General features: G+C 69.8%; 33 protein-coding genes. 15 read left to right on the top strand and 18 right to left on the bottom strand.

The window, feature by feature from the left end:
• The 7 genes from ACM14_RS23680 to ACM14_RS23650 all read left to right on the top strand — a co-directional run.
• Positions 1-1,021, top strand: a 1,021-nt coding sequence (locus ACM14_RS23680; RefSeq protein ID WP_065347483.1) for a DUF3108 domain-containing protein, incomplete at its 5' end; no start/stop codon positions are given.
• A 205-nt stretch (positions 1,022-1,226) separates the two neighbouring features.
• On the top strand, positions 1,227-1,520 hold the full coding sequence (locus ACM14_RS23675) for a DUF3567 domain-containing protein (protein WP_012203054.1): 294 nt from the start codon (positions 1,227-1,229) through the stop codon (positions 1,518-1,520).
• Between the two features lie 241 nt (positions 1,521-1,761).
• A complete protein-coding gene (locus ACM14_RS23670; RefSeq protein ID WP_034390051.1) occupies positions 1,762-3,210 on the top strand; it encodes a nitrate/nitrite transporter in 1,449 nt (482 codons plus the stop codon).
• Positions 3,211-3,223: 13 nt separating this feature from the next.
• The gene (locus ACM14_RS23665; protein WP_065347482.1) at positions 3,224-4,765 is read left to right on the top strand and encodes an FGGY family carbohydrate kinase; all 1,542 of its coding nucleotides are present in this window, start codon (positions 3,224-3,226) and stop codon (positions 4,763-4,765) included.
• Positions 4,762-6,444 carry a glycerol-3-phosphate dehydrogenase/oxidase gene (locus ACM14_RS23660; RefSeq protein ID WP_065347481.1) on the top strand — a complete coding sequence of 561 codons (1,683 nt, stop codon included), beginning with the start codon at positions 4,762-4,764 and terminating at the stop codon, positions 6,442-6,444. Before ACM14_RS23665 ends, ACM14_RS23660 begins: the two co-directional genes overlap by 4 nt.
• Positions 6,438-7,988, top strand: coding sequence for an FAD-binding oxidoreductase (locus ACM14_RS23655; protein ID WP_043820319.1), 1,551 nt, complete (start codon positions 6,438-6,440; stop codon positions 7,986-7,988). The genes ACM14_RS23660 and ACM14_RS23655 overlap by 7 nt, the downstream gene beginning before the upstream one ends.
• Before the next feature lies 1 nt (position 7,989).
• Entirely contained in the window at positions 7,990-8,556 is a 567-nt protein-coding gene (locus ACM14_RS23650) for a glycerol-3-phosphate responsive antiterminator (protein WP_012203049.1), read from the top strand.
• An 8-nt stretch (positions 8,557-8,564) separates the two neighbouring features.
• On the opposite strand, the gene ACM14_RS23645 is transcribed toward ACM14_RS23650, so the two are convergent.
• The 12 genes from ACM14_RS23645 to ACM14_RS23590 all read right to left on the bottom strand — a co-directional run bounded on the left by ACM14_RS23645 (position 8,565) and on the right by ACM14_RS23590 (position 26,333).
• On the bottom strand, positions 8,565-9,659 hold the full coding sequence (locus ACM14_RS23645; protein WP_034390043.1) for an AbrB family transcriptional regulator: 1,095 nt from the start codon (positions 9,657-9,659) through the stop codon (positions 8,565-8,567).
• Between the two features lie 71 nt (positions 9,660-9,730).
• Positions 9,731-10,309 (bottom strand): hemerythrin domain-containing protein, encoded by a 579-nt coding sequence (locus ACM14_RS23640; RefSeq protein WP_065347480.1) that lies wholly within the window; start codon positions 10,307-10,309, stop codon positions 9,731-9,733.
• Positions 10,306-13,899: an LAGLIDADG family homing endonuclease gene (locus ACM14_RS23635; protein WP_065347479.1), complete on the bottom strand. Its 3,594-nt coding sequence runs from the start codon at positions 13,897-13,899 to the stop codon at positions 10,306-10,308. Before ACM14_RS23635 ends, ACM14_RS23640 begins: the two co-directional genes overlap by 4 nt.
• A 55-nt stretch (positions 13,900-13,954) precedes the next feature.
• Positions 13,955-14,632, bottom strand: a complete 678-nt coding sequence (locus ACM14_RS23630) for a carbonic anhydrase (protein ID WP_065347478.1) — start codon at positions 14,630-14,632, stop codon at positions 13,955-13,957.
• A gap of 14 nt (positions 14,633-14,646) precedes the next feature.
• Entirely contained in the window at positions 14,647-15,468 is an 822-nt protein-coding gene (locus ACM14_RS23625) for a peptidylprolyl isomerase (protein ID WP_065347477.1), read from the bottom strand.
• A gap of 94 nt (positions 15,469-15,562) precedes the next feature.
• Positions 15,563-16,300 (bottom strand): respiratory nitrate reductase subunit gamma, encoded by a 738-nt coding sequence (gene narI / locus ACM14_RS23620; protein ID WP_065347476.1) that lies wholly within the window; start codon positions 16,298-16,300, stop codon positions 15,563-15,565.
• Positions 16,297-17,010: a nitrate reductase molybdenum cofactor assembly chaperone gene (narJ, locus tag ACM14_RS23615; RefSeq protein ID WP_065347475.1), complete on the bottom strand. Its 714-nt coding sequence runs from the start codon at positions 17,008-17,010 to the stop codon at positions 16,297-16,299. The genes narI and narJ overlap by 4 nt, the downstream gene beginning before the upstream one ends.
• A gap of 11 nt (positions 17,011-17,021) precedes the next feature.
• Positions 17,022-18,563, bottom strand: coding sequence for a nitrate reductase subunit beta (gene narH, locus ACM14_RS23610; protein WP_065347474.1), 1,542 nt, complete (start codon positions 18,561-18,563; stop codon positions 17,022-17,024).
• 18 nt (positions 18,564-18,581) lie between these two features.
• The gene (locus tag ACM14_RS23605) at positions 18,582-22,367 is read right to left on the bottom strand and encodes a nitrate reductase subunit alpha (protein WP_065347473.1); all 3,786 of its coding nucleotides are present in this window, start codon (positions 22,365-22,367) and stop codon (positions 18,582-18,584) included.
• 47 nt (positions 22,368-22,414) lie between these two features.
• The gene (locus ACM14_RS32295; RefSeq protein ID WP_012203039.1) at positions 22,415-23,875 is read right to left on the bottom strand and encodes an MFS transporter; all 1,461 of its coding nucleotides are present in this window, start codon (positions 23,873-23,875) and stop codon (positions 22,415-22,417) included.
• A gap of 16 nt (positions 23,876-23,891) precedes the next feature.
• Positions 23,892-25,214 (bottom strand): nitrate/nitrite transporter, encoded by a 1,323-nt coding sequence (locus ACM14_RS32290; RefSeq protein WP_012203038.1) that lies wholly within the window; start codon positions 25,212-25,214, stop codon positions 23,892-23,894.
• 156 nt (positions 25,215-25,370) lie between these two features.
• Positions 25,371-26,333, bottom strand: a complete 963-nt coding sequence (locus ACM14_RS23590) for an AraC family transcriptional regulator (RefSeq protein WP_065347472.1) — start codon at positions 26,331-26,333, stop codon at positions 25,371-25,373.
• 130 nt (positions 26,334-26,463) lie between these two features.
• On the opposite strand from ACM14_RS23590, the gene ACM14_RS23585 reads away from it, so the two are divergent.
• From ACM14_RS23585 to ACM14_RS23575, 3 genes are read left to right on the top strand one after another with little or no spacing between them, the layout of a single operon-like run.
• Positions 26,464-28,458 carry a TonB-dependent receptor gene (locus ACM14_RS23585; protein ID WP_065347471.1) on the top strand — a complete coding sequence of 665 codons (1,995 nt, stop codon included), beginning with the start codon at positions 26,464-26,466 and terminating at the stop codon, positions 28,456-28,458.
• Between the two features lie 26 nt (positions 28,459-28,484).
• A complete protein-coding gene (locus tag ACM14_RS23580) occupies positions 28,485-29,564 on the top strand; it encodes a trans-aconitate 2-methyltransferase (RefSeq protein ID WP_065347470.1) in 1,080 nt (359 codons plus the stop codon).
• Entirely contained in the window at positions 29,561-30,802 is a 1,242-nt protein-coding gene (locus ACM14_RS23575; RefSeq protein ID WP_065347469.1) for an MFS transporter, read from the top strand. The genes ACM14_RS23580 and ACM14_RS23575 overlap by 4 nt, the downstream gene beginning before the upstream one ends.
• 4 nt (positions 30,803-30,806) lie before the next feature.
• On the opposite strand, the gene ACM14_RS23570 is transcribed toward ACM14_RS23575, so the two are convergent.
• The gene (locus tag ACM14_RS23570; protein WP_065347468.1) at positions 30,807-31,478 is read right to left on the bottom strand and encodes a response regulator; all 672 of its coding nucleotides are present in this window, start codon (positions 31,476-31,478) and stop codon (positions 30,807-30,809) included.
• A gap of 28 nt (positions 31,479-31,506) precedes the next feature.
• Positions 31,507-33,405 (bottom strand): type IV pili methyl-accepting chemotaxis transducer N-terminal domain-containing protein, encoded by a 1,899-nt coding sequence (locus ACM14_RS23565; protein ID WP_065347467.1) that lies wholly within the window; start codon positions 33,403-33,405, stop codon positions 31,507-31,509.
• Between the two features lie 159 nt (positions 33,406-33,564).
• Here ACM14_RS23565 and ACM14_RS23560 point away from each other — a divergent pair, with 159 nt between their 5' ends.
• A complete protein-coding gene (locus ACM14_RS23560; protein WP_065347466.1) occupies positions 33,565-34,440 on the top strand; it encodes a ChaN family lipoprotein in 876 nt (291 codons plus the stop codon).
• Between the two features lie 51 nt (positions 34,441-34,491).
• Here ACM14_RS23560 and ACM14_RS23555 read toward each other — a convergent pair whose 3' ends face one another.
• Positions 34,492-34,749: a DUF3297 family protein gene (locus ACM14_RS23555; RefSeq protein WP_013804396.1), complete on the bottom strand. Its 258-nt coding sequence runs from the start codon at positions 34,747-34,749 to the stop codon at positions 34,492-34,494.
• Between the two features lie 121 nt (positions 34,750-34,870).
• Here ACM14_RS23555 and ACM14_RS23550 point away from each other — a divergent pair, with 121 nt between their 5' ends.
• A complete protein-coding gene (locus tag ACM14_RS23550) occupies positions 34,871-36,175 on the top strand; it encodes a DUF445 domain-containing protein (RefSeq protein ID WP_080736788.1) in 1,305 nt (434 codons plus the stop codon).
• Between the two features lie 166 nt (positions 36,176-36,341).
• On the opposite strand, the gene ACM14_RS32140 is transcribed toward ACM14_RS23550, so the two are convergent.
• On the bottom strand, positions 36,342-36,509 hold the full coding sequence (locus tag ACM14_RS32140; RefSeq protein WP_156517036.1) for a hypothetical protein: 168 nt from the start codon (positions 36,507-36,509) through the stop codon (positions 36,342-36,344).
• Between ACM14_RS32140 and ACM14_RS23545 the strand changes: the two genes are divergently transcribed.
• A complete protein-coding gene (locus ACM14_RS23545; protein ID WP_065347465.1) occupies positions 36,508-38,535 on the top strand; it encodes a ligand-gated channel protein in 2,028 nt (675 codons plus the stop codon). The genes ACM14_RS32140 and ACM14_RS23545 overlap by 2 nt on opposite strands.
• A gap of 121 nt (positions 38,536-38,656) precedes the next feature.
• On the top strand, positions 38,657-39,601 hold the full coding sequence (locus ACM14_RS23540; RefSeq protein WP_065347464.1) for a siderophore ABC transporter substrate-binding protein: 945 nt from the start codon (positions 38,657-38,659) through the stop codon (positions 39,599-39,601).
• Here the strand turns inward: ACM14_RS23540 and ACM14_RS23535 are convergent.
• Together ACM14_RS23535 and ACM14_RS23530 are read right to left on the bottom strand one after the other, a co-directional pair.
• Entirely contained in the window at positions 39,577-40,578 is a 1,002-nt protein-coding gene (locus ACM14_RS23535; RefSeq protein WP_065347463.1) for an arsenic resistance protein, read from the bottom strand. The genes ACM14_RS23540 and ACM14_RS23535 overlap by 25 nt on opposite strands.
• A 114-nt stretch (positions 40,579-40,692) precedes the next feature.
• On the bottom strand, positions 40,693-42,375 hold the full coding sequence (locus ACM14_RS23530) for a sigma-54-dependent Fis family transcriptional regulator (protein ID WP_065347484.1): 1,683 nt from the start codon (positions 42,373-42,375) through the stop codon (positions 40,693-40,695).
• Positions 42,376-42,597: 222 nt separating this feature from the next.
• Here ACM14_RS23530 and ACM14_RS23525 point away from each other — a divergent pair.
• Positions 42,598-43,835, top strand: a 1,238-nt coding sequence (locus ACM14_RS23525) for an acyl-CoA carboxylase subunit beta (protein ID WP_065347462.1), incomplete at its 3' end; no start/stop codon positions are given.

Below are 43,835 nucleotides of genomic sequence, written 5' to 3'. Positions count from 1 at the left end.
GCTGTCCCTGCCCGAGCCACCCGCCCCCCCGCCTGCAGCGCCCGTCCCCGCCTCGAAGGCGCCTGCGCCCAAGCCGCAACAGCCTCGCCCCAAGGTCCAGCGCCCGGCACCCGCCGCACCCGCGCCCACGCCCGAACCGCTGGACACGCCCATCCGCGAAACCGTGGAGCCCTTGCCGATGGCCGCAGCGCCGGAGCCTGCCGCATCGGAAGCCTCTGAAACCGCCGATGCCGGCAGCGGGCCAACCCCGGCCACGCCGTCGGCGCCGCCCGCTCCCAAGCCCGAACCCGAAACACCGTCCACTCCCTCGGCCGGCCCGGCCCAGGGCATGGCCATCACCTCGCCCGACGGCACGCCGCTGGCCTCCGACGCCCCCGTTCCCGTGCAACTGCCCGATCCCGCGCGGCTGTCGTTCGCCGTCACCGGCCAGGCCAAGCGCTTCAACTACTCGGCCAGTGCCGAGCTGGTCTGGCGCCATGCCAACGGCCAGTACCAGGCCAGCCAGGAAGTCAGCCTGTTCCTGCTGGGCTCGCGCTCGCAGACCAGCGCGGGCCGCATCACCGACAGGGGCCTGGAGCCCAGCCGCTTCAACGACAAGGCACGCAAGGAGCAATCGGCGCAGCTGGCGTTCGACCAGAACCTGGCGCACTTCAGCACGGGCGCGCCCGATGCCGCCATCGCGCCCGGCGCGCAGGACCGGCTCAGCGTGTTCCTGCAACTGTCGGCCCTGCTGGCGGCGGCGCCGCAGCGCTACCCGGCGGGCACGCAGATCAGCTTCATCACCGTCAGCGCACGGCGCGCCGACCGCTGGACCTTCCGCGTGGGCGAGACCGAGACGCTGGACCTGCCCTCGGGCAGCACGCAGGCGCTGCGGCTGGACAAGATCGCGGCGGCCGGCGATGACCAGCAGGCCTCGCTGTGGCTGGCGCCATCCATGCAATACCTGCCCGTGCGCATCCGGCTGGCGCAGGACAACGGCGACTTCGCCGACCTGCAGCTCAAGGGCCGCCAGGCGCCCTGATCGCGGGTAGGCCGGCACTTGCAGGCACCGCTGCCGCCCGCCTACCACAGCGCGGCCTGCGGCGCACGCCGCCGCGCATGCCAATCCGTGGAATACTGCATGCAAGTGCCTGTGATAGATCGGGACCCCCACGGTTCTTGAAATCCGGCGCTTCGCAGCCATGTAGGCTGTGCGACGCCCGGCAACGGGCCAGAAAGGGAACACCATGCAAATGCTTTACGACTCCGAATCTTTTGTGGTGCTCCATCTGCGTCCCGACATGGATCCGGATGCAACGGCTGGCAATGAGGCAGTCGACACCGCCCGCCAACTGCCACGCCACGGCTTCGAGATCGTGGACAAGCGCTCGGGCAAGGAGGTCTACCTGGACGGTTCCTGGGCCGAGATGTTCCAAAAGCAGATCATTGCCTGGCAGCTCGATGCCCCCACCGAGGAAGAGGTGGAAGACGCGCTGGATCGCTACGCCGGCCTGGCCCAGCAGCCCGTCGTGGTCCACTGACAGCACACAGCGCACGGCCCCCTGAAGGGGCCGCGTGCCAAGCCCGCCGCAGGTTCTCTGCGGCGGGCTTTTTCTTTGGGCGCGGCCATTGCGCGGACCCTGGTGCTTTCACCGATCCGCAGCGAGCGCCTCCTGCCTAGAATCCTGAGCGCAGGTTCAAGATTTGAAGACCATCTGTGAGATGGTCTTGTCGCGCCTGTGTGGTGTGCGCCGGCCTCTTGCAGACAACCAGGAGGCAGCGATGCAAACCACAGGCCACAGCATTCGTGGCGTTCAGGATGTCATCTCGTACATCGACGCACGCCAGGGCATTTCAGGCCGCGCCGGCACCATCTGGTGGCTGGCACTCGGCGGCCTTTTCCTCGACGCCTTTTCCAACTCCGCGCTCAGCGTGGGCCTGGGGCCCATGACGCGCGACCAGCAGCTCACGCCGGCCGAGGTGGCCTGGATGACGTCGCTGGCCTCCTGGGTGTCCATCGCCTTCAACCCCATCGGCGGCTGGATGGCCGACCGCTGGGGCCGCATGCGCCCGCTGGTCATCGCCAAGGTGCTGGCCGTGGCCGGCGCGCTGCTGGTCAGCATGGCGCCCGACTACGCCACCATCCTCTTCGGCCGCTTCTTCGTGGGCGCGGCCTATGGCATCGACTTCGCCATCGCCATGGCGGTGCTGGCCGAATTCACGCCCGCCCGCCTCAAGAGCCGGCTCAATGTCTGGCAGGGCATGTGGTACATGGCCGTGTGCAGCAACCTGGTGCTGGCGCTGTGGTTCCACTCCTGGGACGTGGGCGATTCGCTGTGGCGCTACTCGGTCGCGGCCACGGCCGTGTTCGGCGTGTTCATCCTGGGCATGCAGGCCGCGCTGCTGGTGGAAAGCCCGACCTGGCTGGCACGCAAGGAGCGGCTTGATGACGCGGCCCGCGCCATGACGCGCATCTATGGCCAGACCTTCAGGGCCGCGCCCCTTGCCGAGCGCCTGCCCGTGCTCAACCCGGCCCGGCGCGGCCTGGCCAATGTGCTGCTGATCTTTCGCGGCATCTACCTGCCGCGCACGCTGCTGGCGGCCACGGTGCAGATAGGCCAGTCCATCCAGTACTTCGCGGTGGGCTGGTACCTGCCGCTGATCAGCGCCTCGCTGTTCGGCAAGGACTTCCGCGAGGCCACGCTGGGCGCGCTGGTGTTCAACGTGTTCGGCATCGTCGGCGGCTTCCTGTCGCCCGTCATCGGGCGCCGGCTGGGCCTGCGGCGGGCCTCGGCCTTCGGCTTTGCGCTGGTGTTCCTGATGCTGCTGGTGCTGGGCCTGTTCAACGGCCGCATGCCCATCTGGCTGGCCGTGGCCGTGCCCTCGCTGTTCATCCTCTTTCACTCGGGCGGGCCCGGCGCCAACGGCAAGAGCCTGTCCACGCTGTCGTTCCGCAGCGAGCTGCGCGCGGGCGCCAACGGCGTGATCGGCGCGCTGGGCGCCATGGGCGCGGCGCTGGGGCTGCTGGTGTTCCCGCTGTTCCGCCAGCAGTACGGGCTGGAGAACACCTTCCTCATCCTGTCCGTGGTGCCGCTGCTGGCCAGCATCGTCTGCTTTTCCATCCGCTGGGACCCCACGCGCACCACCGTGAACCCCGACGACGAGCCCGGCGCGCCCCAGTTCGCGGACGATGCCGCCCCGCCCGCCAAGGTCGCTCAAACCACCGCCTGAAAGAGACCACCCCATGCACCATGAAGCCGTGATCCTTTGCATAGACGAAGGCACCTCGGGCACGCGCGCCGCCGTCGTGGGACGCGACGGGCAGGTGTCCGCCCAGGACTATCTGCCGCTGGAAATCCACTGCCCGCGCCCCGGCGTGGTCGAGCAGGACGCCGACCTGCTGCTGGAGCGCACGCTGGACGTGTGCCGCCGCGCCATCGCCCGCGCCCAGGGCTGCGGCCAGCAGATCGTGGCCCTGGCCATTGCCAACCAGCGCTGCTCGGCCGTGCTCTGGGATACGGTCACGGGCCGGTCGCTGGCGCCCATCATGGTCTGGCAGGACTCGCGCCACCGCGACGAACTGGCCCTGCTGGCCGGCGACTGGGATGCCCGGCTGATCCGCCACGCGGGCCGGCCCGTGGGCGTGCGTTCGCCCTACCTGTGGGCCGCGCGCAAGCTGCGTGAGGATGCGGCCGTGGCCCGTGCCTGGCAGCAGCGCCGCCTGGCCTTCGGCACCATCGACTCCTGGCTGCTGTGGCATCTGTCGGATGCGCGCGCCGTGGTCACCACGCCCACCAATGTGACCTCGGGCAACGCCTATGCATTGGGCGATCACCGTTATCTGCAGGACTGGCTGGACGCGCTGGAGTTTCCCGCCGAACTGCTGCCCCGCCTGTGCGAGGACGTGCAGGACTTCGGCCGCACGCGCACCGAGCTGCTGGGCCTGGCCGTGCCCATCCTGGCCTGCGCGGGCGACCAGCATGCGGCCGCCGTGGGCCTGGGCTGCCTGGAGCGGGGCCAGGCGCTGTGCGTGCATGGCACGGGCAGCTTCGTCGATGTGCTCACGGGAACAAAGCTGCCCACGCATGACGCGGCCCATGAAAGCTCGCTGACCATGACGGCGCGCCGCATGGGCGGTGTCTCGCGCTATGCCATCGAGACCTATGTGCCCACCACCGGCTCGGCGCTCAACTGGATCTGCGAGAAGCTGCAGTGGTTCGACAACCCGCAGCAGATCAGCACCCTGGCGGGCGAGGCCGAGACGCCGGCCGACCTGGTCTTCATCCCCGCGCTCACGGGCCTGCGCCTGCCGGCCATGGAGCCGGGCGCGCGGGCCTCGATCTCGGGCGTGTCCATGGCCACCTCGCGGCCGCAGCTGGCGCGCTCCATCCTCGAAGGCATTGCGCATTCCGTGGCCTCCTGCGTGCAGGCGGACGAGGCGGCCTCGGGCACCGAGGTGGGCGAGCTGCTGGTGGGCGGAGGCCTGTCGGGCAGCGATGCGCTGCTGCAGATCCAGGCCGACCTGGGCGGCCTGCCCGTGCGCCGTCTGGCCGATACCGACAAGGCCAGCCTGCGCGGCATCGCCTTCATGGCCGGCAGCGCGGGCCTGCTGTGGGACGGGCTGGAGCAGGCCTGCGCCACGCTGCGCACCGAAGCGGTCTTCACCCCGCGCATGGCGGCCGACGAGCGCGGCGAGCGCCGCCGCATCTGGCGCGCCCGCGTGGGCGACGAACTGGCCCGCGCCCGGGCCCCCGGCCGCAGCGCCGCCCTGGAGGGCTGCGCATGATGCAATGGCCCTTTGGCAAGGAGCGCAGGGACAGCGCCGCACTGACCCAGACCGCGCCGCTGCAGCTGCAGCGCGCGGACCAGCTCGCGCGGCTGGGTGACGAGGCCTTCGACCTGCTGGTCATCGGCGGCGGCATCACCGGCGCCTATGCGGCGCTGGACGCCAGCCTGCGCGGCCTGCGCGTGGCGCTGGTGGAGAAGGACGACTTCGCCTCGGGCACCTCGTCCAAGTCCTCCAAGATGGTGCACGGCGGCCTGCGCTACATCGAGCAGGGCAACCTGGGACTGGTGCGGCACTCGCTGCTGGAGCGCCAGCGCCTGCGTCGCAATGCGCGGCACCTGGTGCAGCGCCTGCCCTTCCTGTTTCCGGTGATGGAGCGCGACGGCGTCTTCGACGCCCGCCTGGCCAAGGCCTTCGGCAGCCTGCTGTGGACCTATGACCTGGCCGGCGGCTGGCGCGAAGGCATCCTGCACCGCAAGCTCGGCAAGGCCGAGGTGCTGTCGCACTGCCCGAGCTTTCGCGAAGAGCAGCTCCTGGGCGGCTACATGTACTTCGACGCGCGCGTGGACGATGCGCGGCTCACGCTGGCCGTGGCGCGCACCGCGGCCTTCCATGGCGCGACCGTGCTCAACCACTGCCAGGCCACCGCCGTCACGCGCAACGCCCACGGCCGCGTGGATGGCGCCATCGTCCAGGCCGATGGCCGCGAGATCACGGTGCGCGCGCGCAGCGTGGTCATGGCCACGGGCGTGTGGCTGCGCGACTGGGATGGCCGCAAGCCCGGCCAGGAGCCCCGGCTGCACGTGCGCCCCGCCAAGGGCGTGCACGTGGCCATTCCCTGGCTGCGCATACGCAACGACTGCACCGTCACCATTCCCGTGCCGGGCCGCAGCCGGCGCGCCACCATCACGCGCTGGGGCGATGTCTCCTACCTGGGCACCACCGACGAGGACTACGCAGGTGGCCTGGACGACGTGCACTGCACGCGCACCGAGCTGGACTTCCTGCTGGAAGGCGCGCGCTCCGCACTCAAGGTGGACCTCTCGCCCGAGGACGTGGTCGGCTCCATCGCCGGCTGCCGCCCCCTGGTCGGCCCGCCCGGCGGCAAGACCGTGGAGATGAAGCGCAACCACGAAATCCATGTGGCAGCCGACGGCCTGGTCACCATCGTCGGCGGCAAGCTCACCACCTCGCGCCACATGGCCGAGCAGACCGTGGACGCCGTCGAGAAACTGCTGGGCCGGCGCACGCGCTGCACCACCACCTCGGCCTTTGTGCTGGGCGCGGCCGGCTACGACGCCCAGGCCATCACGGCCACGGGCGGCCTCTCGGCCCACCTGGGCGAGCGCTACGGCACGGAGGCGCGCTTCGTCAGCGACCTGCTGGCCGCACGCCCCGAACTGGCCCGGCCCATCGTGCAGGGCCTGCCCCATACCGAGGCCGAGGTCCTCTACGCCGTGCGCCACGAAATGGCGGCCAGCGTGGACGATGTGCTCTCGCGCCGCCTGCGCGCCCGCCTCATGGCGCGCGATGCCTCGGCCCACGCCGCGCAGCGCGTGGGCGACATCCTGGCCGATGAACTGGGACTGACACCCGCGCAGGTGGCGCAACAGGTCCACGACTACCGCCGCGCCGTGGAGCGCGAAAAACAGATTTTGATGGGAGACATCCAATGCTGAGCAAAGACGCAATCGCCCGCGGCTACAACCGCCGCAACTACGTGGTGGGCGCCCCCACGACCCCGGGCTGGGCGGCGCAGGCCGCACCTGCAGCCGACCGCCCTGCCTCCGAAGGTCCTGCCTGCGGCCTGCAGCACGAACCCGTGGCCGTGCCCGAGGCCGCGCTCGCCGCACTGCGCACCGCCTGCGACCGCGTGCAGACCGAGCGCGCCGAGATCGTCGCCGGCACGCGCGACTGGTGGGCCCGCACCATGGTGGCCGAGACCTCGGGCCACCCGGCCACGCCGCAGGCCGTCATCGCCCATGCATCCACCGTGGAGCAGGTGCAGGCCGTGATGCGCATTGCCGACGCGCACGCCATTCCCGTCACCGTCTCGGCCGGGCGCAGCAACGTCACGGGCGCGGCCCTGCCCCTGCGCGGCGGCATCGTGCTGGACCTGTGCGAACTCAATCGCTTCATCGCCATGGACGAGCAAAGCCAGATCGTCGAGGTCGAGGCCGGCATGTTCGGCGACGTGTTCGAGGAAACCATCCAGCGCCGCCACGGCATGACCATGGGCCACTGGCCCTCGTCCTTCGGCATCAGCACCGTGGGCGGCTGGGTGGCCTGCCGGGGCGCAGGCCAGCTGTCCACGCGCTACGGAAAGATCGAGGACATGGTCCACGGCATGGATGTGGTGCTGGCCGATGGCCGCCTCGTCACCGTGGGCGGCTACGCGCGCGCGGCCATCGGGCCGGACCTGCAGCAGCTGTTCATCGGCTCGGAAGGCACGCTGGGCGTGATCGTGCGCATCCGCTTCAAGCTGCACCGCCTGCCCGACCACGGCCGCGCCATCGCCTATGGCTTCGCCAGCTTTGCCCAGGGCCTGGAGGCCTGCCGCCAGATCCTGCAGCAAGGCGCCAACCCCGCCGCGCTGCGGCTGTATGACGCGCTGGAAAGCGGCGTGCAATTCGGCCGCAGCGACCTCAACGTGCTGCTGATCGCCGACGAAGGCGCGCCCGAGATCGTCGATGCCGTCATGGCCATCTGCGAACGTGTGTGTGCACCTTTGGGTGAACGGCTGGACGGCGCCGCCACCCTGGAGCGCTGGCTGGACACGCGCTACCTGACCGGCAAGAGCGCCGAGGGCTTCAAGAAAGGCCCGGGCTTCGTCGCCGACACGCTGGAGATGTGCGGCCCCTGGAAAGACCTGCCGGCCATCTACGAGGAAGTGGTCGCCGCCCTGCAGGCCATCCCCGGCACCCTGGCCGGCTCGGCCCACCAGTCGCATGCCTATGTGGATGGCGCCTGCCTGTACTTTTCGCTGCGCGGCGAGGTGGCCGTGGACCAGCGCGCCCAGTGGTACCGCGCGGCCTGGGACGCGGCCAACGCCGTGCTGCTGCGCCACGGCGCCACGCTCAGCCACCACCACGGCGTGGGCCTGCTGCGCGCGCCCTACATGCGGCAGTCGCTGGGCCCGGCCTTTGCCCTGCTGGAGGCCACCAAGCGTATGCTGGACCCCAAGAACCTGCTCAACCCCGGCAAGCTGGGGCTGGACCTCTGACATGGGCCGCCCGGACAACTCCCTGGGCGCGCGGCTGGCGCGCCGCCCCGTCATCGCCACCCTGTACGGAGCCGAGCAGATGGACGCGCTGCTGGCCAGCCAGGCCGAAGTCGCCATCGTCGCCAACATCGAACTGCGCCGCCTGCGCTCGGTGATCTCCACCATCACCGGGGCGGGCAAGATCGCCATCGTCAACATCGACAGCTGCGACGGCATCTCGCCCGACAAGGGCGGCGTGGACTACCTTGTGGACCTGGGCGCCAGCAGCCTGCTGTCCACGCGCGTGGCCACCATCCAGCGCGCCAACAAGGCCGGGCTGCTGACCATGCAAAAGGTCTTCGTCACCGACCGCTCCACCTGGCCGCGCAGCATCAAGGCCGTGGAGCAGAGCGACCCCAACCTCGTGCAGATCATGCCCGCCCCCATGCTGGCCCACATCACCGAGGCCGAGCGCCGCATCCTGCCGCCCCTGGTGGCCTCGGGCTTCGTCTGCAGCCAGGAGCAGGTCCAGCAGGCGCTGGCCGGTGGGGCGATTGCGGTGTCTACCAGCGACAGTGGGCTGTGGTGAGGTGGACCCTAGGCCGTGCGCGACGCGGCCGGCCCGCGCGCCTCCACCCAGCGGAACAGCGGCGCCACCAGCAGCAGCACGGCGATCAGCCGGCAGACCTGGAAGGCCGTGACCACGGGCACGCCCAGCTGCAGCACCTTGGCGGTGATAGCCATCTCGGTGATGCCGCCCGGCGAGGTGCCCAGCAGCAGCGTGACCCAGGGCAGGTCCACGGCCAGGTGCAGCAGCCAGGCAAAGCCCGCGCAGATCGCCATGAGCCCCACGGTGCCCACGGCCACGGAGCCCAGCCAGCGCGGCGCGGTGTGCAGGAATTCGCGCTTGAAGCGCACGCCCAGGCTGATGCCGATCACCAGCTGTGCCGCATTGACCAGGGCCTGGGGCACGGCCGACAGTTCCTGGCCGCACATGGTCAGCAGCATGGACACCAGCAGCGCGCCCAGGAACCAGGGGTTGGCGCGCTTGAGCCGGTCCATGGCCCAGGCGCCCAGGCCCGTGAGCACGGCCAGCAGCGCCAGCCCCGGCCATTCGACGATGCGGATGCTGGGAGGCGTCAGCCCCTCCAGCCCATGCAGGCCGCTCCACTGCAGCGCAAACGGAATGCTCACGGTGACGATGACCAGGCGCAGGCTGTGGCTGGCCGCCACCAGGTCGGTGCGCGCGTTCTCGCGCTCGGCCAGCAGCGTCATTTCAGAGGCCGCGCCAATGGCGCCCGCGAAGTAGGTGGTGGCGCGCATCTCGCCAGCCGGTATCTGCGGCATGCGCGGCGCATGCACGCGGTACAGCCAGGCGCCGAAGCCCCAGCCCAGCAGCAGCGCCCAGACGATGGCCACGGCAATCGCCCACCACAGCCCCGCGATCAACTGCACCACGGCCGGAGTGAAATACAGGCCCAGCGAGGCGCCGATGATCCACTGCCCGCCGTTGCGCAGCCGGCCCGCACTGGCCGTGGGCGCGCCCAGGATGGAGGCCAGCGAAGTGGCGATCAGCGGCCCCAGCATCCAGGGCAGCGGCGTGCGCAGCCACAGGCACAGCTGGGCGGCGGCAAAGGCGCCCAGCAGGGTCAGTGCGATGCGAAGCAGGAAAATGTGGCGGCGCTCGGGCATGGCAGGCGAGGCGGGACAGGTTCAAAGCCTGCGAGTATCGCCGCGCCGGCTCCCGCGCGCTGCCGGCGGCGCTATCTCCGTGACAGGTCAGCGCCGCGCCGCACGGCCATCTCACGGCCCATGGCCGCCTGCGTTGCCTCTGGCAGCAGGCCGCGCGCCTGCGGGTAGGCCAGCCGCTCTTCATTCTCGACATGGCTGGCATAGCAGGCCGCGAAGCGTTCGAACACCGCCTCGTCAGCCGCGCCAAAGCCCTGGCAACGCCCCTCGGCCATGTCCAGCAGCGGCTGGCGCGCCAGCGCCCAGTCGGCGCTCATCAGGCCATGCTCGCGCTGCAGGCGCTGCACCAGGGCCACGGTCTGCGCATCGCCCTGCTCCAGCAGCGGCGGGAAGACATGCAGCTCCTCGTCCTCATGGTGCAGCGGCGCCGCCTGGTCGAAGTAGCGCAGGATGTCGCGCGCCGCCTGGCGTGCGCTGTCGTCGCAACCTTTGGTCTGGAGATGCACGCGCAGCCGGTCCAGCAGCGCCAGCATGCGCAGCACGCGCTCGTGGCAGGCTTCGAGCATTTCGAAGGGCTGGTCGAAGCCCGTGCCGGGCGCGCGCCAGCCGGGCACGGCATCGCCCTGCGGGCGCGGGGCCACGGTAACTTTCACCCGCAACTCCCCAGATGGCCGCAGGCCGTGCAGTACTCGCAGCCGTCCTTGCGGATCACGGCATGGGCGCCGCATTCCTCGCATTTGCGGCCGGCCATGACCATGGGGTCGGTGACAAGAGCTTCGGGCTCGGGCAGCGGCGATGGGGCGGGCGGTACGCCGCTGCCGCGCCGGGCCAGGATGTTCTGCACCGCATAGGCGATGGCGGCCACCTCGGAGTCGTGCCACATGGGCACGTGCGTGCCGTCGTCGCGCTGGTGGGTGCCCAGGCGCACGGGGCCCCGGTCCCAGGCCACCTTGCGCATGTCGCTGAGGGCGCGCTCCAGGAAGCCGCCGCGCGCGGCCAGTGACAGCAGGCGCATGCTGGAGGTCACCCATTGCTGGGATTCGCCGCTCTGGCCCACGGGCATGAAGAATTCGATGGCGCGGTCCACCGTGCGGCCATCGGGCAGGACCACGGGCAGGAAGGAGACGACCAGGTACAGGCGCTTGGGACCCTGCTGGGTCCAGTATTCGATCTTCTCGGCCACGGCGTCCAGCGCGCCCTGCGGGCGGCTTTCTATCACGGTGCGCAGCGGGTCGGGTGCGGAAGCCGCCGCTCCCGCCGGCGCGGGGGAGGCCGGCTTTTCAGCAGATTCGGGCGCATGGGTCTCGAGCACGGCGCCCAGGATGGTGTTGGGCCGGTAGGTGGCCAGGCCCTTGAGGCCGGCCTTCCAGGCCTGGCGGTACAGGTCCTTGAAGTCCTCGTAGGGATAGTCGGCGGCCACGTTGACGGTCTTGGAGATCGCCGTGTCCACGAAGGGCTGCACGGCCTGCATCATGGCGATGTGGCCGGCCGCAGGCATCTGCAGCGCGCTGACGAAGTAGTCGGGCAGCTGCTGCACGTCGCCGCCCAGCGAGCGGTACAGGCGCCAGGCGTGGTCTTCGACCGCGTACTCGGCGCTGCCGCCATCGGCCGTGCGTTTCTTGCGCTTGTAGGTCCAGGAGAACGGCGGCTCTATGCCGTTGGAGGCGTTGTCGGCAAAGGCCAGGCTGACCGTGCCCGTGGGCGCGATGGACAGCAGGTGGCTGTTGCGTATGCCGTGCTGGCGTATGCGCTGGCGCAGCGCATCGGGCAGGCGGCTGGCGAAGGTGCCTTCGGCCAGGTAGCCATCGGCGTCGAACTTGGGGAAGGCCCCCTTCTCGCGCGCCAGTTCCACCGAGGCGCCATAGGCCGCATCGCGCATGCGCTCGGCAATGCGCGCGGCCATGACGCGGCCCTCGGGCGCGTCGTAGCGCAGGCGCAGCATGGCCAGCGCATTGCCCATGCCCGTGAAGCCCACGCCGATGCGCCGCTTGGCCTCGCTTTCCTCGCGCTGCTGCGGCAGCGGCCACCAGGTCAGCTCCAGCACGTTGTCCAGCGCACGCACCTGCACGGCCACGGCACGCTCGAAGGCCTCGAAGTCGAACGCAGGCTCGCCCGCGAAGCCGAACGGATGGCGCACGAAGCGCGTGAGGATGACGGGGCCGAGGTCGCAGCAGCCGTAGGAGGGAAGCGGCTGTTCGCCGCAGTTGTGCACATACAGGCCATTGGCGTCGAAGGCGTGGCAGTCTGCCACCGTGACGTCATAGACCATTTCCTCGCCGTCGCTCTCCAACGTCTGGACGGTGGCAGTGAAGCGCTCACGGTTCGGGGTGCGCCGGTACTGGGCCAGGGCCTGCTCCAGCCTTTCGGCCTTGTCGGTGTCCGCAAGGCCTATGCGGTCGGCGAAGATGCCAAGGTTGTCGCCGCTGATGACCAGTTCATGCTGTGCCTGGGTTGCATAGTCGCGCTGGCCGCCTTTGCCGTCGGGCATGGCGCGCAGTTGGGCTGGCCGACGGTTCTCATAAATCGTCGAAGCCATGCCCTGGCGCAGCAGCATGCGCTGCACGGTACGCAGCAACTCAGAATCGCTCTGGGACAGGCGCAGGCTTACGCCCTTGTCCTGTGTGCCCTGGACCGATCCATCGGCATCAAACAGGCCGCGCAGCAGCCCTGCGGAAAATGCAGAAGAGGCCGCTTCCATGGACTTGGTGATGCACTTGCGCCCTGGCTCCATCCCCATGCCAAGCGCCAGATCGCGCAATGCGGCACTGGCCATGCGCGCCTCGCCACGTCCCGCCACTGGCCGCTGGAATCCACGGAAATCCGCGCGGTGGCGCAAGCTGGCGGCTGCAGCCTCGGCGGCCTGCATGATGCCTGCCGCGCCCGTGGCGGCATAGGCCACCGCACTGCTGGCGTTGCCTGCGACCTGGCGCAGCTCGGGCGCCCATACGCTGATCACCGCCTTGTCGGCCTTGAGGGTTCCATCGCCTATCAGCAGGCCCAGCAGGTAGCCTTCGGCCTCGGTGCCCTGCCCATTCCAGCCTTGAAGCGCACGGTGGTTGTGCAGCAGTACCTCATCGCCTGCCTGCAGTTGGGCGGCCGGAGTCCATTCAGCCTGCAACGCGTAGCGCGTGCGGCGAGCGACACGCCGCACCAGATGGTCTGCGGTCAGGCGCAGCACCTGGCCCTCGCGTGTGGTCAGCCGCAGCACCGGCTTGCGGCCGGTGGCAAAGAAGCCCGCACTTTCGGTGGCGTAAACCTGGCCGTCGACCACGGCGCCAAATGTCTTTCCGACGAGGTCTGCAACCTGGGCTGGTCCCGACTCGGTGAGCACCCAGGTATCTGCCGTGACGCAAGGATTCGTCGCCGCGATCTCCTCGCAGTAGCGCAGGTTGTTGTCGTCGTTGATGTGGTCCAGGAAGAGGATACCGGGCTCGGCGAAGTCGTAGGCCGAGCGCATGATGGTGTCCCACAGCGTGCGGGCGGGCAGGGTCTGGTAGACCCACTGGCCGTCGGCGCGCTGGTGGGCACCCTGCTCCAGCAGGGCGGTGCCGGGGCGGGCGCGATGCACCAGGTGCCAGGGCTGGTCTTCGGCCACGGCCTGCATGAAGGCGTCGCTGACGCCGACCGAGACGTTGAAGTTGTTCCAGCGACCCGGCGTGCGCTTGGCGGTGATGAATTCGAGCACGTCGGGGTGGTCGATGCGCAGCACGCCCATCTGGGCGCCGCGCCGCGCGCCCGCGCTTTCCACGGTGGCGCAGGACTGGTCGAAGACGTTGATGTAGCTGCACGGGCCCGAGGCCAGCGAGGCGGTGGCGCGCACCTCGGCGCCGCGGGGGCGGATGCGCGAGAAGTCGTAGCCCACGCCGCCGCCGCGGCGCATGGTTTCGGCGGCTTCGCGCAGGGCTTCGTAGATGCCGGGGTAGCCGCCGTCGTCCACGCCCTGGATGCAGTCGCCCACGGGCTGCACGAAGCAGTTGATCAGCGTGGCCTGCAGGTCGGTGCCGGCCGCGCTCATGATGCGCCCTGCGCCTATGGCGCCGGCCTGCAGGTTGGCCAGGAACAGGGCCTCGCATTCGGCGCGGCGCGCCTCGGGCTCGACCGAGGCCAGGGCGCGGGCCACGCGGGCGTAGAGCTCGCCCACGCCGGTCTCGCCGTTCTTGAGGTATTTCTCGCGCAGCACATCGAGGCTGATGGGCTGCAGATCCGCCGCGTCCTGCGCGCGGCCCAGGTTTTCGCGATGCATTGGCATGGCTCCCGTGTTGACTTGCCTGCCGCCGTCCCTGGCACTTGCTCGGGCCTCAGTCGACAAGCACTTGTCCATCATGCTCCACGTAGGGCGGGTACGGCCCGGTGCCGCTGTGCGGAGCTTGAGATGCCGCAACAAAGCGGCCGGTCTGGACATCGAAGACATGGACTTCGCCATCTTCGATGACATAGTGCCATCCGTGCAGGCTGAGCTGCCCGGCCTCTACCCGCGATCGCACCATGGGATAGTCCATCAACCGTTCGAGCTGCAGCACGACGGCGCGCTGCTCGGTGCGGCGCAGCGCCTCGGGGCCGGCCTGCACGGGCAGCACGGCCTCGCGGCCCAGGTCCAGCCAGCGCTGCAGGTTGCGTGCCTCGGGCGAGACTTCTCCATACAGGGCCTTGATGGCTCCGCAGTGGCTGTGGCCGCAGACCACGATGCGGCTGACCTGCAGGTTGAGCACGGCGAATTCGATGGCCGCCGCCGTGCCGTGGTGGCCGTGCGATCCGTCGTACGGCGGCACGAAGGCGCCCACGTTGCGCACCAGGAACAGCTCGCCCGGCGGCGCCCCCGTGAGCAGGTAGGGCACGAGGCGCGAGTCCGAGCAGCCGATGAATAGCGTAGTGGGATGCTGGCCCTCTTCGACCAGGGTGCGGAACTGCGCGCGGTACTGCGAGAAGGCGTGCTCGTGGAAGCGCCGCAGGCGCAGCAGCAGTTCGTCGTCGGGCATGGGCACTTCCCCGGCTATTGCACCAGCGGCGAGTCGGCCGCAGCGATGCGCACGCCCACCACTTCGGACTGGCCGGCCAGCAGTTGCAGGTACTGGTGGAGCGCGCTCACCCAGGTCTGCTGGTGCAGGGCCTGGGCGACGGCCGGGCGCGCCTGCTGCCAGTCGGGCAGCACGCCCGCCTCGCGCGCGCAGACCTCGACCACGTGCAGGCCGAAGCGGCTGTGCACCAGGCGCGGCAGCACGCCGATTTCCTGGGAGGCAAAGACATCGCGCGCAAATTCGGGCGCGCAGTCGCTGCGGCCCAGCCAGCCCAGTTCGCCGCCATGCTGGCCGCTGGGGCAGTTGGACCATTGGCGCGCGGCCTCGGCAAAGCGCAGGCCGCAGTCGTCGGCGCAGCGCAGCTCGATCAGCAGGGCCTCGGCCCGCTGGGTGAGGGCGCGCACGTCCACGCCGGGCGTGACGGCAAACAGCACGTGGCGCAGGCGCACGCGCTCGCCCTGGGCGAAGCGCGCGGGGTTGGCATCGAAGTGGCGGCGGCAGGCGTCCTCGCCGGGCTCGGGCAGGTGCAGTGATTGCTCCAGCAGCTGCTCTATGGCCTGGGAGGCGCGCTCGCTGATGACGCCGTCGTCGCCGGCCGCATCATCGGCGCCCAGCAGGCCTTCGCGCTGGGCCGCCTGGCGCAGCAGCTCGGTGCAGGCGCGCTGGCGCAGTTCGCGCTCGGGCGGGCGCTGTCCGGGTGCGTGCAGCGGCGTGTTGTTGATGCGGGCCACCTCGGCCCCGGCCTCGCCCACGGGCTGGAAGGCGGGCACTTCGGGAATCGCCGGGAGATCCCCCATCGGGGCAGAAGAAGTAGAAGAAGAAGGGGTTGAAGACGCGCAGCCGCAGTGGCCGCCGCCCGATCCGTTGCATCCATGTTCCATGTCGATCTCCTCAATGGCCGGGCTTGGCATCACGGCGTGCCGCTGATGCGGGCAGGCCCAGGCGGCGCGAGCGCACCAGCTGGTAGGGGCGCAGCAGGTAGACCAGGGTGCCGAAGCCGCTCCAGACGTGGACCAGGCGCGTGAAGGGGAAGACCAGGAAGATGCTCATGCCCAGGAACATGTGGGCCTTGAACACCCAGCCGGCCTCGGCCAGCAGTTCGGCCGCGCCGCCACGGAAGGTGACGATGCGCTGCGCCCATTCGGCCAGGGCCATCATCATGGAGCCGTCCATGTGCTTTGCCGACAGCGGAATGGTGGCCAGGCCCAGCAGCAGCTGCAGCCACAGCAGCCAGAGGATGGCGATGTCGCTGAACCTGGAGTTGGCGCGGATGCGCACGTCCGACAGCCGGCGGTGCAGCAAGATGGTGAGGCCGATGAAGCCCAGCGTGCCCGCGATGCCGCCGCTGACCATGGCCAGCAGCTGCTTGGCGCCTGCGGCCATGAAGGGCTCGTAGACGAAGTGCGGCGTGAGCATGCCCACGGTGTGGCCGAAGAACAGGAACAGCACGCCGATGTGGAACAGGTTGCTGCCCCAGCGCAGGCTGCCGCTGCGCAGCAGCTGCGAGGAGTCGCTCTTCCACGTGTACTGGTCGCGGTCGAAGCGCAGCCAGCTGCCGATGAAGAACACGGCCAGGCAGATGTAGGGGTAGAGGCCGAAGAGCAGGTGGTCTATCCAGGAGGGGGTCATGTCAGGCTCCTTTGGCGGGGTCCTTGGGCTTGGGGCGCCGCCGTGCGGCGCACGAAATGCACGGGCTGCTCGGCGCCGGGGCGCGATTGGCCCTGGCTGCTGCAGCCGTCGAAGGCGGCGGGTTCGGCCCAGGCCTCGTCCATGGCGGTCTCGGGGCGGATTTCCACGCGTTCGGCCCTGTGGCCGGTGATCTCCAGCACGGCCGCGATCACGCTGGCATAGGGGCTGTCGCGCCGCGCCAGCGCCGTGAACAGGGCGTTGAGGATGTGGGCCATCTCGCCCAGGAATTCACGGGCGATGGCCGGCGGCTGGGTGGAGGCGAACTCCAGCACCACGGCCAGGTGGTCGGGCAGTTCGTCGGCCTCGAAGGCCAGGCCCGCGCGCTCGTAGGTCTGCTGCAGGTCGATCAGCGCCGGGCCCCGGTCGGCCGAGTCGCCGTGCACATGCTCGAACAGGTGCAGCGAGGTCTGGTGGCCCCGGTCGAAGGTGTCCACGTAGCGGGCCTCGGCCTCGAAGGGGTCCATGGCCTGCAGCTGCTCGGCCAGCTGCTGCAACTCGCGCAGCCGCGCGGGCGCCACGGATTGCTCCAGGCGCAGGGCGTCTATCAGGCCCGGCAGCAGGGCGCGCAGCTCGGCGCCGGGGTAGCCGATGAGGCAGGCCAGCGCGCGCAGCGTCAGGCGCACGGGGGTGGAGGTGTTGTGATTGAACATGGCGGCAGTCCTCACATTTGCGCGCGGATGGGGATGGTGCGCGGCTTCTTGCCGCCGAACAGGCTGGCGTCGGTGCTGCCGTCGGAGCAGCCGTTGCCGAACGAGAAGCCGCAGCCGCCGCGCAAATCGAACGCGCTTTCGGCGTATTCGCGGTGGGCCGAGGGGATGACGAAGCGGTCCTCGTAGTTGGCGATCGCCATGGTCTGGTACATGTCCTCGACCTCGTCCACCGTCAGTCCCGCGTACTGGAGCACGGCCAGGTTCTGTTCCTGGTCCACGTGCTTGCTGCGCTGGTACGCGCGCATGGCCAGCATGCGCTCCAGCGCGCGCACCACGGGCGTGGTGTCGCCGGCGGTGAGCAGGTTGGCCAGGTACTGCACGGGGATGCGAAGCTGCGAGACATCGGGCAGGTCGCCATTGATGGGGCTGCGGCCGACACTGTCGAGATGCCCGGCGTTCGCCGCCGAGGTGATGGGCGACAGCGGCGGCACATACCAGACCATGGGCAGGGTGCGGTACTCGGGGTGCAGCGGCAGGGCCACCTTCCAGTCCACGGCCATCTTGTAGACAGGGCTGGACTGGGCAGCCTCGATCCAGGCGTCGGGGATGCCGTCGATGCGGGCCTGGCGGATGACCTCGGGGTCATTGGGGTCCAGGAAGATATCCAGCTGCGCCTGGTAGAGGTCGCGGTCGCGCTCCACGCTGGCCGCTTCCTCGATGCGGTCGGCGTCGTACAGCAGCACGCCCAGGTAGCGGATGCGGCCCACGCAGGTTTCGGAGCAGACGGTGGGCTGGCCGGCCTCGATGCGCGGGTAGCAGAAGATGCATTTTTCGGCCTTGCCGCTTTGCCAGTTGTAGTAGATCTTCTTGTAGGGGCAGCCCGAGACGCACATGCGCCAGCCGCGGCACTTGTCCTGGTCGATGAGGACGATGCCGTCCTCCTCGCGCTTGTAGATCGAGCCCGAGGGGCAGGACGCCACGCAGGCCGGGTTCAGGCAGTGCTCGCACAGGCGCGGCAGGTACATCATGAAGGTGTTCTCGAACTGGCCGTAGATGTCCTTCTGGATCTGCTCGAAGTTCACGTCATGGCTGCGCTTGCTGAATTCGCCGCCCAGGATTTCCTCCCAGTTCGGACCCCATTCGATCTTCTCCATGCGCTGGCCCGAGATCAGGCTGCGCGCGCGCGCCGTGGGCGCGGCCTTGCTTTCCCTGGCCGACTGCAGGTGCTCGTAGTCGTAGGTGAAGGGTTCGTAGTAGTCGTCGATCTGGGGCAGGTTGGGGTTGGCGAAGATGCGCATCAACAGGCCCCACTTGCCGCCCTGGCGGGGCGCGATGGAGCCGTCCGTGCGGCGCATCCAGCCGCCGTTCCACTTGGCCTGGTTTTCCCACTCGCGCGGGTAGCCGATGCCGGGCTTGGTCTCGACGTTGTTGAACCAGGCGTATTCGACGCCGGGGCGGCTGGTCCAGACGTTCTTGCAGGTGACGGAGCAGGTGTGGCAGCCGATGCACTTGTCCAGGTTCAGCACCATGCCGATCTGTGCGCGGATTTTCATCGTGTTTCTCCTTGTTGTTCAGGCATGGGCGGCCGCGCCGGCCGGAGCTTCGTCATCCAGCCAGTCGATGCGGCGCATCTTTCGGACCAGGACGAACTCGTCGCGGTTGGTGCCGATGGTTCCGTAGTAGTTGAAGCCGTAGCTGTACTGCGCGTAGCCGCCGATCATGTGGGTGGGCTTGAGCACGATGCGCGTGACCGAGTTGTGGATGCCGCCGCGCGTGCCGGTGATCTCCGAGCCCGGCGTGTTGATGGTCTTCTCCTGCGCGTGGTACATCATCACCATGCCCGGCTTGACGCGCTGGCTGACCACGGCCCGCGCCGCGATGGCGCCGTTGGCGTTGTACAGCTCCACCCAGTCGTTGTCGGCGATGCCGGCGCTCTTGGCGTCGTCCTCGCTGAGCCAGACGATGGGGCCGCCACGCGCCAGCGTGAGCATCATCAGGTTGTCGCCATAGGTGGAGTGGATGCCCCACTTCTGGTGCGGCGTGATGAAGTTCAGCGCGATCTCGGGGTGGCCGTTGGGCTTTTGGCCCTGCACTTCCTGCAGCGCCTTCATGTGCACGGGCGGGCGGTAGCTGACGAAGCCTTCGCCGAAGTCGCGCATCCACGGATGGTCCTGGTAGAACTGCTGGCGGCCGGTGAGGGTGCGCCATGGGATCAGCTCATGCACGTTGGTGTAGCAGGCGTTGTAGCTGACCTTCTCGCTTTCCAGGCCCGACCAGGTGGGCGAGCTGATGATCTTGCGCGGCTGGGCCTGGATGTCGCGAAAGCGGATCTTCTCGTCCTCGCGGTGCAGGGCCAGGTGGGCGTGCTCGCGCCCCGTCTGTTTCGACAGCGCCTCCCAGGCCTTGACGGCCACGTGGCCGTTGGTCTCGGGCGCCAGCATCATCACCACCTCGGTGGCGTCGATGTCGGTGACGATGCGCGGGCGGCCCTGGCTCACGCCTTCCTCGCGCACCAGGCCGTTGAGCTCGCCCAGCTGCTCCACCTCGGTCTCGGTGTTCCAGCCGATGCCCTTGCCGCCGTTGCCCAGCCTGTCCATCAGCGGGCCCAGGGCCGTGAAGCGCTTGTAGAGGTTGGGATAGTCGCGCTCGACCACCGCAATCTGCGGCGCGGTCTTGCCGGGGATCAGGGCGCACTCGCCCTTCTTCCAGTCGCGCACGCCATCGGGCTGGGCCAGCTCGGCGGGGGTGTCGTGCATCAGCGGCGTGAGCACCACGTCCTTTTCCACGCCCAGGTGGCCCACGCAGACCTCGCTGAAGGACTTGGCGAAGCCCTTGTAGATCTCCCAGTCGCTCCTGGCCTGCCAGGCCGGGTCCACGGCCGCCGACAGCGGATGGATGAAGGGGTGCATGTCGCTGGTGTTGAGGTCGTTCTTCTCATACCAGGTGGCCGTGGGCAGGACGATGTCCGAGTACAGGCAGGTGGTGCTCATGCGGAAGTCCAGCGTGACCAGCAGGTCCAGCTTGCCTTCGGGCGCCTTGTCGTGCCAGCGCACTTCCTGCGGCTTGGCTTCATCGTGGCCCAGGTCTTTTCCCTGCACGCCATGGGTGGTGCCCAGCAGGTGCTTGAGGAAGTACTCATGGCCCTTGCCCGAGCTGCCCAGGATGTTGGAGCGCCACACGAACATGTTGCGCGGCCAGTTGGCCGGGTGGTCGGGGTCCTCGCAGCTCATGGACAGCGAGCCGTCCTGCAGGGACTGCACCACGTGGTCCTTCACGTCCAGGCCCTGGGCCTGGGCGTCGCGCACCAGCTGCAGCGGGTTGGCCTGCAGCTGCGGCGCGCTGGGCAGCCAGCCCATGCGCTCGGCGCGCACGTTGTAGTCGATCATGGCGCCGCCGTACTGGCTGCGGTCGGCCAGCGGGGACAGCACCTCTTCCACGCCCAGCTTCTCGTAGCGCCACTGGTCGGTGTGGGCGTAGAAGAAGCTGGTGGAGTTCATCTGGCGCGGCGGGCGCAGCCAGTCCAGCGCAAAGGCCAGCGCGGTCCAGCCGGTCTGCGGGCGCAGCTTTTCCTGGCCCACGTAGTGCGCCCAGCCGCCGCCGCTCTGGCCGATGCAGCCGCACAGCATCAGCATGTTGATGATGCCGCGGTAGTTCATGTCGCAGTGGTACCAGTGGTTCATGGCCGCGCCGATGATGACCATGGACTTGCCGCGCGTCTTCTCGGCGTTGTCGGCGAACTGGCGCGCAATGGCGATCACCTGGTCACGCGGCACGCCGGTGATCTTTTCCTGCCAGGCCGGGGTGTAGGGCGCATCGGCGTCATAGCCGCCATCAGCGCCCTCGCCGTCCAGACCGCGGTGGATGCCGTAGTTGCCCGCCAGCAGGTCGAACACGGTGGCCACGATGGCCTCCTCGCCGTCCAGCACCATGCGCGAGACGGGCACGCGGCGCAGCAGCACATCCGTGCCCTGCTCGTTGGCGTCGAACCCCGGCGACTGCAGGCCGCCGAAGTAGGGGAAGGCCACGTCGGCCACTTCACTGTCCACGCCCTGGCCGTCCAGCACCGAGAGCTTGAGCTGCACGTCGTTGCCCGTGCGCGCCTCCTTGGATTCGAGGTTCCACAGGCCCTCGTCGGCGCGGCCGGCCTCGCCCCAGCGAAAGCCGATGGAGCCGTTGGGCAGGGCCACGCCGCCGTCCTCGCCGTAGGCCACGGTCTTCCACTCGGGGTTGCTGTCCTGGCCCAGGTGGCCGTCGAAGTCGCTGGCGCGCACATAGCGCTCGGGCACCAGGGCCGTGCGGCCGTCGGGCAATTGCTGGCGCTTGAGGCGGATCAGCAGCGGAAGGTCGGTGTAGCGGCGCGCATAGTCCTCGAAATAGGCCGGGCGGCCGCGCTCGCCGAAGTAGAACTCCTTGAGGATGACGTGGCCCATGGCCATGGCCACGGCGGCATCCGTGCCCTGCTTGGGGTGCATCCACAGGTCGGCCAGCTTGGCGACCTCGGAGTAGTCGGGCGTGACGGCCACGACCTTGGCGCCCTTGTAGCGGACCTCGGTGAAGAAGTGGGCGTCGGGGGTGCGCGTCTGGGGCACGTTGGAGCCCCAGGCGATGATGAAGTTGGAGTTGTACCAGTCCGCGCTCTCCGGCACGTCGGTCTGCTCGCCCCAGGTCTGGGGGCTGGCCGGCGGCAGGTCGCAGTACCAGTCGTAGAAGCTCATGCACACGCCGCCGATCAGGCTCAGGTAGCGGCTGCCTGCGGCATACGAGATCATGGACATGGCCGGAATCGGCGAGAAGCCGATGATGCGGTCCGGCCCGTGCTTCTTGATGGTGTAGACGTTGGCCGCCGCGATCATGCGGTTGACCTCGTCCCAGCTGCTGCGCACGAAGCCGCCCAGGCCGCGCTGCTTTTGCCACTCGCTGCGCGCATCCGCGTTCTCGACGATGGCGGCCCAGGCATCGACCGGGCTCCTGGCCACGGCCAGTGCGGCGCGCCAGTGCTTGAGCAGCCGGCCGCGCACCATGGGGTATTTGACGCGGTTGGCGCTGTACAGGTACCAGCTGTAGCTGGCGCCGCGCGCGCAGCCGCGCGGCTCGTGGTTGGGCAGGTCGGCGCGCGTGCGCGGGTAGTCGGTCTGCTGGGTCTCCCAGGTCACGATGCCGCCCTTGACGTAGATCTTCCACGAGCACGAGCCCGTGCAGTTCACGCCGTGCGTGGAGCGCACCACCTTGTCATGCGCCCAGCGGTCGCGGTAGGCGTCTTCCCAGGTGCGGTCCTCGCCCGTCACCTGGCCATGGCCGTTGGAGAATTCCTGCCGGGGCAGGGAGAAGTAGGAAAGCTTGTCCAGAAAATGGCTCATCGCGGGACTCCTTGTTGTTCGTTGCGGTGCGGTCTGCAGCCCGGGGCTCAGCAGGGCATCTCGGCGTTCCTGCGCGCGTAGTACCACCAGGTCACGCCCACGCACAGCACATAGAAGGCGGCAAACACCCACAGCGCCAGCTCGGGCCCGCCCGTGGCGGCGATGGAGCTGCCGTAGCTCTTGGGGATGAAGAAGCCGCCGTAGGCTCCCAGCGCGCCCGCAAAGCCCAGGGCGGCCGCGCCTTCGGTATTGCCCTCCTTGAGGGCATGGGCCTGCGCTTGCTCGCTGGGATGGGCGCCGAGCTCGCGCTGCTTGAGCGCCAGGAAAATCGCCGGGATCATGCTGAAGGTCGATCCGTTGCCGATGCCCGTGGTCAGGAACAGCACCAGGAACATCAGGAAGAAGCCCATGAAGCTGCCCTCGGCAGGGCCGAAGCCCAGCGCGTAGCCGCCGCTGCCCTTGGGCAGGAAATACAGCACGCCCACCACGGCCACGGCCATGACGAGGAAGTTCCAGAACGTCACGCGCGCGCCGCCCGCCTTGTCGGCCAGCCAGCCGCCAAAGGGCCGCGACAGCGCGCCCAGCAGCGGGCCCAGCCAGGCATAGGCCAGCGGGTTGACCGCCGGGAACTGGCTCTTGATCAGCAGCGGAAAGCCGGCTGCAAAGCCGATGAACGAGCCGAAGGTGCCCAGGTACAGCAGGCACATCACCCAGTTGTGCTTGCGCCGGAAGATGGCGGCCTGGGCCGCGAAGCTGGCCTTGGCGTCGGCGATGTCGTTCATGCCGAACCAGGCGGCCAGCGAGGCGATGGCGATCCACGGCACCCAGATGAAGGCCGCGTTCTGCGCCCACACCCGGGTGGTCTCGCCGGCCTTGGTGATGGTCTGCGCATCGCCGCCGAAGACGCCGAAGATGCCGGCCGTGATCACCAGCGGGCTCAGGAACTGCACCACCGACACGCCCAGGTTGCCCAGGCCCGCGTTCACGCCCAGGGCCGAGCCCTTGCGCTCCTTGGGAAAGAAGAAGCTGATGTTGGCCATGCTGGAGCTGAAGTTGCCCCCGCCCAGGCCGCACAGCAGGGCCAGGATCAGCATGGTCGGATAGCCGGTGCTGGCGTCCTGCACGGCGTAGCCGATGCCGATGGCCGGGATCAGCAGCGAGGCCGTGGACAGCGCCGTCCAGCGGCGCCCGCCCATCAGCGGCACCATGAAGGAATAGAAGATGCGCAGCGTGGCGCCCGACAGCGCGGGCGCGGCCGCCAGCCAGAACAGCTGGTTGGTGGAGTAGGTGAAGCCCAGCGCGGGCAGGTTCACGGCCACCACGCTCCAGACCTGCCAGATGGCAAAGGCCAGGAACAGGGCGGGCACCGAGATCCAGAGATTGATCCTGGCGATGGCCTCGCCCTCGCGCTCCCAGAACTGCCTGTCCTCGGGGCGCCAGAGGGTCAGCACGCTGCCGGGGCGGCTGCGCGCGGATGCCTTTGCGGCGGTCTTGGTGTTCGCATGCATGTGCAACTCCTGCGGTTCAGCGCGCGGCCGGCTGCACATCGCTGTGGCCGCCGTGGCTGTTGAGCACGTCGGTGCGGCGCACCTCGGTGAAATACATCCAGATCAGCGACACCCAGACCACGCCGTACAGCAGCATGAAGGCGCTGGAGCGGATGCCCGTCCAGTCCAGCAGCACGCCGAACAGGATGGGCAGGATGAAGCCGCCCATGCCGCCGGCCAGGCCCACGATGCCGCTGATGGCGCCGATGTTTCCGGGGTAGTCGTCGCTGATGTACTTGAAGACGCTGGCCTTGCCGAAGGCCATGGCAATGCCCAGCACGAACATCAGCGCGGTGAAGGCATAGACGTTCAGGCCCAGGTGAAAGCGGGTGCTGCCCTCGGTGGTGAGCACCGTGAAATCGGTCTGCGGATAGGACAGCAGGAACAGGCAGATCCAGCACACCCACAGCACCCACCAGGTCACGCTGTGTGCGCCGTACTTGTCCGACAGCCAGCCGCCGATGGCGCGCAGCACGCCGCCCGGCAGCGAAAAGCAGGCCGCCAGCAGCGCCGCCACGCGGATGTCCAGGCCGTACTCGCCCACGTAGTACTGCACCATCCACAGGCTCAGCGCCACATAGCCGCCGAAGACGATGCTGTAGTACTGGCAGTACTTGAGCACGCGCGGGTCCTTGAGCGCCTTCAACTGGTCGCTGAAGCGCACATTGCTGGGCACCAGGTGGGCCGGGTCGCTGTGGCTGAACAGCCAGAACAGCACCAGCGCGCCCAGCATGATGGCCGCATAGGCATGCGGCACGGCGGCCCAGCCGAAGGCCACCAGGATCACCGGCGCCACGAACTTGTTGACCGCCGCACCCGAGTTGCCCGCGCCGTAGATGCCCATGGCCATGCCCTGGCGCTCCTTGGGAAACCAGCGCGCCACATAGGGCGTTCCCACCGAGAACGAGCCGCCCGCCAGGCCCACGAACAGGCCGATGGTCAGGAAGTGCCAGTACTCGGTGGCATAGCCCATCACCCAGATCGCGGGCACGGTGACGGCCATCAGCACCGCCATCACGATGCGCCCGCCGAAGCGGTCGGTCCAGATGCCCAGCGGCACGCGCACCAGCGAGCCCGTGAGCACGGGCATGGCCGTGAGCAGGCCGAACTGCGTGGCGTTCAGATCCAGCATCTTCTTGATGGGGATGCCGATGATGCCGAACATCATCCAGACCATGAAGCAGACGGTGAAGGCCAGGGTGCTGACGGCCAGGACCGACCAGGCCTGGCGGTCGTGGCGTGTGCCTGTGCTGGTGCTCTTTCGGGGGTCGCCCTGTGCGGTGGGCGCTGTGTTTGCCATTTTGTTTTCCTCGTGGGGGCTATGGCATCCATGGTCCCGCGCGAGGGCCGCGCCGCACATCCGCCAGCCGTACGCTCGGACAAGGCGGAAGAACTAGGAGCGCGCAGGCGGGCCTAGTTCCAAAGAACTATCGGGGACAAAAAGGCTTGACGCAGATCAGGAGCGGCGGCCGAAGACCGATTTCGGGCTGCGCCTATAGAACCGCGTGAACGCAGCACTGAAGTTCGACGGATGGGCATAGCCCACCTGCCAGCCGGCCTGGGCGACCTGGCAGCCGGTCTCCAGCAGCGCCCAGGCGCGGCGCATGCGCAGCTCCAGCAGCAGGGCCTGGGGCGTGGTGCCGAAGACGGCGCGAAAGCCCTGCTTGAGCCGGTGCTCGCCCAGGCCCACGGCGGCGCTCAGGTAGGCCAGGGTCAGCGCGCGGTCCATCTGGGTGGACAGCAGTTCGCGCGCCTGCTCCAGCCGGGCCAGTTCGTCGGCCGACCAGCGCGGTGCCGCCTTGGCCGGCTGCGGCGCAGGAGCGAGATGCCGCAGCTCCAGCGCGGCCAGGCTCAGCATGGCGATGTGGAGGTCCAGCGCATCGGTGGGCTGGTGCCCGGGCGGCTGGGCCAGGCGCCGCGCCAGCGCCAGGCTGGCCGGCAGGCTGGCACGGTGGTCCAAGGGCCGCACGCCGGCCGCGCCGTCCACCTGGGTCAGGCGCTGCGAGAGTTCAGGCCCCAGATAGCGGTCGAGCGCCGCGCCCGACAGCAGCAGGCGCAGCTGGCGCACGGTCTGGCCGGCCGCATAGCGGCGCTCGCCCTGGCTGCCGCGAAAGGCTGCCAGCGTGGTCTGCCCCGCGCCGAAGCGCAGTGCCGCACCCGTACGCGCCACAAAGCCCGATTCCCCGGCCAGCCCCAGCGTGATGACCAGGGTGCGGCCCTGGTCCGAGGCATCGGCCTGCACGCTGTCCTCCACCAGGTCGCGCAGCGGGCAGTAGTGCGAGCGCGCCAGCACGATGCCGTCGCCCAGCGTGAAGCGCTCCGCATGGCAGTCGCCCAGCTCGGCGGGCAGGGCATGCCGCGTCCAGCCCGGCGCACAGGGCTGGGGCAAGGCAAGCGAGGAAGGGATGCGGGAGGTCATGTGCGAGGAATGGAGGCGCGCTTCGCATAGGAAATGCTCCGGCGCGCATACGTTTTCAAATGATAGCGATTCTCATCTTCCCTAGCATCGGTCTCCAACGAGATTCCCTTTTGGAGAGGACGAGAACACCATGGCATTCCCCCTTCGCTGGCCGGCCGCGCTGGCCCTGGCCCCCTTCACGGTGGCGGCCCAGGGCCAGGCGCCCGAAGCCACCCTGCCCGAGATCACGGTCACGGTGAACAAGCAGGCCGAGAGCCTGGACGCCGTGCCCGCCAGCGTCTCCGTCTTCGACGGCGCGGCGCTGGAGGCGGCCGGCGTGCGCGGGCTGGACGCGCTGTCCGCCCAGGTGCCGGGCTTTGTGTTCCAGGCCTTCGGCCAGTCGGGCGTGCAGCCGCCCGTGATGCGCGGGCTGACGGCCAACTTCGTGTCGTTCTCCTCATCCACGCTGCTGCTGGTCGATGGCGTGCCCACGCTGATGGCCCAGGGCTTCGAGCACAACCTGCAGGGCGTGGACCGCGTGGAGGTGCTGCGCGGCCCGCAATCGACGCTGTACGGCCGCAATGCCGAAGCGGGCGTGGTCAGCATCGTCACGCGCCAGCCCGGCGACGCGCCCTATGCATCGATCAGCGCCGAGGCCGGCAACCACGGCCAGCGCGCGGGCAGCTTCGAGCTGGGCCGCGCCCTGGTGCCGGGCCAGCTCTACATCGGCCTGTCGGGCGAGTGGCGCGCGCAGGACGGATTCATTCGCCAGCAGGCGACGGGAGCGCGCGTGGACGACCGCGAGCGCGCCAGCGGCCGCCTGGCCCTGCGCTGGACGCCCACGGCCGAGACCGAGGCCACGCTGCGCTACGCCCAGCAGCGCTGGGACGACGGCGCCGCGCAATGGGGCAGCATTGCCGCGCCGCGCGCCACGGTGAACTCGGGCACGGACAGCTGGAACCGCTCGCGCGGGCAGACGCTGTCGCTCGATGTCTCGCACCGCTTTGCCTCGGGGCTGCGGCTGCGCTCCATCACCGCACGCAATGTCTTCGACGACCGCGTGCTGCAGGACACGGACTTCCAGCGCGCCGACCTGCTCCACGTGCGGCGCGACTACCGCCTGGCCACGACCTCGCAGGAACTGCGCCTGGAGGGCGAGGCCGCAGGCCTGTGGAACGCGCGCTGGCTGGCCGGCCTGTACCTGGACCGCGACGACCATGACCTGCGCTACGAGCAAAAGCTGCCCGCCGCGCTGATGCGGCCCACGGCCGGGCTCAAGGGCAGCACGGCGGCGCTGTTCACGCACTGGACCGTCCCGCTGTCCGAGCGCTGGACGCTGGCGGCCGGCGCGCGCGTGGAGCGCAACCGCGTGGAACTGGCCCCCGCGGGCGCGGCGGCGCGCAGCGACGACTGGTCGCGCTTGAGCCCCAAGCTCTCGCTGCAATACCAGTGGTCGCCCCAGGACCAGATCTACACCAGCCTCAGCGAGGGTTACCGCGCGGGTGGCTTCAACGTGTTCTCTCCGGCCATGGGCTATGCGGCCTACGAGCCAGAGACCGTGCGCGCCTGGGAGATCGGCGCCAAGGGCCGGCTGCTGGGGCAGCGCCTGCGCTATGCGGCCTCGGTCTACACCCAGCAGGTGCGCGACATGCAGGTGCAGCAGATGGGCCTGCCGGGCGTGGTCTACATCACCAATGCGGCGCGGGCGCGCTCCACGGGTGCGGACTTCGAGCTGGACTATGTGTTCGGCGGCGGCTGGCAGCTGCAGACGGCCCTGGGCCTGAACCGCACGCGCTTCGGCAGCTTCCGCGACGGCGCCGCCATCTACGACGGCCACCGCAACCCGTTTGCGCCCGACATGACGGCCCATGTGGCGCTGCGCTACGACGCGCCCGGCCGCTGGTGGGCGCAGGCCGCCGTGCAGGGCACGGGCAAGGTTTACCTGGACGCCGCCAACGCCTACCGCCGCCCCGGCTACGGGCTGCTCAACCTGTCGGCCGGCTATGCCCAGGCGTCCTGGGAAATCGCCGCCTACCTGCGCAATGCCGCCAACCGCCGCTACGACGCCGTGGGCTACCTGAATGGCCAGGTCGTGGTCTACAGCCCGCCGCGCGAGTTCGGCGTGCGGCTGACCTGGCGCATGTGACTCCCTTTCGTGAAAAGGACCTTCCGATGAATACACCCCGCCGTGAATCCCCTACCCACGCCTCCTCTCACGCCCTGCAGCCGCTGTGGGACCTGGCAGCCGCCCAGGTCCAGGCCGAGGCCCTGGTGCTGGCCCTCGAATCGGGGGCGCTGGACCGACTGGCCACGCCCCAGACGCCGGCCGAGCTGGCCCAGGCCCAGGGCTGGAACGAGGCCAATACCTCCCACTGGCTGGAATTGCTGTGGAGCATGGGCCTGCTGCGGCGCGGCCAGCACGAGCCCGTGAGCTACCTGCTGGCCACCGATGCGCTGCGCTACCTGCACAGCGCATCGCCCGAGTCCTGCGGCGCGGCCTGGCTGTTCCGCCTGCGCTCGCTGAGCCACTCCGCCACGCTGCTGCGCGGCCTGGTCGAGCACGGCCCTGCCGGGGACGGCTCGGCCTGCAGCGCCCCCTTGACCACGGGCAATGCCGAAGGCTGGGCCGCCGCCGCGCGCGCCCAGATCGGCCAGGAGCAGCGCGCCGTCAGCGTGCCTGCCGCGCTGCAGGTGCTGGACCAGGTGCCCGAGGTCGCTGCCGGTGCGGGTACCGCGCGCCGCATGCTGGACCTGGGCGGCGGCCCCGGCTGGATCGCGCTGGCCCTGCTGCGCCAGCAGCCCGCGCTGCAGGCCAGCGTCTTCGACTGGCCCGAGGCCGTGGCCGTGGCGGCGGACAACGCCCGCCAGTCCCGCCTGTCCGACCGCTTCACCGCGCTGGGCGGCAACCTGGCCACGGACGGCATAGGCAGCGGCTACGACCTGGTCTGGTGCTCGTCCGTGCTGCACTTCGTGCCCGATGCGGCAGCCGTGGTGGCCAAGGTGTTTGACGCGCTGGCGCCCGGCGGCGTCTTCGTCTGCGCCCATGCCGAGGTGGATGAGACGCCCGAAGCCGCCCTGCGCACCCTGCCCTACTACCTGCCCATGCGCCTGCTGGGCCGCAGCGTGACCCGGCGCGGCGAGCTGCAGGCGCTGCTGGCGCAGGCGGGTTTCGAGCGCATCGAACGCATCGAGTCGCGCGAGTTTCCGATGGCGCCACTGGCCGTGCTCATTGCCCGCAAGGCCGCGCCATGAAGGCCGCAGCTCCCCGCCCGGTCTGGCTGCTCCAGGCACTTTTCGGCTGGCTGCACCTGGCGCTCACCGCCCCCAGCGTCTACCTCTGGCTGGGCCTGCCCCTGGTCATGCGCCAGCATGGCTGGTCGGGCACGGCCATCGGCCTGTTCCAGCTGGCGGGGCTGCCCGCGCTGATCAAGTTCGCGCTGGCCGCGCCCGTGGAAGCGCGCAGCGCGAACGGCCAGCCGCGCTACCGCGCCTGGGCGCTGGCCCTGTGCCTGGCTTATGCGGCCGTGCTGCTGACCCTGGGCTGGCAGCAGTTGCTGGCCGAGCGCCTGTGGCTGTTCGGCCTGGCCTTCGCGGCCGCGCTGGCCGCCACCTGGGCCGACATTCCCGTCAGCGCCCTGGCCATCCGCCTGCTGCCCGCGTCCGAGCGCATGCGCGCCGGGGGCGTGCGCGCGGCCGCGCTGTCGCTGGGCGCCATCGTGGGCGGCGGGATGATGCTGCTCATGCAGGCGAAATGGGGCTGGCGCGCGCCCTTCCTGTGCCTGGCGGGCGCGCTGGCGCTGGGCGCACTGCTGCTGGCCTGGGTGGTGCGCCATGAGCCCGGGGATGCGCCCTCGCCTGTGCTGCTGCCTGCGCCCAAAGCTGGACTGGCCGCCATGGTCCGCGGCTATGGCGCCCAGCCCGGCGCCTGGCGCTGGACCCTGGTGCTGGTCAGCTACTTCCCCTTCATCGGCGCGGCCTGGTTCTACCTCAAGCCGCTGATGCTGGACCACGGCTTCGCGCCCGCCCAGGCCGCCCTGCTGGCCGGCATGGGCGGCGGCGTGGTGGCTGCGCTGGCGGGCGCGGCCTCGCCCCTGCTCACGCGCCGCCTGGGCACCCGGCGCGCCCTGCCCCTGTATGCGGGCTGCAACGTGGCGGCGCTGGCCCTGCTGGCCGCCGTCATCGCAGCCGGCGCCCCGCCCCCGGGCCTGGTCGCGGCCGTGGCCTGCGTGGCAGCAGCCATGGGCGCCTCCTCGGCCTGCGTCTTCGGACTGATGATGCAATTCGCCCGCCCGCGCTGGCAGGCCTTCGACTACGGCCTGCAGGCCAGCCTGTTCGCCGCCAGCCGCATGCTGGTGCCGCTGGCGGCCGGCGTGGCGCTGGATGCCATGGGCGCGGCGGCCATGCTCACCGGGCTGACCGTGGCGGCCGCGCTGGCCTGGGTGTGGGCGCTGCGGTGTGCTGGGGATGGTTGGGCTTCAGCCACAGCGTAGGCCGCTAATCCCGCTGCCGCTCCGACGCATACACCGCCGCCTGCACGCGCGAGCTCAGGCCGAGCTTGCGCAGGATGTGTTGCACATGGATCTTGACCGTGGTCTCGGCAATGTCCAGCGTGCGGGCGATTTCCTTGTTGCTGGCGCCCCGGGCGATCTGGACCAGCACCTCTTCCTCGCGCGGGGACAGCGGCGAGGCCGGGGCCTCGTCCGGCTCGGGCGCCTGGGGCTCGGGCGCGCCCTGGGACTGGAAGGCGGCCACCAGCTTGCCCATCATCTCGGGGCTGACCACGGGCTCGCCGCGCGCGGCGCGGCGCAGGGCCTCGGACAGCAGGTCGCCGTCGATGGTCTTGAGCAGATAGCCCTGGGCGCCGTTGCGCAGCGCGGCCGCCAGGTCCTGGCCGTCCTCGCTCACGGTGAGCATGACGACGCGGCTGCCGGGCGATGCGGCCCGCAGGCCCGCGATGGCATCGACGCCCAGCACGCCGGGCAGGTGGTTGTCCAGCAGGATGACCTGGGGCACCAGCGCGGGCACCAGGCGCAGGGCCTCGCCCGCGTCGCCGGCCTCGCCGACCACGCGCAGGCCTGCGTCCTGGGCGATGAGGGCGATCAGGCCGCGGCGGAACAGCGTGTGGTCGTCGATGACGAAGACGGAGATGGGGCTGGAGAAGGACATGGGGCGGTCTTTTTCTTGCGGGAGCGTGTCACGCGTTCGAGGGGAGGGCCTGCGCTGGCGCGCCGGCCGAGGCCGACGGCGGCAGCTCGATCAGCACGCGCGTGCCCTCGCCGGGGCGGGAGTGGACATGGACCAGCGCCTGCGCCAGCAGGGCGCGCTCGCGCATGATGCCCAGACCCACATGCAGCGAGTCCGGCGCAACGTCGGCGGGGACGAAGCCGCAGCCGTCGTCGCAGACTTCGAAGCGCCAGGGGTGGCGCCCCACGCGCAGCTCCACATGCCTGGCACCCGCGTGCTTGCGCACGTTGGACAGCGCCTCCTGCACCATGTGCAGCACCTGGATCTGCACGTCGGGCGCCAGCGGCAGGCCCTGGCCCGACATGCTCAGCGAGGTGGCAATGCCCGTCTGGTGCTCGAACTTGGACAGCGTGGCGCGCAGCGCGGCCTCGATGTCCTCGGCGCTGGTGCGCGTGCGGAAATGCACCAGCAGCTCGCGCACGTCGGCATAGCATTCGCGCACGCCCACTTCCAGCTCGCCCAGGCTGCGGTCGCGCGCCTCGTCGCGGCCCTTGGCCACGGCGTCGCGCAGCAGCTGGGTCTGTATCTTGAGAAAGGCCAGCGACTGGGCAATGGAGTCATGCAGCTCGCGCGCGATCAGGCCGCGCTCCTCGGCCACGGCGGCCTCACGCTCCAGCGCCGTGGCGCGCAGGCTTTCCATGGCGCTGGCCAGGTGGCGCGCCATGGCGGACAGCAGGTCGCGCATGTCGTCCGTGAGCACCACGGTGGAGCGAAAGAACAGGTTGACCTCGCCCAACAGGCGCTGCTGCAGTTGCACGGGGATGCTGACCACGGTCTCGAAGCCGGCCTCGCGGCAGTGCGGCAGCTGCAGGTCGCTGGACGGCGTGATGGGGATCACGCGCAGCCGCGCCTGCTCGCGCGGCTGGCCGCACAGGCAGGCGCCCGTGTGCAGGCAGTGCTCCTGCACCGACATGGACTGGGGCAGGCCGTCGCCGGCCAGCAGCACGTAGCGCTCGTTGGCCTCGTCGGACCAGCGCACCGTGGCCGCATCGGCCTGGGCCGCCAGGCGGACCTGGCGCACAAAGCCTTCGGCCAGGGACTGCAGGCTGGCGGCCTCCGACGCCTGCACGCTGACCGCGTACAGCGCCTGCAGCTGCTGGTGCTGCACGTTGAGGCTGGCGGTCTTCTCGCGCACCTTGTCCTCCAGCTCGGCGTGCGAGCTCTGCAGCGACTGGGCCATGAGGTTGAAGCCGGCCGCCAGCTGGCCGAACTCGTCGTCCACCTCCACGCTCATGCGCGTGTCCAGGTGTCCGCGGCGCATGCGCTCCAGCGCCGAGCGCAGCTGGCCCACGGGATGCAGCACCAGCCAGTAGCTGGTGGCCATGAAGCTCACGGCCGCGATGATGGCCAGCGCCATCAGACACATCTGAAACAGGTGCAGGATGGCCGTCCAGCGCGAGAGCCGGTCCTCGATGGCTTCGACGAATCCGTCCACCTCGCGCACGAAGGCATCGGCGCTGCTCATGATGGCCTGCGCATCGACATGGTCCTCGGCCTGCCACTGCGTGCGCAGCGCACTCCAGTCGCCGCGTATGCGCTCGTAGCGCGCGCTGACCGCATCGCTCCAGGGCACGAACAGCGGCCGCGACATGTCGCCGCTGCGCAGCAGGTCCAGGCTGGCGTCGAACTGCCGTGCGCGCTCCTGCCACTGCGCAGGCGCCTCGTTCTGGCGCGCCATGGCCATGCGCACCATGCTCATGCGCAGCCGCCCGGCCTCGTTCACCGCCGCCGCGCCGCCTTCCAGCTGCCAGGCCACCCACAGCGTGAAACCAATGGAGGCCACGGCCGCGAGCAGGCAGGCTGCGCCCATGAGCAGCAGCTTGGTCGAAAGCGAGGGCTTGCCATGCATGCTGCACTGTAGCCACGGCACATTTGCGCGTCTTGACCTGAATCAAGCGCCGCCCGTTTGCGCCGTGCACCGTCCCGATTCCTAGGATCCTTTCAACTGCCCCCAATGCCCACAGGGCCTATGGCGTCCCCGGGCGAGGCCAGTGTTTAGCATGGGGCCATGCAAGTCCGCTCCATCCCCCGCCCCTTCATCCGCACCCCGCACCTTGCCGGCCTGGCTGCGGCCGCATTGCTGGCGGCAGCCCTTGCCGGCTGCGCAAGCTCCTCCGCCCCGGCGCGGGACTGGACGCAGCAGTTGCAGCGCTGGTCCGACGCGCCCATCGTGCTGCTGGGCGAGCAGCACGATGCGGTCGCCCACCAGGCCTGGCAGCAGGCCACGGTGGAGCAGTTGGCAAAACAGGAGCGCCTGGCCGCGCTGGTGATCGAGATGGCGCCGCGCACCGGCTCCACCGCGTCCCTGGCGCGCGATGCATCCGAGGACGCGGTGCAGCAGGCCCTGCAATGGCAGGACGCGGCCTGGCCCTGGCCGCGCTACCGCGGCGTGGTCATGGCCGCCGTGCGCGCTGGCGTGCCCGTGCTGGGCGGCAACCTGCCGCGCGCCGACATGAAGCAGGCCATGCGCAACGAGAACCTGGACACCCACCTGCCGCCCGAGGGCTGGCAGCGCCAGCTCGACGCCATCCGCGAAGGCCACTGCGGCCTGCTGCCCGACACCCAGCTGGCGCCCATGGCCCGCATCCAGCTGGCCCGCGATGCCAGCATGGCCGAGGTGGCCAGGGCCGCTGTCAAGCCCGGCAAGACCGTGCTGCTGGTGGCCGGGCGCGGCCACGTGCTGCGCGGCGTGGGCATTCCCACCTGGCTGCCCGAGGCCGCAGGCGCCAAGGTGGCCGTGGCGCAGGCGGGGGAGACATCGGTGGCGCAGGCCTCGGATGTGGATTGGCTGCAGAAGACGGATGCCCTGCCCGCCAAGGACCACTGCGCCGAGCTGCGGGAGAAGTTCAGGAACCCGCCGGCGCCGCGGGCCGATGCGGGCTGAAGCCCGCTGATTCCTGAAGAGGTTGCGGCCGGCCTTGCGACCGGCCGGAAATCAGCGGTAGAACGCTTCCACGGCGCCCTTGAGCTTGATCAGCAGGGGCTTTCCCTTGCGATCCACCGTCTTGCCGGCCGGCACCTTGATCCATCCCTCGCTCACGCAGTATTCCTCCACATCGAAGCGCTCGTTGCCGTTGAAGCGGATGCCGATGTCGTGCTCGAACACGGCGGCCACATGGTGCGGGCTGCGCGGGTCGATGGACAGGTGGTCGGGCAGTGCGGGGCGATCGGCGGGTGCGTTGGCGTCGGTCATGGTCTTGTTCTCGCAAGAGGGTTCTGAAGAAAGCCGGTATTGTCCGCGCAATTCGCAGGCAGGCGCTGGCTGACAGGCTTTGGCGGCAGGCATCGTCATGCGGATGGCGGACGGGCGTCGTATGCTGCGCTCCATGCTGTCGCCAGAGCAACGTCAAACACTGAAGTCGGCCAAGCGCCTGCCGCTGGCGCTGCTGCTGTTCGTGGCGCTGGGCTTTGTGGCCTCGTCCGTGGCGGCAGGGCACTGGCAGCAGGTGCCGCTGTGGCTGGCCTGCATCAAGGCCGTGACCGAGGCCTCGCTGGTCGGCGCGCTGGCCGACTGGTTTGCAGTGTCGGCGCTGTTCCGGCGCATTCCGCTGCCCCTGGTCGGGCGCCATACGGCCATCATCCCGCGCAACAAGGACCGCATCGGCGAGAACCTGGCGAACTTCGTGCGCGACAAGTTCCTGGACGGCCCTTCGCTGGTGGCGCTGATCGAGCGCCATGATCCTGCGCGCGTGCTGGCCGGCTGGCTGACCACGCCGGCCAACAGCACCCTGCTGGGGCGGCAGGTGGCGCGGCTGGCGCTGGCGGCGCTGGAGATGGTGCAGGACCGGCAGGTGGAGCGCTTTCTGACACAGGCGTTCAAGGCCTTGCTGGCCCAGGTGGACCTGCCCCGCGCGGCGGCGGATCTGTTGTCGGGCCTGACCAAGGACGGCCGCCACCAGGCCGTGCTGGACGATGTGCTGGCCCGCGTCAGCGGCGTGCTGCGCGAGGCCGAGACACATGTGCTGATCGCCCAGACCATCGTGCTGTGGCTCAAGCGCGAGCATCCGCTCAAGGAAAAGATGCTGCCCACGGACTGGCTCAGCGACAAGGGCGCCAGCGCCATTGCGGGCGCGCTCGACAGCCTGCTGCAGGACATTGCCAGCAATCCCGAGCACCACATGCGCAAGGCCTTCGACGCCTCCGTGGACCGGCTGGTCACGCGGCTGCAGTCCGACCCCGCCATGTCCGAGCGCGCCGAGCGGCTGCGCCACTACCTGCTGCACGACGAGAAGCTGGCCGGCTACCTGCGGGCGCTGTGGCTGGGCCTGCGCGCCAAGCTGCAGGCGGACCTGGCCAACGAGCATTCGCAGGTGGCGCGCAAGACCGCCGCCATGGGCCGCTGGCTGGGCCAGTCGCTGGCGCACGACGAGGCGCTGCGCAGCTCCATGAACGAGCGCCTCAAGCGCTGGGCCCAGGCGCTGGCGCCCGATGTCTCGCAGTTCCTGGCCCAGCACATCGCCGATACCGTGCGGCGCTGGGATGCGCGCGAGCTGTCCGAGCTGATCGAGCTGCATATCGGCAAGGACCTGCAGTACATCCGCATCAACGGCACCGTGGTCGGCGGTGCCGTGGGGCTGGTGCTGTTCCTGGTCTCCAATGCGGGGCGGCTGTGGGCCTGATCCTCGTATCAGGATGTTGCCTGCGGGCCACATCGGGCCAACTTTACAAAGCCGCCGTGCTCGCCGGAACGCCGTGAATCGTGCCGGGCGCTGCACGCGCCCGGGCACTGGCGGCCCTGCATGTCATTGATGAACAAGGCAACATTCAGCATCCTGAATGAATTGCTCACAGATCGGCCCGCTTGTAAAGAAAAACAGCAGCTGCGCTGCCGTCGGCCAGGCCGTTGTCGACGGGAAAATAAAATAAGAACGATTCGCACTCATCAAAAACAACAGAGCGGATGCGCACCCCGGTCGTTCGACCGTCCGTGATTCTTCTTGCGAGCTTTCCCATGCACAACTGCACAGCCCCCGCGGCGGGCCGTGGCTTTGCCCTGTCCGCCCTTTGCACCTCCCTGCGTGCTTCGTTTCCCTCCACCGCCGTTCCCCTGCGCCGCACCGCGCTGGGCGCCTGCCTGGGCCTGCTGGCCTCGGGCAGCGCGCTGGCCCAGGCAGCAGGCGGGGCCACGCTGGAAACCCTGGTCGTGACGGCCAGCGGCTTCGAGCAGGAGATCAGCCAGGCGCCGGCCTCGATCTCGGTGATCACGCGCCAGGAACTGGAGCAGGGCGCCTACCGCAACCTGCACGATGCCCTGCGCGATGTGCCCGGCGTGATCCTCACGCCCTCGGACAACAACTCCAACGACATCTCGTTGCGCGGCATGGGCGCCAACTACACCCTGATCCTGGTGGACGGCAAGCGCATGAGCACGCGCGAGACCCAGACCAACGGCAGCACCGGCACGGACCAGAGCTGGATTCCGCCGCTGGAGGCCATCGAGCGCATCGAGGTGGTGCGCGGCCCCATGTCCTCGCTGTACGGCTCGGACGCCATGGGCGGCGTGATCAACGTCATCACGCGCAAGGTGGCGAAGAACTGGCATGGCTCGGTGCGTGCCGACGCCACGCTGCAGGAGCGCTCCACCTCGGGCGATGCCTACCAGACCAACTTCTACCTGTCAGGCCCGATCAAGACCGACCTGCTGGGCCTGAGCCTGTACGGCAACTACGGCAAGCGCGACCAGGACCGCATCTACCAGGGCTACAACAAGAGCGACAACCGTTCGCTGAACCTGCGCCTGGCGCTGACCCCCAGCAAGGACCACGACCTGATCGCCGAGATCGGCACTTCGCGCCAGCACTTCGTTTCGTCGCCTGGCATGACCCTGCTGCCCACCGATGCGCCCAGCGACCGCAAGTTCGAGCGCGAGAACTACTCGCTGCAGCACAAGGGCCGCTGGGGCTGGGCTTCCTCCGACACCTATCTGCAGCGCGAGGAAACGCGCAACCTGTCGCGCGACATGACCATCAGGAACACGGTGTTCAACAGCAGCTGGGTGGCGCCGCTGGGCCGCCAGCACCTGCTGACCACGGGCGTGTACTACAACCAGCAGGACCTGCGCGACACGACGACCAATACGCTGCCGGGCTCGGCGCGCACCACGGCCGATCGCACGCAGTACGCCTGGTTCGCCGAGGACGAGTGGCGCCTGCGCGAGAACTTCGCCCTGACCGGCGGCCTGCGCTACGACCACGACAGCAAGGGCGGATCGCAATGGAGCCCGCGCCTGTATGGCGTGTGGAACCTCGACGCGCAATGGACCGTCAAGGGCGGCGTGTCCACCGGCTTTCGCGCGCCCTCGTTGCGCCAGACCCTGGGCGACTGGGGCCAGTCCAGCCGCGGCGGCAACATCTACGGCAACCCCGACCTGAAGCCCGAAACCTCGCTGAGCAAGGAACTGGGCGTGCTCTACAACAACGGCGCCGGCCTGTCGGCAGGCCTGACGGTGTTCGACAACGAGTTCAACGACAAGATCACGCGCATCGCCTGTCCCGAGTGCGGGCCGGCCAATTCCTCGGGCAACACGCCCACCACCAACGTCAATATCGACAAGGCCATCACGCGCGGCATCGAAGCCACGTTCAAGGCCCCGCTGGCGCGCACGCTGGACCTGAGCAGCAGCTACACCTTCACCAAGTCCGAGCAAAAAAGCGGCGAGTTCGCGGGGCAGCCGCTGAGCCAGCTGCCGCGCCACATGCTGAACCTGGCGCTGAACTGGAAGCCTTCGCAGCAATGGGCGGGGTGGGCCAAGCTGTCCTACCGGGGCAAGGAAAGCCAGCCCACGGGCGGCCGTTCGGCGCGCACCTGGGTGGCCGGCAGCTATGCCATGTTCGACATGGGCGGCTCCTACAACTACAGCAAGGACGTGACCTTCTACGCAGGCATCTACAACCTGTTCGACAAGGACGTGTACTACGAGGACTACGCCACGGTGCAGGACGGCCGGCGCTACTGGATCGGCATGAACGTGAAGTTCTAGGCATCCCGGCCGCAAGGGCGGCCGCTGCCCGTGGCCTGCGGATCAGGCCGCGCCGCTTCCCGGCGCGGCACCCGCCTCCGGAGGCCGGAACTCCTTTCATTTTTTCCTGGGATTCTTTGCCATGACCTTCGATATCACGCGCCGCGCGGCGGCGCTGGCCTTGCCGGCCTTGTTCCTGGGGACTGCGGTGGCGGCCCCGCTGTCCGTGCGGCATGCCGGGGGAGCGGCCAGCCTGCCCGGCGCACCCCGGCGCGCGGTGGTTTATGACCTGGGGGCGCTGGATGCACTGCATGCGCTGGGCGTGCCTGCGTCGGCGGTCGCAGGCGTGCCCCGGGCGCAGCTGCCCCGGTATCTGGACAGCTTCGCGCAGCGGCCTGCGGCGGGCGGGCTGTTCGAGCCCGACTACGAGGCGCTGAGCCGGCTGGCGCCCGACCTGATCATCGTGGGCGGGCGCTCGGCCGGCAAGGCCGAGGTGCTGGGACGCATCGCGCCCACGCTGGACCTGAGCGTCAGCGGCAAGCACATGCTGGCCGATATCGAACGCAACATCGCCACGCTGGCGCTGCTGTTCGGCCGCCAGGCGCAGGGCCGTGCGCTGGTGCAGCGCATCCACGCCGAGCTGCAGGGCCTGCATGCCCAGGCCTCGCAGGCCGCGCCGGGCCTGCTGCTCATGGCCGTGAACGACAAGCTCCTGCCGCAGGCGCCGGGATCGCGCTTCGGCTTTCTGTTCGATGTGTTCGGCGCGCGCTCGGCGCTATCGGCTGCGCAACTGCCAGCCCGCGGCACCGCCTACGGCTTCGATGATGTGGCGCGGCTGGACCCCGAGTGGATCTACGTCATCGACCGCAACACGGCCACGGGCCAAGCGGCAGGCGGCGGCGAGATCATGGCTTCGCGCAAGGTGTTCGACAACGCGCGGATCCACGCCACGGCGGCCGGCCGCAAGGGGCAGGTCGTCTTCCTCGATCCCAAGGGCTGGTACCTGATGGGCAGCGCCGGGCCGACGGCGCTGCTGGACAACATGGCGCAGCTGCGCCAGGCCTATGGCGCGGCGTCATCGCGTTGACCGCGGGCCAGGGCCGGCTCCCGGTCCCGGCCCCACAGCGCAATCACGCGCACATAGGCCAGCTCGGCCAGCAGCTCCACCAGCGTCTGCGTGACGATGACGGCCGGCAGCACGGGAATGGCGCCAGGCACGGCCAGGGCCAGCGGCAGCACGACCAGCGAATTGCGCGTGCCCGCGCTGAAGGCGACCGCTCGGCCTGCGGGCGCTGGAAGCCGGAAGGCGCGCGCCACCAGCCAGCCCAGCGCGGGCGCCGCCACCGCAAAGGCCGCATAGACGGGCACCATGCTCCAGGCGGCCTGCGTTGCCGGGCCCAATTGGGGCAGCACGGAGGCGATCACCACGAACAGCACCAGCGCGGTGGCCGGCACGGGCAGCAGGCCCAGCCATGCCGAGGCGCTGGCGCCGCGCCGGCTGCGGGCCGCCCACAGCTGCGTGGCAGCGGCCAGGGCCAGCGGCACGGCGATCAGCCACACGAACGCATGCAGGAAAGGCCCCGCCTGCACCAGCCGCGCCGCATCGTCACCCAGGAACAGGCCCAGGTAGCCGGGCAGGGCCAGCATCTGCGCGATCAGCAGGGCCGGCGTGGCCGCCAGCAGCAGGCGCGCATCGGCACGTCCCAGGTGGGAGAAGGTGACCACGTAGTCGATGCAGGGCGCCAGCAGCACCAGCAGCGCGCCCAGGCGCAGCAGGGGGTCGGCGGGCAGGAACTGCAGCAGGGCCCAGACCAGCATCGGCACCATGATGAAGTTGGCCGTCATCAGCGCGGTCAGGAAGCGCACCTGGCCGAAGGCGCGCCGCAGCTCGGCCACGGGCACCTGCAAGAAGGTCACGTACAGCATCAGCGCCAGCGTGGGGTTGATGGCACGCTCCAGCACGCCCGTGCCGGGCAGCGCCCAGGCGGCGGCCGCGGCCAGAGCCACGGCGGCGAAGTAGATGGGGATCTGGCGCTGTTCGAGCGCGTCTCGGGTGTCTTGCATTCGGGGCGCCGGGTGCGGCAGGGGCGGCAGGGACGGCAGGGGGTACGGGGTGCCTAGTATGGCAACGGTGCGGCCAGCCGCTGTCTCGAATTCCCTGCCTTCGGCACGACAGGCTCAGCCGGGCGATGCCGCGCCCAGCACCTTGTAGAGGTAGGAGCGCGAGATGCCCAGCTCCTGCGCGGCCAGCTTCTTGTTGCCGCCGCAGCGTGCGATGGCGTCGAGGATGGCGTTGCGCTCCTGGTCCTTGAGCGGGGCCACGGCGCCGGTGGAGGGCATGTCGGCCTCGGCAACGGGCGAAGGTCGTGCGCCGGCCAGCGGGTCCTCGTGGCGCGCGAAGTTGTCCACGCCCAGCAGGTGGCCGTCGCAAAACACCAGGGCCTCTTCCACGCGCTGTCGCAGCTGGCGCACATTGCCGGGCCAGGCCTGGCGGGCCAGGTAGGGCATGACACCGGGCGCGATGCGGGGCAGCGCAATGCCGTTGCGCTCGCAGAACGACTGGGCAAAGCGCTGAACCAGGGCCGGGATGTCCTCCAGGCGCTGGCGCAGGGCCGGCACATGCAGCACCACGCCGCTGAGGCGGTAGAACAGGTCCAGCCGGAAGCGGCCGCTGTCGATGAGGCCGCGCAGGTCGCGGTGCGTGGCGGCCACGATGCGGAAGTTCACCTGCCGGCCGCTGTGCGCGCCCAGGCGCTGCACTTGGCGGTCCTCCAGCACGCGCAGCAGCTTGACCTGGATCTCCATGGGAATGTCGGCCACTTCGTCGAGGAAGAGCGTGCCGCCCTCGGCCTGCTCCAGCTTGCCGGGCTGGCCCTGCCGGCGCCCGCCCGTGAAAGCGCCGGCCTCGTAGCCGAACAGCTCGGACTCGATCAGCGTGGCCGGCAGGGCCGCGAGGTTGAGGCTGACCAGGGGCGCTTCGGCATCGCGGCCGCGCGCATGCAGGGCCTGGGCCACCAGCTCCTTGCCGCTGCCGCTCTCGCCCAGGATGAGCACGGGCACGTCCAGCCGCGCCACGGCGTCGATCTCGCGGGCCAGCCTTTGCATGGGGGCGCTGGCGCCCACCATCTGCGCCGTGGGCGTGCCGCCGCGCAACTGGCTCAGTTCGCGCTTGTAGTGCTGCACCTCGTCATGCAGCTGGTTCAGCCGCTGCTGCATGCGGTTGAGCGCCTCCACGCCGCTGAAGCTGACCTGGCCCACGGCACCCACCACGGCGCCGCCCTCGTAGACCGGCATGCGGTTGACGATGCGGCTCACGCCCGGCCCCAGCTGCTGCAGGTCGCCGATCTCGGCCCGGCCGCTGCGCACCACGTGGGGCAGGCGCGAGTTGGGGATCACGTCCTCGGCGCGCCGGCCTGCGGCCGTGCCGGGCGCCAGGCCGAAGAACTTCTCGTGCACGGGGCTGATGTAGCGCATCAGCCCTTCATGGTCGGCCACCGTGATCGCCTGGTACGGGTTGGTCAGGAACATGTTGAGGATGGCGAAGGCGAAGGGCACGCTGGCCACCATGTCGAACAGCGCCGCCGCCTCGTCGGCCGGGCGCAGCAGGGCGACCTCGCCCTCGGCATCGGCCAGCACCACGGCCACATGGCGGGCCACCGTGCCGCGCGGGCCCGGTGTTTCCACGTGCAGCAGCTGGCCATGGCCTATGGGGTTGTGCCCGTCGCCGTGCGCGCGGGCCAGGGCTTCGGTGACGGCTGCATGCAGCAGCGGTTCCTGCGCCAAGCCCAGCCGCGCCACGGGCTCGGGCGAGTCGCGTCGCCAGACGAGAACGCCGAATCGGTGGTCGGGGGAGCTGGGCATGGGCATGGCGGGCAGTGGCTGGGGTGAACGCACTCTAGCGGCGCGCAGGCCACGGGTCTGTCCCCGTGGTGTCTCCATTGAAGACAGTGCCCAACCCGTGTCTTCGAGGTTGTCCTTGATGTGGACACGTGCAGGTCGACTGTGGAAAAAATCCTTTGAATTCAACGCGCTGCGTTCTGGCACGCCTTGTGCATCTCCACAGGCACAAGGAGACACGACGACATGAGCTGGCAACCCGAAGTGGACGAGATCGCATACCGCCGCGCACTGGCGGCCAAACTGGGCGGAGAGGACAAGGTGGCGCGGCACAAGGCCGCGGGCAAGCTCACGGTGCGCGAGCGCATAGATGCCTGCACGGACGCGCAGTCCTTCGTGGAGGTGGGCTCGCTCACCGGCTCGGGCCAGTACGACGGCCTGGGCCGGCTGACGGACTTCACGCCCTCCAACCTCATCATGGGCCGGGCGCGCGTGGGCGGGCGGCCCGTGGTCGTGGTGGGCGACGATTTCACGGTGCGCGGCGGCGCCAACGACGGCGCCGTGGGCGACAAGCTGATCTTTGCCGAGAAGATGGCGCACGACCTGCGCCTGCCCATGGTGCGCCTGGTGGACGGCACGGGCGGCGGCGGCTCGGTGCGCAACATCGAGACCAAGGGCTACACCAGCGTGCCCACCATGAAGGTCTGGAGCCAGGTGGTGCAGAACCTGTCCACCGTGCCCGTGGTCTCGCTGGCCCTGGGCTCGGTGGCCGGCATGGGCGCGGCGCGCGTGGCCTCCAGCCATTACTCGGTGATGGTCAAGGAGACCGCCCAGCTGTTCAATGCCGGCCCGCCCGTGGTGGCGCGCATCGGCCAGAACGTGACCAAGAACGAGCTGGGCGGCAGCCAGGTGCACACGCGCAACGGCGTGGTCGATGACGAGGTGGCCACCGAGCAGGAGGCCTTCGAGCGCGTGCGCCGCTTCCTGTCCTACCTGCCATCGTCGGTGTACGAGCTGCCTGCGCGCACCGCGCCGCAGGACGATCCGCGGCGGCGCGACGAATGGCTGCTGTCGGCCATTCCGCGCGATGGCCGCAAGGTCTACAAGATCCGGCCCATCGTCGAATGCCTGGTCGATGAGGGTTCCTTCCTGGAGACGGGCCGCCACTGGGGCCGGGCCATCGTCACGGGGCTGGCGCGCATCGACGGCTGGCCCGTGGCCGTGGTGGCCAGCGACCCGTACTTCTACGGCGGCGGCTGGGACGGCCCCTCGGCCGAGAAGTTCACGCGCTTCGTGGACATGGCCCAGACCTTCCACCTGCCCGTGGTCAACCTGGTGGACATCGCGGGCTTCCAGATCGGCGTGGAGGCCGAGAAGGCCGGCGTCATGCGCTACGGCGTGCGCGCCCTGGCCGCCGTCTACCAGGCCACCGTGCCCTGGTGCAGCATCCTCATCCGCCGCGCCTACGGCGTGGCGGCGGCCGG

The organism is Delftia sp. JD2 (assembly GCF_001682645.1).
Taxonomy (GTDB): domain Bacteria; phylum Pseudomonadota; class Gammaproteobacteria; order Burkholderiales; family Burkholderiaceae_C; genus Comamonas; species Comamonas acidovorans.
The sequence above is the reverse complement of the archived record's forward strand: the minus strand, read 5'-3'. Positions and strand labels throughout refer to the sequence as shown.

What these genes read in the sequence shown, in the direction of transcription:
- ACM14_RS23660 (WP_065347481.1), top strand. Translation starts at nt 4,762, where the DNA reads ATGATGCAATGGCCCTTTGGCAAGGAGCGCAGGGACAGCGCCGCACTG.
- ACM14_RS32140 (WP_156517036.1), bottom strand. Translation starts at nt 36,509, where the DNA reads ATGGGAAAGCTCGCAAGAAGAATCACGGACGGTCGAACGACCGGGGTG.
- narH (WP_065347474.1), bottom strand. Translation starts at nt 18,563, where the DNA reads ATGAAAATCCGCGCACAGATCGGCATGGTGCTGAACCTGGACAAGTGC.
- ACM14_RS23635 (WP_065347479.1), bottom strand. Translation starts at nt 13,899, where the DNA reads ATGCATCGCGAAAACCTGGGCCGCGCGCAGGACGCGGCGGATCTGCAG.
- ACM14_RS23670 (WP_034390051.1), top strand. Translation starts at nt 1,762, where the DNA reads ATGCAAACCACAGGCCACAGCATTCGTGGCGTTCAGGATGTCATCTCG.
- ACM14_RS23655 (WP_043820319.1), top strand. Translation starts at nt 6,438, where the DNA reads ATGCTGAGCAAAGACGCAATCGCCCGCGGCTACAACCGCCGCAACTAC.
- ACM14_RS23565 (WP_065347467.1), bottom strand. Translation starts at nt 33,405, where the DNA reads ATGCATGGCAAGCCCTCGCTTTCGACCAAGCTGCTGCTCATGGGCGCA.
- ACM14_RS32295 (WP_012203039.1), bottom strand. Translation starts at nt 23,875, where the DNA reads ATGCATGCGAACACCAAGACCGCCGCAAAGGCATCCGCGCGCAGCCGC.
- ACM14_RS23650 (WP_012203049.1), top strand. Translation starts at nt 7,990, where the DNA reads ATGGGCCGCCCGGACAACTCCCTGGGCGCGCGGCTGGCGCGCCGCCCC.
- ACM14_RS23585 (WP_065347471.1), top strand. Translation starts at nt 26,464, where the DNA reads ATGGCATTCCCCCTTCGCTGGCCGGCCGCGCTGGCCCTGGCCCCCTTC.
- ACM14_RS23645 (WP_034390043.1), bottom strand. Translation starts at nt 9,659, where the DNA reads ATGCCCGAGCGCCGCCACATTTTCCTGCTTCGCATCGCACTGACCCTG.
- ACM14_RS23560 (WP_065347466.1), top strand. Translation starts at nt 33,565, where the DNA reads ATGCAAGTCCGCTCCATCCCCCGCCCCTTCATCCGCACCCCGCACCTT.
- ACM14_RS23570 (WP_065347468.1), bottom strand. Translation starts at nt 31,478, where the DNA reads ATGTCCTTCTCCAGCCCCATCTCCGTCTTCGTCATCGACGACCACACG.
- ACM14_RS32290 (WP_012203038.1), bottom strand. Translation starts at nt 25,214, where the DNA reads ATGGCAAACACAGCGCCCACCGCACAGGGCGACCCCCGAAAGAGCACC.
- ACM14_RS23575 (WP_065347469.1), top strand. Translation starts at nt 29,561, where the DNA reads ATGAAGGCCGCAGCTCCCCGCCCGGTCTGGCTGCTCCAGGCACTTTTC.
- ACM14_RS23675 (WP_012203054.1), top strand. Translation starts at nt 1,227, where the DNA reads ATGCAAATGCTTTACGACTCCGAATCTTTTGTGGTGCTCCATCTGCGT.
- ACM14_RS23580 (WP_065347470.1), top strand. Translation starts at nt 28,485, where the DNA reads ATGAATACACCCCGCCGTGAATCCCCTACCCACGCCTCCTCTCACGCC.
- ACM14_RS23540 (WP_065347464.1), top strand. Translation starts at nt 38,657, where the DNA reads ATGACCTTCGATATCACGCGCCGCGCGGCGGCGCTGGCCTTGCCGGCC.
- ACM14_RS23630 (WP_065347478.1), bottom strand. Translation starts at nt 14,632, where the DNA reads ATGCCCGACGACGAACTGCTGCTGCGCCTGCGGCGCTTCCACGAGCAC.
- ACM14_RS23550 (WP_080736788.1), top strand. Translation starts at nt 34,871, where the DNA reads ATGCTGCGCTCCATGCTGTCGCCAGAGCAACGTCAAACACTGAAGTCG.
- narI (WP_065347476.1), bottom strand. Translation starts at nt 16,300, where the DNA reads ATGACCCCCTCCTGGATAGACCACCTGCTCTTCGGCCTCTACCCCTAC.
- ACM14_RS23545 (WP_065347465.1), top strand. Translation starts at nt 36,508, where the DNA reads ATGCACAACTGCACAGCCCCCGCGGCGGGCCGTGGCTTTGCCCTGTCC.
- ACM14_RS23590 (WP_065347472.1), bottom strand. Translation starts at nt 26,333, where the DNA reads ATGACCTCCCGCATCCCTTCCTCGCTTGCCTTGCCCCAGCCCTGTGCG.
- ACM14_RS23555 (WP_013804396.1), bottom strand. Translation starts at nt 34,749, where the DNA reads ATGACCGACGCCAACGCACCCGCCGATCGCCCCGCACTGCCCGACCAC.
- ACM14_RS23535 (WP_065347463.1), bottom strand. Translation starts at nt 40,578, where the DNA reads ATGCAAGACACCCGAGACGCGCTCGAACAGCGCCAGATCCCCATCTAC.
- ACM14_RS23625 (WP_065347477.1), bottom strand. Translation starts at nt 15,468, where the DNA reads ATGGGGGATCTCCCGGCGATTCCCGAAGTGCCCGCCTTCCAGCCCGTG.
- ACM14_RS23605 (WP_065347473.1), bottom strand. Translation starts at nt 22,367, where the DNA reads ATGAGCCATTTTCTGGACAAGCTTTCCTACTTCTCCCTGCCCCGGCAG.
- narJ (WP_065347475.1), bottom strand. Translation starts at nt 17,010, where the DNA reads ATGTTCAATCACAACACCTCCACCCCCGTGCGCCTGACGCTGCGCGCG.
- ACM14_RS23530 (WP_065347484.1), bottom strand. Translation starts at nt 42,375, where the DNA reads ATGCCCAGCTCCCCCGACCACCGATTCGGCGTTCTCGTCTGGCGACGC.
- ACM14_RS23665 (WP_065347482.1), top strand. Translation starts at nt 3,224, where the DNA reads ATGCACCATGAAGCCGTGATCCTTTGCATAGACGAAGGCACCTCGGGC.